The sequence below is a fragment of the Novosphingobium umbonatum genome (assembly GCF_004005905.1).
Classification (GTDB): Bacteria; Pseudomonadota; Alphaproteobacteria; order Sphingomonadales; family Sphingomonadaceae; genus Novosphingobium; species Novosphingobium umbonatum.
The window spans coordinates 57672-114329 of record NZ_SACO01000002.1 but is presented as its reverse complement, the minus strand read 5'-3'; the positions used below and the strand labels follow the sequence as shown (position 1 = coordinate 114329).

Annotated in this window: 52 protein-coding genes and 1 tRNA gene (1 of these 53 cut by a window edge); 27 read left to right on the top strand and 26 right to left on the bottom strand. The window is 62.5% G+C overall.

Features of this window, described 5'->3' with window-relative positions; genetic code table 11:
- The 4 genes in view from EOE18_RS02880 to EOE18_RS02865 are tightly spaced (at most 22 nt apart) and all read left to right on the top strand, a layout consistent with a single transcriptional unit that may run on beyond the window.
- A protein-coding gene (locus EOE18_RS02880) for a VOC family protein (RefSeq protein ID WP_127706052.1) crosses the window boundary here: on the top strand, positions 1-323 show its 3' end. It extends 559 nt beyond the left edge of the window; only the last 323 of its 882 coding nucleotides appear in the window; the start codon falls outside the window, past its left edge; it ends in the stop codon at positions 321-323.
- Entirely contained in the window at positions 320-1165 is an 846-nt protein-coding gene (locus tag EOE18_RS02875) for an alpha/beta fold hydrolase (protein WP_127706050.1), read from the top strand. Before EOE18_RS02880 ends, EOE18_RS02875 begins: the two co-directional genes overlap by 4 nt.
- A gap of 5 nt (positions 1166-1170) precedes the next feature.
- Complete coding sequence (locus EOE18_RS02870) at positions 1171-1833, top strand: hypothetical protein (RefSeq protein ID WP_127706048.1); 663 nt, start codon at positions 1171-1173, stop codon at positions 1831-1833.
- Between the two features lie 22 nt (positions 1834-1855).
- Positions 1856-2581 carry a DUF3108 domain-containing protein gene (locus EOE18_RS02865; RefSeq protein WP_127706046.1) on the top strand — a complete coding sequence of 242 codons (726 nt, stop codon included), beginning with the start codon at positions 1856-1858 and terminating at the stop codon, positions 2579-2581.
- A gap of 31 nt (positions 2582-2612) precedes the next feature.
- Here the strand turns inward: EOE18_RS02865 and EOE18_RS02860 are convergent, their stop codons facing one another.
- Positions 2613-3929 carry an MFS transporter gene (locus EOE18_RS02860; RefSeq protein WP_127706044.1) on the bottom strand — a complete coding sequence of 439 codons (1317 nt, stop codon included), beginning with the start codon at positions 3927-3929 and terminating at the stop codon, positions 2613-2615.
- Positions 3926-5545, bottom strand: coding sequence for an alpha/beta hydrolase (locus EOE18_RS02855; protein WP_127706042.1), 1620 nt, complete (start codon positions 5543-5545; stop codon positions 3926-3928). The genes EOE18_RS02860 and EOE18_RS02855 overlap by 4 nt, the downstream gene beginning before the upstream one ends.
- Positions 5546-5712: 167 nt before the next feature.
- Between EOE18_RS02855 and EOE18_RS02850 the strand changes: the two genes are divergently transcribed.
- Positions 5713-6936 carry an MFS transporter gene (locus EOE18_RS02850; RefSeq protein ID WP_246027231.1) on the top strand — a complete coding sequence of 408 codons (1224 nt, stop codon included), beginning with the start codon at positions 5713-5715 and terminating at the stop codon, positions 6934-6936.
- Here EOE18_RS02850 and EOE18_RS02845 read toward each other — a convergent pair.
- From EOE18_RS02845 to EOE18_RS02795, 11 genes are all read right to left on the bottom strand, one after another.
- Positions 6933-7148 carry a hypothetical protein gene (locus EOE18_RS02845; protein ID WP_127706040.1) on the bottom strand — a complete coding sequence of 72 codons (216 nt, stop codon included), beginning with the start codon at positions 7146-7148 and terminating at the stop codon, positions 6933-6935. The genes EOE18_RS02850 and EOE18_RS02845 overlap by 4 nt on opposite strands.
- An 87-nt stretch (positions 7149-7235) precedes the next feature.
- Positions 7236-8249 carry a zinc-dependent alcohol dehydrogenase family protein gene (locus EOE18_RS02840; protein WP_127706038.1) on the bottom strand — a complete coding sequence of 338 codons (1014 nt, stop codon included), beginning with the start codon at positions 8247-8249 and terminating at the stop codon, positions 7236-7238.
- Entirely contained in the window at positions 8246-9163 is a 918-nt protein-coding gene (locus EOE18_RS02835) for a polysaccharide deacetylase family protein (RefSeq protein WP_127706036.1), read from the bottom strand. Before EOE18_RS02835 ends, EOE18_RS02840 begins: the two co-directional genes overlap by 4 nt.
- A complete protein-coding gene (locus tag EOE18_RS02830; protein WP_127706034.1) occupies positions 9160-10059 on the bottom strand; it encodes a polysaccharide deacetylase family protein in 900 nt (299 codons plus the stop codon). The genes EOE18_RS02835 and EOE18_RS02830 overlap by 4 nt, the downstream gene beginning before the upstream one ends.
- On the bottom strand, positions 10052-10741 hold the full coding sequence (locus EOE18_RS02825; protein ID WP_181952996.1) for an isochorismatase family protein: 690 nt from the start codon (positions 10739-10741) through the stop codon (positions 10052-10054). The genes EOE18_RS02830 and EOE18_RS02825 overlap by 8 nt, the downstream gene beginning before the upstream one ends.
- A 131-nt stretch (positions 10742-10872) precedes the next feature.
- On the bottom strand, positions 10873-13104 hold the full coding sequence (locus EOE18_RS02820; protein WP_246027230.1) for a TonB-dependent receptor: 2232 nt from the start codon (positions 13102-13104) through the stop codon (positions 10873-10875).
- Between the two features lie 246 nt (positions 13105-13350).
- On the bottom strand, positions 13351-16536 hold the full coding sequence (locus tag EOE18_RS02815) for an error-prone DNA polymerase (protein ID WP_127706032.1): 3186 nt from the start codon (positions 16534-16536) through the stop codon (positions 13351-13353).
- The gene (locus tag EOE18_RS02810; protein ID WP_127706030.1) at positions 16509-18029 is read right to left on the bottom strand and encodes a Y-family DNA polymerase; all 1521 of its coding nucleotides are present in this window, start codon (positions 18027-18029) and stop codon (positions 16509-16511) included. The genes EOE18_RS02815 and EOE18_RS02810 overlap by 28 nt, the downstream gene beginning before the upstream one ends.
- Complete coding sequence (locus EOE18_RS02805; protein WP_127706028.1) at positions 17971-18618, bottom strand: ImuA family protein; 648 nt, start codon at positions 18616-18618, stop codon at positions 17971-17973. The genes EOE18_RS02810 and EOE18_RS02805 overlap by 59 nt, the downstream gene beginning before the upstream one ends.
- Positions 18619-18827: 209 nt before the next feature.
- Positions 18828-20366, bottom strand: a complete 1539-nt coding sequence (locus EOE18_RS02800) for an MFS transporter (RefSeq protein WP_246027229.1) — start codon at positions 20364-20366, stop codon at positions 18828-18830.
- A 109-nt stretch (positions 20367-20475) separates the two neighbouring features.
- Positions 20476-21513, bottom strand: a complete 1038-nt coding sequence (locus tag EOE18_RS02795) for a LacI family DNA-binding transcriptional regulator (RefSeq protein WP_127706024.1) — start codon at positions 21511-21513, stop codon at positions 20476-20478.
- Between the two features lie 268 nt (positions 21514-21781).
- Here EOE18_RS02795 and EOE18_RS02790 point away from each other — a divergent pair, with 268 nt between their 5' ends.
- The 5 genes from EOE18_RS02790 (at position 21782) to EOE18_RS02770 (ending at position 31728) form a co-directional block, all read left to right on the top strand.
- Entirely contained in the window at positions 21782-24571 is a 2790-nt protein-coding gene (locus EOE18_RS02790; protein ID WP_127706022.1) for a TonB-dependent receptor, read from the top strand.
- A gap of 122 nt (positions 24572-24693) precedes the next feature.
- Entirely contained in the window at positions 24694-26229 is a 1536-nt protein-coding gene (locus EOE18_RS02785) for a tryptophan halogenase family protein (RefSeq protein WP_127706020.1), read from the top strand.
- Complete coding sequence (locus tag EOE18_RS02780) at positions 26226-28061, top strand: alpha-amylase family glycosyl hydrolase (RefSeq protein WP_127706018.1); 1836 nt, start codon at positions 26226-26228, stop codon at positions 28059-28061. Before EOE18_RS02785 ends, EOE18_RS02780 begins: the two co-directional genes overlap by 4 nt.
- Positions 28058-29659 carry an alpha-amylase family glycosyl hydrolase gene (locus tag EOE18_RS02775; RefSeq protein WP_127706016.1) on the top strand — a complete coding sequence of 534 codons (1602 nt, stop codon included), beginning with the start codon at positions 28058-28060 and terminating at the stop codon, positions 29657-29659. Before EOE18_RS02780 ends, EOE18_RS02775 begins: the two co-directional genes overlap by 4 nt.
- 23 nt (positions 29660-29682) lie before the next feature.
- Positions 29683-31728 (top strand): glycoside hydrolase family 97 protein, encoded by a 2046-nt coding sequence (locus EOE18_RS02770; protein WP_127706014.1) that lies wholly within the window; start codon positions 29683-29685, stop codon positions 31726-31728.
- Between the two features lie 137 nt (positions 31729-31865).
- On the opposite strand, the gene EOE18_RS02765 is transcribed toward EOE18_RS02770, so the two are convergent.
- A tRNA-Leu gene (locus tag EOE18_RS02765) sits at positions 31866-31952 on the bottom strand.
- Between the two features lie 147 nt (positions 31953-32099).
- Positions 32100-32930 (bottom strand): zinc-ribbon domain-containing protein, encoded by an 831-nt coding sequence (locus EOE18_RS02760; protein WP_127706012.1) that lies wholly within the window; start codon positions 32928-32930, stop codon positions 32100-32102.
- Between the two features lie 202 nt (positions 32931-33132).
- Here EOE18_RS02760 and ftsE point away from each other — a divergent pair, with 202 nt between their 5' ends.
- From ftsE to EOE18_RS02740, 4 genes are read left to right on the top strand one after another with little or no spacing between them, the layout of a single operon-like run.
- Positions 33133-33858 carry a cell division ATP-binding protein FtsE gene (gene ftsE, locus EOE18_RS02755; RefSeq protein WP_127706010.1) on the top strand — a complete coding sequence of 242 codons (726 nt, stop codon included), beginning with the start codon at positions 33133-33135 and terminating at the stop codon, positions 33856-33858.
- Complete coding sequence (locus EOE18_RS02750) at positions 33855-34841, top strand: cell division protein FtsX (RefSeq protein ID WP_127706008.1); 987 nt, start codon at positions 33855-33857, stop codon at positions 34839-34841. The genes ftsE and EOE18_RS02750 overlap by 4 nt, the downstream gene beginning before the upstream one ends.
- Positions 34842-35402 (top strand): YdcF family protein, encoded by a 561-nt coding sequence (locus EOE18_RS02745; RefSeq protein WP_127706006.1) that lies wholly within the window; start codon positions 34842-34844, stop codon positions 35400-35402.
- A complete protein-coding gene (locus EOE18_RS02740; RefSeq protein ID WP_246027228.1) occupies positions 35399-36106 on the top strand; it encodes a lysophospholipid acyltransferase family protein in 708 nt (235 codons plus the stop codon). Before EOE18_RS02745 ends, EOE18_RS02740 begins: the two co-directional genes overlap by 4 nt.
- A gap of 39 nt (positions 36107-36145) precedes the next feature.
- Here EOE18_RS02740 and EOE18_RS02735 read toward each other — a convergent pair whose 3' ends face one another.
- Positions 36146-37057, bottom strand: a complete 912-nt coding sequence (locus EOE18_RS02735; protein ID WP_127706004.1) for a prephenate/arogenate dehydrogenase family protein — start codon at positions 37055-37057, stop codon at positions 36146-36148.
- Positions 37054-38178: a pyridoxal phosphate-dependent aminotransferase gene (locus EOE18_RS02730; RefSeq protein WP_127706605.1), complete on the bottom strand. Its 1125-nt coding sequence runs from the start codon at positions 38176-38178 to the stop codon at positions 37054-37056. Before EOE18_RS02730 ends, EOE18_RS02735 begins: the two co-directional genes overlap by 4 nt.
- 118 nt (positions 38179-38296) lie before the next feature.
- Here EOE18_RS02730 and metX point away from each other — a divergent pair, with 118 nt between their 5' ends.
- The 3 genes from metX (at position 38297) to ftsH (ending at position 42060) form a co-directional block, all read left to right on the top strand.
- The gene (gene metX / locus EOE18_RS02725; RefSeq protein WP_127706002.1) at positions 38297-39418 is read left to right on the top strand and encodes a homoserine O-acetyltransferase MetX; all 1122 of its coding nucleotides are present in this window, start codon (positions 38297-38299) and stop codon (positions 39416-39418) included.
- Positions 39415-40035: a methionine biosynthesis protein MetW gene (gene metW, locus EOE18_RS02720; protein WP_127706000.1), complete on the top strand. Its 621-nt coding sequence runs from the start codon at positions 39415-39417 to the stop codon at positions 40033-40035. The genes metX and metW overlap by 4 nt, the downstream gene beginning before the upstream one ends.
- Before the next feature lie 90 nt (positions 40036-40125).
- On the top strand, positions 40126-42060 hold the full coding sequence (gene ftsH, locus EOE18_RS02715; protein ID WP_127705998.1) for an ATP-dependent zinc metalloprotease FtsH: 1935 nt from the start codon (positions 40126-40128) through the stop codon (positions 42058-42060).
- A gap of 149 nt (positions 42061-42209) precedes the next feature.
- On the opposite strand, the gene rpoZ is transcribed toward ftsH, so the two are convergent.
- Together rpoZ and EOE18_RS02705 are read right to left on the bottom strand one after the other, a co-directional pair.
- Positions 42210-42554 (bottom strand): DNA-directed RNA polymerase subunit omega, encoded by a 345-nt coding sequence (rpoZ, locus tag EOE18_RS02710; protein WP_127705996.1) that lies wholly within the window; start codon positions 42552-42554, stop codon positions 42210-42212.
- Positions 42555-42648: 94 nt separating this feature from the next.
- Positions 42649-44190: a replicative DNA helicase gene (locus EOE18_RS02705; RefSeq protein ID WP_127705994.1), complete on the bottom strand. Its 1542-nt coding sequence runs from the start codon at positions 44188-44190 to the stop codon at positions 42649-42651.
- A gap of 178 nt (positions 44191-44368) precedes the next feature.
- Between EOE18_RS02705 and EOE18_RS02700 the strand changes: the two genes are divergently transcribed.
- The 4 genes from EOE18_RS02700 (at position 44369) to EOE18_RS02685 (ending at position 46434) form a co-directional block, all read left to right on the top strand.
- Positions 44369-44860, top strand: coding sequence for a UPF0262 family protein (locus tag EOE18_RS02700; RefSeq protein ID WP_127705992.1), 492 nt, complete (start codon positions 44369-44371; stop codon positions 44858-44860).
- Between the two features lie 46 nt (positions 44861-44906).
- On the top strand, positions 44907-45650 hold the full coding sequence (locus EOE18_RS02695; RefSeq protein WP_127705990.1) for a glycoside hydrolase family 25 protein: 744 nt from the start codon (positions 44907-44909) through the stop codon (positions 45648-45650).
- A 24-nt stretch (positions 45651-45674) separates the two neighbouring features.
- The gene (locus EOE18_RS02690; RefSeq protein ID WP_127705988.1) at positions 45675-46121 is read left to right on the top strand and encodes a cytidine deaminase; all 447 of its coding nucleotides are present in this window, start codon (positions 45675-45677) and stop codon (positions 46119-46121) included.
- Between the two features lie 100 nt (positions 46122-46221).
- The gene (locus EOE18_RS02685; RefSeq protein ID WP_127705986.1) at positions 46222-46434 is read left to right on the top strand and encodes a hypothetical protein; all 213 of its coding nucleotides are present in this window, start codon (positions 46222-46224) and stop codon (positions 46432-46434) included.
- A gap of 4 nt (positions 46435-46438) precedes the next feature.
- Here the strand turns inward: EOE18_RS02685 and EOE18_RS02680 are convergent, their stop codons facing one another.
- Both EOE18_RS02680 and EOE18_RS02675 read right to left on the bottom strand, forming a co-directional pair.
- Complete coding sequence (locus EOE18_RS02680) at positions 46439-46882, bottom strand: nuclear transport factor 2 family protein (protein ID WP_127705984.1); 444 nt, start codon at positions 46880-46882, stop codon at positions 46439-46441.
- A gap of 23 nt (positions 46883-46905) precedes the next feature.
- Positions 46906-47622, bottom strand: a complete 717-nt coding sequence (locus EOE18_RS02675) for a nuclear transport factor 2 family protein (RefSeq protein ID WP_127705982.1) — start codon at positions 47620-47622, stop codon at positions 46906-46908.
- A gap of 129 nt (positions 47623-47751) precedes the next feature.
- Here EOE18_RS02675 and EOE18_RS02670 point away from each other — a divergent pair, with 129 nt between their 5' ends.
- From EOE18_RS02670 to EOE18_RS02645, 6 genes are all read left to right on the top strand, one after another.
- Positions 47752-48867 carry an NAD(P)-dependent alcohol dehydrogenase gene (locus EOE18_RS02670; protein WP_127705980.1) on the top strand — a complete coding sequence of 372 codons (1116 nt, stop codon included), beginning with the start codon at positions 47752-47754 and terminating at the stop codon, positions 48865-48867.
- Positions 48868-48944: 77 nt separating this feature from the next.
- A complete protein-coding gene (locus EOE18_RS02665) occupies positions 48945-50078 on the top strand; it encodes a cobalamin-independent methionine synthase II family protein (RefSeq protein WP_127705978.1) in 1134 nt (377 codons plus the stop codon).
- An 11-nt stretch (positions 50079-50089) separates the two neighbouring features.
- On the top strand, positions 50090-50836 hold the full coding sequence (locus EOE18_RS02660) for an IclR family transcriptional regulator (RefSeq protein WP_127705976.1): 747 nt from the start codon (positions 50090-50092) through the stop codon (positions 50834-50836).
- A 190-nt stretch (positions 50837-51026) separates the two neighbouring features.
- Positions 51027-51458, top strand: coding sequence for a 50S ribosomal protein L11 (gene rplK, locus EOE18_RS02655; protein ID WP_127705974.1), 432 nt, complete (start codon positions 51027-51029; stop codon positions 51456-51458).
- Between the two features lie 4 nt (positions 51459-51462).
- Complete coding sequence (gene rplA / locus EOE18_RS02650) at positions 51463-52164, top strand: 50S ribosomal protein L1 (RefSeq protein ID WP_127705972.1); 702 nt, start codon at positions 51463-51465, stop codon at positions 52162-52164.
- A gap of 143 nt (positions 52165-52307) precedes the next feature.
- Positions 52308-52634, top strand: coding sequence for a hypothetical protein (locus tag EOE18_RS02645; RefSeq protein ID WP_127705970.1), 327 nt, complete (start codon positions 52308-52310; stop codon positions 52632-52634).
- On the opposite strand, the gene EOE18_RS02640 is transcribed toward EOE18_RS02645, so the two are convergent.
- The 5 genes from EOE18_RS02640 to EOE18_RS02620 all read right to left on the bottom strand — a co-directional run bounded on the left by EOE18_RS02640 (position 52631) and on the right by EOE18_RS02620 (position 56592).
- On the bottom strand, positions 52631-53389 hold the full coding sequence (locus EOE18_RS02640) for a hypothetical protein (protein WP_127705968.1): 759 nt from the start codon (positions 53387-53389) through the stop codon (positions 52631-52633). The two genes, EOE18_RS02645 and EOE18_RS02640, sit on opposite strands and share 4 nt — an antisense overlap.
- Positions 53390-53392: 3 nt before the next feature.
- Positions 53393-54595: a toxic anion resistance protein gene (locus EOE18_RS02635; protein ID WP_127705966.1), complete on the bottom strand. Its 1203-nt coding sequence runs from the start codon at positions 54593-54595 to the stop codon at positions 53393-53395.
- 86 nt (positions 54596-54681) lie between these two features.
- Positions 54682-55242 (bottom strand): YqgE/AlgH family protein, encoded by a 561-nt coding sequence (locus tag EOE18_RS02630; protein ID WP_127705964.1) that lies wholly within the window; start codon positions 55240-55242, stop codon positions 54682-54684.
- A 49-nt stretch (positions 55243-55291) separates the two neighbouring features.
- A complete protein-coding gene (locus EOE18_RS02625) occupies positions 55292-55810 on the bottom strand; it encodes a hypothetical protein (RefSeq protein WP_127705962.1) in 519 nt (172 codons plus the stop codon).
- On the bottom strand, positions 55807-56592 hold the full coding sequence (locus EOE18_RS02620) for a competence/damage-inducible protein A (RefSeq protein ID WP_127705960.1): 786 nt from the start codon (positions 56590-56592) through the stop codon (positions 55807-55809). The genes EOE18_RS02625 and EOE18_RS02620 overlap by 4 nt, the downstream gene beginning before the upstream one ends.
- Positions 56593-56658: the final 66 nt, after the last annotated feature.

Genomic DNA, 56658 nt, shown 5'->3' with positions numbered 1-56658 from the left:
CGGTGGCGATCCATTATTCGATGATCTCCAAAAGCTTCAACCTGCCCAAGGGCGAGAAGGTGGAGCTGGTGACGGTGAAATGGCAGGGCGAGGTGTTTATCGAGCTGGACCAATATCCCGCCGCCGCCACCATCCGCGACAAGGCCGAGGGCGAGTTACCCCCCGGCGTAGCGATCACCAGCATGATCCACCCCGATTTCGCGCGTCTTGATGGCCATTGGGCGGTGGAGCCAGTCGTGATGGACGGCCCGCTCTATGCCGGTCGCCGTGTCGGCATGCTGACCACGCCCGAAGGCGCGCTGCTGGAGGTGATCGAGGCATGAGTATCAAGCGCGGCTTTGTCGACCTGCCCCATGGCCAGATGCATTATCGCTATGCTGGCGAGGGCGGGCAGGGGGCGGAAAACCTGCCTCTGCTGGTCATCCATGCCTCGCCCGGCTCCTCGCGCCAGCAACTGGGGCTGATCGCCGATTTCGCCACCGAGATGCTGGTGCTGGCTCCCGATACGCCGGGCAATGGCGATAGCGAGGCTTTGGGCCCCGAAGAATTGACCGTGCCCGATATGGCGGCGGCCTATCTGGCCTTTATGGATGCCAAGGGGCTGGCCAAGGCGCATGTCTATGGATCGCACACTGGCGCGGCGATTGCGGCGGAGCTGGCGATTTTGGCGCCCGAACGCATCGGCCGCGTGGTGCTGGATGGCATCAGCGTGATGGGCGAGGAGGAATTGGCGGACATTATGGTCCATTACGCCCATCCTTTCACGCCCGATCTGGAAGGCTCCTATCTCCAGCGTATCTTCCAGTTCTGCCGCGACCAATATTTGTTCTTCCCGTGGTACAAGCGCGACAAGGCGCACCAGCGGATCGGCGGCCTGCCCCATCCCAATGACCTTTACGCATGGGTGCTGGAAGTGCTGAAAGGCGCGACTACCTATCATCGCAATTATCGCGCGGCCTTCCAATGGGATGCCTTGGGCCGCTTGCCCTTGGTGCAGCCTGACGCACTGGTGATCGCGGGAGAGAATGATCCCCTGATCGATGGCACGCAACAGGCCGCCAAGGCGCTGCCTCGTCCTGCCTTCATCGGCCTGCCGCGTTTTGATGATCCCGCTTTCCGGCTTGCGCGCAAGGCGGCGATGCTCGCCTTTTATCAGGAAGGGTGAAGGCGATGGATTTGACGCTCACCGCGCTGACTCTGCTGCATATTCTGGTGCCGATCTATTGGCTGGGCGGGGATCTGGGCGCTTTTTACAGCGCGCGCTTCCTGATTAACCCTGCGCGCAGTGTGCCCGAACGGATGCTGGCGCTGACCATTCTCAACAATATCGACATGGCCCCGCGCACGACTTTGATTCTTGCCTTTCCCACCGGTTTTACGCTGGGCGTGGCCAAGGGCTGGCTGGCGGTGCCGCCTGTCTGGCTAGGGCCGGTGTGGCTGGGCTTTCTGACATGGCTGGCGCTGGCATGGGCGGTGCATGTGAAGCATGGTCCGGCGGGTGCGGCCTATAAGCGTATGGATATTGCTGTGCGCTATATCGTGCTGGCGGCTTTGGCGGTTGCGGGGCTGGCGGGCATTGCTGGCGTGGTCGCGATGCCTTTGTTTATCGCGCTCAAATTGCTGGTGTTGGCGGCCTGCATTGTCATCGGCCTTGTTGTTCGGGTCCAACTGGTCCCCTTGTTCCCCGCCATTATCGCCATGAAGTCGACGGGCGCCACGCCCGAAACCGACGCCATCATCGCCCGCGTGCTGGGCCGCACCACGCCCACGGTGCAGGTCATCTGGGTGCTGGTGCTGGTCGCCTGTTTCCTCGGCCTTGGCACGCCGGTCTAACCCCTTTCCAAAGGAGAAAACCTTGCAACAGCATCGCACCATTACGGGCGCCATCCAATATACCTCGCGCAAACCGGGCCGTGAGGGCGAGGAGCGGGGTCGCGAATTTTTCACCTGGACCCATCACAGCGATGGCCGCAAGACGCTGCGCGCCCGCTGCGAGATCGACGAACCCGCGCCCACCGTCCACCGCGACATCACCTATAGCCTTGATGCCCATGACATGCCCACGGACTGCTTCGTTCGCCTGACGGTTGGCGACAAGTTCATGGGCGCGGGCTTGTTCCTGATGGATGCCGACAGAATCGAATGCGAGAGCTATGGCCCCAGCATTGGCCGCGTATCGCAGAAGATGGCCACCAATGGTGCCTATGACGGTTTCGGCACGCATCCCATCGTGGCCGACGCCTATATCACCCGCAAGATTGACCGCTCCACCACCGAGCCGCGCAATTTCCGCTGCTTCCTGCCTTCGCCCGACCATCGCGGGGCCACGCCGCCCTTTATCGCGGAATCGGTGATCAAGCTGGGCTATGTGAAGACCGAGACGGTGAGCGTGAAGGCTGGCATGTTTGAATGCCACCACTATCAGTTTACCGATCCCGATGGTGGCATGGTGGGCGCGGGCGGCCATGCGCATCCGCCCTATGACGTGTGGGTAACGGCCGATGACGACGCCATTTTCGTGCAGGGCGGCGTCGGCGGCTATATGCAGACTTGGTATGAACTGGTTGAGTTGAAGCGTTAATGTTCAAGGGGGGGCGGGTAACGCCGCCCCCTTATTCTTGCGCCGCCACCGCTTCCCGGAAAGCGCCGCGCGCCGCCATCAAAACACCCAGCGACCCCAGACCGCATAGCAGGAACACCGTGCCCAGCGCTGGCCCGATCCCCTTGGGGCCGGTGAACACATGGTCGGACAAAGCGCCCACAATCGCATTGCCCGCCGTCAGCGCCACCAGACCCGACAGGATGGTATGCACCGCCATCACCTGCGCCCGCGCGCCATTGGGGGTGATCTGGGCAAGGCCTGCATAGACAGCCGATGTGTTCCAGTTGACGAAGAATGCATTGAGCAAATAGCCGCCCAGCGCCACCCATGCCGAAGGGGCTAGGCAGGCCGGAACGCCAAACAGCACCATCGAGGCGGCGCAGGCGCCTGCCACCAGCACCGGCGCATCGCGATGCCCGCGCTTGGCCAGCGCCACGATCACCCAGCCACTGTTGGCGGCGGCAAAGATGGAAATGGGCAGGCTGCTAATGCCCAGCAATTTGCCGGTATAGCCCGCGCTCCAGCCATGGACGCGGATGAACAGGGCGGGGAACCAGCCCACAATGGCATAGACGCAGGTGAGATTGAGCACCGATCCCAGCAGGAAGCAGCCATAGGCGCGCGGGCGGGCGGCAAACAGGCGCCAGACCGGCGCAAGGCTGATCGCGCCCTTGGCCACTTCGCCGCGCCTTGGCGGTTCGCGCAGCGTCAGCGCCAGCACCAAACCCAGCACCAGACCGGGCGCACCGCAAAGGATGAACACGATCTGCCACGGTTGCATCGCGCCAAACAGGGCGGGAAGCCCCGCGATCAACCCGTCGGCCCAGCCCAGAAACACGCCCGACAGCGCCATGGCCGCCGCCGTGCCCAGCGTTGATCCGGTAACGAACACGCCATAGGCCTTGGGGCGGCTTTCGGGCGTGAACAGATCGGCGATCAGCGAGGTGGCCACCGGCACCAGACAGGCCTCGCCCACGCCCACCAGCATACGCGCCATGAACAATTGCCAGAAGCTTTGCGCGAGCGAGCAGCCAATCGTGGCCAGACTCCAAAGAACCAGCCCGCCCAGCATGATCGGCACCCGCCGCGCCCTGTCCACCATCAGGCCCAAAGGCAGGCCCAGCAGCGAATAGACGATGGAAAAGGCCATGCCCTGCAACAGGCCGAATTCGGTATCATGGATATGCAGCGCCTTTTGCAAAGGCACGATCAGCAGCGAGATGGAAACACGGTCGAGAATGGCCAGCGCATAAGCAAAGGTCAGTAGCGCGACCGCATACCATGCGTAAGCGGCCGAAGGCGTTCGGGGGGAGGCGGCTTGGTTCATACAGTCTCCAGCAGAGCGGCGGCTTGCGCCAGAGTGTCGGGGCGGGGCGCCAGACGGGCACCGCAGAGCGCCGCCAATTGCGGGGCATCGGCATAGGCAGGGTCGGCATGGGTGAAGGCCTGCACAGGCAGGGTAAGGTCAGCCCAGACCTGCCGCCCCAAGGCCAGCGCGGCATTTGCGGCATCGCCCCAATGCAGCGGTTGTTTCAACACGCCGGTCAGCGCCTGATGCAGCCCATCGGCTTCCAGCATGGGCGGCAATTGGCGGATCGCGGCGGGGGAGGCGGCATGCCACGGCCATTGCGCCTCGCCATCGCGCAAGATGTGCCAGATCTGGTGGTTATGGCTGCCCGCCAGCGGGTCAAAGGGGATGGGCGGGCACAGGCCTTCGCCAAAGCGCGCCGCGGCTTCGGGATCGAGCGGAGGCAGGCCATCGACCACCAAACGCTTTGCCCCGATGTTTTTCCCCAGCGCGGCGGCCAAAGGCGAGGCCACGCCTAGGCCCAGCACTTGCACCTCGTTTATGCCCATCTCGCGCAGGCCAGCCTCCAACGCTTCGAGAATATCCGTGGCCGGATCGCTTTCCCCGAAACCGGGCAGATCGGGCACAAGGCAGGGACCGTTTAGCGCCGTAGCCCAGCGATGGGCGTGCAAAGTGGTGGGGGCGGACAGGATCACCCATGGCGTGCCTTCTCCTGTACCTGATACCGTCCAATGTATTGGCCCTTGCGCATGGCTGGTATAGCGCCGCGCGCCGCTCTGGGCTGGCGGGGCGGGGGCGGCTTGGCCTTCCACCGCAAAGGCCTGCGCCAGCCAGTCCAGCCAAGCCCTCCGATCCGCAGGCAGGCTTTGGGTGGTGACTTGTGGGTTACCGCTTTCCGCCGCGCGGGGCAGATAGCCATGCAGCACATCATCCTGCCGCGCCGCCACGATGGTAGGGACGGCCACCCGCGCCAGATCGGGCGCGGGATCGTAACGCATGGCGGCGGCATAGGCGTCGGAATAATGCTCGCCCGCGCTGAACAGGTCGATGGCATAGTCGGCCATCCAATCCGCATCGGGCGCGGGGATGGTCATGCGCTGTGCTGGATTGGTGGCAAACCACGGGAACCAGCGCAGCATATCGCGCAACCGCCCCCATTCGCTGGCCAGATAGCCCCCGCTGGCTTCGGGGCGGAAGGGGCGCATATAGGCGGCGATGAAACCTTCCTCGGCCAAAACCTCCGGCATCGACAGGCCATCAAGGATCAGGCGCGGCATCGCAGGGCAGCGCGCGGCATAGGCCAGCGCGATCTTGGCGCTGGTATGGGTGGCATAGAGCGGCGCCTTCTCCAGCCCCAGCGCCGCCAGCGCCTCGCCCAAGGCTGTGGCGAAATCCTCGATACGCGGCGCAGGCAGGTCGATAGGGTCCGACAGGCCATAGCCCGCCGTATCCAGCGCAAACACCGTATAGCGATCCGCCAGCGCCGCCATCGTGGGCAGATGCAGGCGCGAGGAACGCGGCGAATCATGGAGCATGACCACCGCAGGGCCTCTGCCCGCCTGTCGGACATGCACCAGCCTGTCGCCCGCCTGCACATAGAAGCGGGAGGCAGCAAAAGGGGCATTTTCGGGCATGGCGGACCTCGTGATTTGTCGGCTCTGTCCGCCCTGCGATAGATTACGCAGCGACCGGAGCGGCGGGCCGGACTAGTGTTCTACGCAAACCTCCCATAGCTGCCCCCGCCCGACATGGTGGCGCCGCACTTCATCCGCTGGTCGGGCAAATTCGAAAGGACCTTTCCTTGGCCTACTCTCCCGATATGCGCGATTCAGGCCGAGGTTGGGGCGTGGTGGTGGCCGGTATGATCGGGCTGGCGTTGGGGCTCAGCCCGCTGCCCTTTTACACGATCGGGATGTTTGCGCCGGAATTGGCCAAGGAATTCGGCTGGACCTTTACCCAGATGATGACCAGCGTGACCGTGCAATCGCTGGTGGTGGTGGCGTCCGGCCCTGCCGCCGGTTTTGCGCTGGACCGTTTTGGCGCGCGAAAGGTTGCGCTTTGGTCGGTGCCTTTGTTCGGCCTTGCCTTCATGAGTCTGGCGCTGGCGCAGGGCTCGCTCTGGATGTTTTATGCGCAATGGGTGGTGATGAGCATTGTGGGCGCGGGCACGCTAACCGCGACATGGACCCGCGTGATCAACAGTTGGTTTGCCCGTCAACGCGGTCTGGCGCTGGGCGTGGTAAGCGCGGGCACGGGGCTGACCGCCTTTATGGTCAAGCCGCTGACGGCATGGCTGATCGGCGCCTATGGCTGGCGTGTGGCGGTGGGTGTGGTGGGGGCTTTGCCGGTGCTGGTGGCGCTGCCCTTGATCTATTGGCTGTTCCGCGAACCGGCGCGCCCTGCCTTGGCCGCGATGGGCGAGGAGGGTGTGGAACCGGGTGTCACTTTGCGCGAGGCTCTGCGCGAAAGGCAGTTCTGGGTGATGGCGGGGGCTTTCCTGCTGCTGGCCTTTGCCTTGACCGCCACCACGCCGAACATGGAAAATATCCTCAAAACCCATCATTTCACCCTGCCGCAGATTGGCGGGATCACGGCCAGTTTCGGCCTTGCCGTGATTGCGGGGCGCGTGGGCGGGGGCTGGCTGCTTGATCGCCTTTGGGCGCCGGGCAGCGCCTTGGTGGTTTTTTCGCTGCCCATGCTGGGTAACGCGCTATTGGCGGGAAGCAGCATTTCCCCCACTTGGGCCGTGGTGTCGATCATCGGCATGGGGCTGGGCACAGGGTTTGAATTCGACCTGCTGGCCTATCTTATCGCGCGTTATTTCGGGCGGCGGCAATATGGATCGATCTATGGTGTGTTCTATATCGTGATCGCCATTGGCGGCGGGGTAGGCCCTGCGGTCTATGGCCATGTGTTTGACAGTCTGGGCAGCTATGCCCCTGCGCTGTGGAGCGGGGTGGGCTGCATTCTGGCGGGGTCCCTGCTGCTCTTGACCATGGGGCCATACCCCAAGGGGCGCGATTAATCGTTGCGGTTGCGGCGCGCTTCCTTTTCCTCGCGCTCTTGCTGTTTGCGCGCCTTGCGCCCTGCGTTGCGGTCGGCCTCGTCCTGACTGGTGGTGGTCCAGTCCACCGCCTTGCCCGCCACCTGAAACGGGGCTTTGACCACGCTGGTCACGGTCGAAACGCAGCCGGTGGTGGACAGTAACAGGGCCGCAAGCGTCAGGCGAGGGATCATCAGGCAAGGCTCCCAAAGGAAAAGGGCGGCTCCGTCAAGAACCGCCCTTTGGCCTATAGCATGGCAGGATAAGAAAATCCTGACAGATTAATCCGCAACGCGGATCAGAACCTTGCCCACATGGCTGCCTGATTTGAGATAGGCATAGGCGGCGGGCACATCGTCAAAGGTAAAGGTGCTGTCGATCACCGGCTGGATCTGGTGGAGTTCAATCGCGCGCAGCAGGCGGGCCAGCATGGCGCGGCTGCCCTCGGCAATGCCTTTCAGCACCAGATTCTTGTAGATGATCAGGCCCACATTGGGGGCAGGGGCGCCCTCGGCAGGGGCGACGCTGATAAACACAATCCGCCCATTGGCAGCCGCCGCCAGCACGCTTTGCGCCTGCGTTCCGGTGCCGCCGGTTTCGACGATTATATCCGCCCCGCCGGTGGCCTTTTGCACTTCGCTGGCCCAATCGGGGGTCTTGCGATAATTGATGGTTACATCCGCGCCCAGCTTGCGCGCCAGTTCCAGCTTTTCGTCGCTGGAAGAGGTGATCACCACTTTTGCGCCTGCCGCCTTGGCAATTTGCAGCGCCCAGATCGCCACGCCGCCCGTGCCCAAAGCCAGCACCGTATCGCCAGCCTTGACCTTGCCCACTTCCACCACGGCATGCCACGCGGTCAGCGCCGAGGAGGCCAGCGGGGCGACCTGTTCATCGGAAAGGCTGTCGGGCACTTTGACCAGAGCCGCGCCGGGCACTTTGATATATTCGGCCAGCCAGCCATCATGGGTGATACCATAATCGGTGCCGAAATTGTTGAGCGCGAAATCGCCGTCGATCCAATTGGCGAAATGGGCAAACACCGCACGGTCCCCCAGAGCGACCGAGGTGACGCCTTCGCCCACCTGCACCACTTCGCCCACGCCTTCGGACACGGGGATGCGGTTTTCGGCCTTCTTGGCTCCATAGCGGCCTTCCAGCACCTGAATGTCGCGGTTGTTGAGCGCGACAAGGCGGACCTTCAAGACCACCTCGCCATAGCCGGCCACCGGATCGGGGCGGGTGGTGGGGGTCAGCGATTCAAGGCCGGTCTGGGGCCCAAGTTCATAGGCTTTCATGGTTTTGTCCTGTATGCGTCAAGGATGTCCGCGCCGCGCGCGAACCAGGTGTCGGGGCGGGCGGCCAGCTCTGCCAGCAGGGCTTCGAAAGCGTCCATGCGATAGGGCAGGCCGATAATATAGGGCGTGAGATGCAAGGGCAGCATCCGCCCGCTGTGCGCGGCTTCGCCCTCGGCCTTCAGCCAGTCATAGGCGTCCAGCACCTGGGTGGCATAGGAATCCACCGACTGCTGCTGCACATTGATGATTTGCCGGTCGGACAATTCATGGTTGAGCGGGATGCTGACCAGCCCATTGCCAAAAGCATAGGGCATTTCGTCATTCACCCAGTCCACGCAATAGTCCAGACCTGCCTCTTTGAGCAGATCCAGCGTGGCAAAGGATTGTGAACGGGCGATCGAGTGCCAGCCACGCGGACGGGTGCCGCTGACCTTTTCCAGCGTGGCAAGGCTTTCCGCGATCAGAGCGCGCTCCTGCTCCACCGGCAGGGTGGAGGCGATGGTGCCGTTCATATCGGTGCTATGGGCGATGATCTCGTGCCCCGCGCAGATGATATCCGCGATGATCTGCGGATAACGCTGGGCAATGGCGGCATTGGTGGCCACCGAGACCTTGGCTCCCACTTTGGCGAACGCATCGAGCAGGCGATAGAAGCCTACCCGTGTGCCATAATCCCGCGCCGTATAGTGGCGGTAATCGGGATAGGCGGTTTGCATATGGCCCGGCGCGCGGAAGGGCGTGTCCGATGGGGTAATCGGGAACCATTCAAGGCTGACCGTGAACCACACGGCCACGCGCTTGCCCTCTGGCCATTGCACCGGAGCACGTTGGGCGAGGGGGGCGTAGTCATACAGGCCATGGTCATAGCCCACGGCGCGCTTGGGATAGGTCAGATAGAAGGGGTCAAGGCTCATTGGCCGTCCTCCTGTTGGGACGCATACCAGGCATCGGCAATATCGCCTGCGCGTGTGATCCATGCCCGTCCACCTTCGCCAGCATCGGCGGCAATATGGCGCAGCACTTCTTCAAACGCGCCGATGCGATGGGGTTGACCGATCAGATAGGAATGGAGCGGAATGCACATCACCGTGCCGCTTTCCTCCGCCGCGAGCCGCTCATACTGCCGGATCAGCGTCTGGGCATAGTCGCGCGGGCTCATGTTATAGATGAAGAAGCCATAGTGGTCGTTGACCTCAAGGCTATAGGGTATGGAGAGCAGGCGGCGCTTGGCGACCTTGACCGGAAAGGGCTGGTCGTCGTGATACAGGTCGCAAGTGTAATCCATGCCATATTCGGCGATCAGATCCAGCGTGCGCGGCGTATGCGTCAGCGCGGGCGCCAGCCAGCCACGGATGGTCTGGCCGGTGGCCTCGCGCACGGTGCGGATGGAATCCTCGATGATGGCGCGCTCTTGCGCCTCGTCCATGCCATAGGAATAGCGGGTGTTGTAAATGCCGTGGCTGAAAAACTCCCAGTCGCGCGCATTGGCGTCCTGCACCACATCGGGGTGATGCTGGCACAGGGCGACCGATAGGCTGACCGAGCCTTTGAACCCATGCTTGCTCATCACATCGGCCATGCGCCAGTGGCCCACGCGATTGGCATGGTCGCGATGCGCATAGCCCACTACATCGGGATGGGGCTTGGCCCAGCTTTTGCGGTGGGGATTGGCGGGCGGGTCTATCTCGTAATATTCCAGATTGGGCGAAACCCAGACCGCCACCTTCTTGCCCCCCGGCCACACGATAGGCTTGCGGGCGCGATAGGGGGTGAAGTCATAGAGTTCGGGATCGGGGGCACCCTCACGCATCGGCGCGACCCTCCAGCCAGTCGATCACACTCTGTACCGGTTCCACATCGGCATATTTGAGTTGCAGGTCGGTGAGATTGGCGAAGTGATAGGACTCATGCTTGTCGGCCACGCATTCGATGGGGACGATGGTGCGATAGCCACGGCTGAGCGAATCCACCGCCGCCGCGCGTACACAGCCCGAGGTGGAGCCGCCGGTGATCACCACCGTGTCCACCTTGTGCCACACCAGCAGGCTTTGCAGCGGCGTTTCAAAGAAGGGCGAGGGCATGCGCTTGGTATAAACCGTGTCGGAAGGCGCAATGTCGCAGCGCTCGTCAAAGGCGTGGCGGTCGCTGTCATATTTGATGTTTTGCAGGGAATCGGGCGTGTTGGTGCGCGTGCCCCATACGCCTGCGTCTGATGCGTCCTGCGCATAGGCCACATGGGTCCAGACCACCGGCATACCCTTTTTGCGGGCCAGCGCGCTGATCGTGTTCACATATTCGATCTGGCGCGGGTCGGTTTCATAGGCGGTCTTGTAACGGTCGATCCGCGTATAGGCGTTCTGAAAGTCGATGTTCACGATCGCCACTTTCTCGCCAAAGCCGAATTTGCTGCGGGCGGGATTGGCCATCACCTCTTCAAAGATCTGGCGGGCGGTTTTGTCTTCACGGATCATTCTGGTGCCGATGATGGTCATCTCAAATGCACTTCCTGCGCTGGCCAAGGAGGGTTTGTTCCAAGCTGACGGGCAGGGCGGGGCATGACCACTTTGGCGGCGCAATTATCCGGCAGGCGGAGGAGGTGGCCCCCGCCTGCCGGAAAGGCTTGTTACATCTTGAACTTCACCCGCACGGTGTAGCGACGCGGATCGCCGGGGAAGAGCGAGAGGAAGTTGGCGGTGACCGTCTTCTGGTCGGTCACATTGGCCACATCGAAGCCCACGGTGATCTTGTCATTCGCCGTGCGATAGGTGACCCCCAGATCAAGGAAGTCCTCGGTCTGCGTATGGGTGGTGTTGAGCACTGCCACCCAATAGGGCGAGTTGTGACGCCATGCTGCCGAAAGGCCAATCGTGCCCTTGATCGCATCCACCGACTTTTCATACAGCACGCCGCTGCTGATCTGGAAGGTGGGCGCACGCACGGGGCTGAGCGCGGTGGTCAGCGCGGTGGTGGCGGGGCTGATATAGGTGTATTTGGCCTTCATGAACGAGGGATTGGCAAACAGGGTGAAATCACCCAGCTTGGCCGAGGTCTCGATTTCCACCCCTTGCACCTTTTGCGTGCCCGCGTTGAAGGGCAATTGGGCAATCGTGCCGGTTACCGGGCTGAGCACGGCGGCGGTGGCCTGCAGGTCGCTGGTGCGGGCGATATAGCCGGTGATGTTGACGCGCAACTTGTGGTCGAGGAATTCGGACTTCATGCCCGCTTCATAGGACCAGGTCTTTTCGGGGCGGAAAGTGACCGCGCTGCTGGGGATGGCGGCGGTGCCGTTCCACCCGCCCGACTTGAAACCATTGGTGGCCGAGGCAAACAGCATCACATCGGGCGCGACCTTGTAGTTCAGGGCAAAACGCGGGGTGAACTTGTTCACGCTCTGCGCCAAGGGGATGCCATAGGCCTGCACAGCGGCATCGCCATAGCCAAGGCCGGTGAAGCTGGGCGAGGGGGTGAAGTGCAGCGTCTTCTTTTCCCACGTATAGCGCCCGCCCACAGTCAGCGTCAGCGGATCGGCCAGCTTGATATCACCCTGCGCATAGAAAGCGGCGGTTTCGGCCTTGAAGCGATAGATCGAATCCTGAATGGGGCGGAAAGCGGTGGTGCCGCCGGTGAAAGTGGTCTGCCGGTCATTGCTGATTTCCTGCAGATAGAACACGCCGGTGGTCAGCTTCAGCTTGTTGTCAAACAGGCCGGTGTTGTATTTCAGCTCCTGCGACCATTGGTCATTGGTGCCATTGTCCACCAGAATATAGGCGGCATAGGGGTTCACCGTGTTGGCATCATACTGGTTGATGTAGCCCTGGTTCATCCGGCGCCAACCGGCGATATAGGTCAACATGCCAGAGCCGGTGTCATAGGCGACATTGGCGCTGACCGAGGTGACCGTAGTCAGGTTGCAGGCGCCCTTGCCGGTGGTCAGCAAGGTGTTGATGTTGTTCTGGGTGCAGTCGGTCTTGCGCAGGCCTGCGGCGGTTTCATAGAAGACCGGAACGCTGGTGCCATTGACCACATAGGGGCTGGTGCCCGCCACGCTGCGCAGGCCGGCATAGGTGCCCGCATTGCTGCTATGTTCGGCGGCAAGGTCGATGGTCAGCGCGGCGCTGGGCTTGAAACGGATATCGCCGCGCAGGCCCCAGTTCTTCTCGCCATTCATTTTTTCGCCGGTGGTGATGTTATGCAGGTAACCACCATCCTTGATGTAGAAACCCGATAGCTTGGTCAGCACCTTTTCCGACACCGGCAGGTCCACGGTGGCCTTGGCGGTATAGCGGTCATAGGAGCCGCCGGTCACTTCGCCGCTGGCGGCAAAATGGTCGGCAGGCTTGCGCAGGATGACATTGACCGCGCCGCCGGTGGTGTTGCGGCCAAACAAAGTGCCTTGCGGGCCGCGCAGGATTTCCACGCGTTCGGTGTCAAAAAAGGCATAATTGTTGGCGTTCTGGCGCGCGATATACATGTCGTTGACATAGGTGGTGACCGGCGCGTCAAAGGTCGCGGTCGACTGGCTGTTGCCCAGCGCGCGCAGATAATAGGCATTGGCCGCGCCCAGACCCGCATTATGGCCCGAGATCATGCCGGGCACGAATTTGGACGTCTGGATCGCGTCATTGATGTTGAGCTGGCGGATCATGGCGGGGCTGAAAGCGGTAACCGCTACCGGCACATCCTGCAGCTTTTCCTCGCGGCGCTGTGCGGTCACGACAATCGCGTCCAGCCCGCCGGAGGAGGCCGCTTGTTCTGCGGGGGCGTCAGCCGCATAGGCAGGCGCGCTGGCAATGGCGATGGCGGCGATACATGTGGATGGGAGCAGTTGCAGCAGCTTCATAGGTTTGGTCCTCATGATGGAATGCGCCTGATCTGGCCGGATTTTTGTTTTTGGCCCGATGCTTGGCGCAAGCCGGGTGGGCAGGGGGAGGCTACGCTGGCACAGGCGCCGCCTTGGCGCGGCTTGTCGCGCCTGTTCGCCTGCCGGAAGTTGCGCCAAGGAATGGCGGATTTCTGCGGGTGGGGGCGGCGGGAAAGCGCCGTTTTTCCGGCTGGCGGACAGAAGGAGGCCCTTGGCCCGCCTACGTCATTTAACCCAGTTTCAATGGAAATCGCGCGATGGCGGCAGCAGGCGCACCTGCCTTGGATGGCGCGCACGCACCGGAGGCGCCTTGGCCGAAGATCCGGTGAGCATGGAAGTGCGGTTGGCCACCTTTTTGGCCATCAGATGCACCACGCCTTCCTTGCTATGCTGCACCTCGCCATCAATCCGCATCAGCCGCGCGCCCATCACGGCGGCGCGCTGCTCTTCAAAATCGCGCGCCCACATCAGCGCGTTGACGATGCCGGTCTCGTCCTCGATGGTAATGAACACCGCATTGCCCTTGCCCGGCCTTTGCCGCACCAGCACCGCGCCCACACAGGCCACGCGCGCGCCATCCTTGGCGGCATTGACCTGCGCGCAGCTCAGCACGCCTTCCTGCGTCAAAGCCTCGCGCAGGAATTGCACCGGATGGCCTTGCAGTGAGAGGCGGGTGGTCTGGTAATCGCCGGTGACCTGTTCGGCGGGGGTAACCGGCGGCAGGGCAGGGTCGGCCTCGGCCCCCAATTCGGGCGCCTGCATCGCGGCAAACAGGTCCAGCTGGCGCGCGGGCAGGCGGCGCACGTCCCAGCCTGCCTTGCGGCGGCTTTGTTCCAGCGATCCCAGCGCATCGGCATCGGCCAATAGCGCCATGGCGCGCGAGGGCAGCCCCGCGCGGCGGGCCAGATCCTCAAGGCTGATAAAGGGGCTTGTCTCACGCGCCGCCACGATCGCACCCGCCCATTCGGCGCGAAAGCCGATGATCTGGCGCAGGCCCAGCCGCAGGATACGCTCGCCCTCCAGCGTGCTATCCCAATCCGACGCGCCCACATCGATCGGGCGGACCTTGACCCCATGCGCCCTTGCATCACCCACCAGCTGCGCAGGCGCATAAAAACCCATCGGCTGCGAATTGAGCAAGGCGGCGGTGAAAGCGGCGGGGACATGGCATTTGAGCCAGCTCGACACATAGGCCAGCCATGCAAAGGCCTGTGCATGGCTTTCGGGAAAGCCATATTCGCCAAAGCCCTCGATCTGTTTGAAGCATCTTTCGGCAAATTCGCGCTCATAGCCGCGTTTGACCATGCCTTCGATCATCGGCTGCTGATGGATGCTCACCACGCCCTTCTTGCGAAAGGCGGCCATGGATCGGCGCAATTTATCGGCCTCGACCGGCGAGAAACCGGCGGCGACCATCGCCAGCTTCATCGCTTGTTCCTGAAACAAAGGCACGCCCAAAGTCTTGCCCAGAACCTCGCGCAATTCATGGGGATCATGCGGCGGGGCGGGGCTGGGGAACACCACCTTTTCCTCGCCATTGCGGCGGCGCAGATAGGGGTGGACCATTCCGCCCTGAATGGGGCCGGGGCGCACAATCGCCACCTGGATCACCAGATCATACAGGCATTTCGGCTTCATGCGAGGCAACATGGCGATCTGGGCGCGGCTTTCCACCTGAAACGTGCCGATGGAATCGGCGCGGCTCAGCATGTTGTAAGTCGCCTCGTCCTCGCGCGGCACCGTGGCCAGCGTGTAATCGCCCAGCCCGTGGCGGCGCATCAGATCAAAACTCTTGCGGATGCAGGTCAGCATGCCCAGCGCCAGCACATCGACCTTCATCAGCCCCAGCGCGTCAATGTCATCCTTGTCCCATTCGATGAAAGTGCGCTCCTCCATCGCGGCATTATGGATCGGCACCATTTCATCGAGCCGCCCCTGTGTCAGCACAAAGCCGCCGACATGTTGCGAAAGGTGGCGCGGCATATTCAGCATTTGCGCAACCAGATCGCGCAGGCGGGCGATTTCGGGATTGTCGGGGTCAAACCCCGCCTCGGTGATCCGGCTTTCGGGCAGATCGCGGCCATGGCTGCCCCAGATCGTGCCCGACAGGTGCTGCGTCACATCCTCGCTTAATCCCAAGGCTTTGCCCACCTCGCGCAGGGTGCTGCGCGGGCGGTAATGGATGACGGTGGCGGCAATGCCGGCGCGGTCACGGCCATAGCGGGCATAGATATATTGGATCACCTCCTCGCGCCGCTCATGTTCGAAATCGACATCGATATCGGGCGGTTCATCGCGGGCTTCGGACAGGAAGCGGCTGAACAACAGCTTCTGCTCCACCGGATCGACCGGCGTGATGCCAAGGAAATAGCATACCAACGAATTGGCTGCGCTGCCCCGCCCCTGACACAGGATGGGCGGATCAAGGCTGCGGGCATGGGCGACAATATCATGCACGGTCAGGAAATAGGGCGCGTAATTCTGCGCGGCGATCAGCTTGAATTCCTCGGCCAGCGTGGTGCGATAGCGGGGGGGCAGGCCATCGGGGAAGCGTTGCCGCCCGCCGCGCTCGACCAGTTCCTCCAGCCAGCTTTGCGGCGTATGGCCCGGCGCCACCGGCTCATGGGGATATTCATATTTCAAGGCATCCAGCGTGAAGCTGATGGCGGAAAACAGATCCTGCGTTGCCTCGATCGCCTGAGGGCAGGGGGCAAACAGGCGGGCCATTTCGGCGGGGGATTTCAAATAACGCTCGGCATGGGCGGAGAGCAGGCGGCCTGCGGTCTGCACCGCAATGCCTTCGCGGATACAGGTCATGATGTCCTGCAAGGGGCGGCAATCAGGGCCAGCATAAAGCGCGTCATTGCTGGCGATAATTGACACACCCGCCGCCTCGCCCAGCGCCATGCGCCGCGCCAGTTCGCGCCCGTCGCGCCCGCTGCGTGGCATGGTGGCGGCCAGCCAGCAATGGGGCGTGGCCTCGCGTAGGCGGGCGAGCAGGGCAGCATCGCCATCGCAGGCGATCAAGGCCTGCCCCTGCGCATGGTCGAGCAGATCTCCCAGATGCAGGATGCAATCGCCCTTTTCCGCGCGGCGGTTGCCCAAGGTCAGCAGGCGGGTCAGCCGCCCCCATGCGGCGCGGTCGGTGGGATAGGCGATGATATCGGGCGTGCCATCGGCAAAGACCAGCCTTGCCCCCACGATCAGGCGGAAGTCAGGCTGGCTGGCCAGTATCTCCTTCCATGCCACATGGGCGCGCACCACGCCCGCCACGCTGTTGCGATCGGCAATGCCGATCCCGCCCATGCCCAAGGCGGCGGCACGGCCCACCATTTCGGAAGGATGCGATGCCCCGCGCAAGAAACTATAGGCCGTGGCGGCGATGGTCTCGCAATACATCACGCGAAAATGCCGTGCAGATACCATGCGGGATTGTGCCGCTCTTGATAAAGCCCGTGGCGGAACAGCCAGAAGCGGTTACCTTCCGCATTTTCCACGCGGTAATAATCGCGGGTCAGCCCGCCATGGTCGGTCAAATGGCCTTGAGGCAGGCGCCACCATTCGGGGGCGATGCGTTCGGGCCCTTCGGCCAGCACCACTTCATGCAATTGCCCCTGCCAGCGGAAACGCAGGGGCGGGCCATCGGGCACGCTGGCCATGGCGGTGACGGGCTGAGGCGGATCGAACAGCAGCAGCGGGCGCAAGGGCACTTCCTCCCTGTCGGGCGCGGGCCATGGCTTGGGCGTGCTGTGGTGCAGGGCGGGCAGGCGCCGCTGCGATCTTTCGGGAATATGGCTGTCACGCGGGGCAAGGCGATAGATGCGTTCGGCCCCCAGTCTGGTGCTGAGGCGGTCCACCAGATCGGCCAGCGCATGATCCTCCTCGCCCTCTCCTGTCAGATCCGACTGGCGCGCGGATAAGGGCTGGGTGGCGGGCACCAGCAACGTGATGCGGTCATAGCCAAAGCCGGGGTCCAGCGGATCGGCCAGCGCGGCAATGCGTTCGTCAAACAGGCGCAGCACGGGGGCGGGGTCGCGGGTGGGCTGGCTGGTGGTGATGTCCAGATGCTGGCGCAGGCCATCGCTGCGATGCAGGATCAGGCGAAAGGCGCGCCCGCCCAGCGCGCGCTGTTCCAGCACTTGGGCGGCCTGTAGCAACAGATCGCGGAAACAGGCGGCAATCGTGGCTTGCAGCGCCACCGGCTCGGCAAAGCTGCGTTCAAAGCGTAAAGGTGCCATGTTGCGCAAGGGTGCAGTGGGGGCGGCTTCCTCGCCCAGCAGGCGGCGCAGGGCCACCACGGCGCCTTGCCCGAAGCGCGCGGCGATAGCGGCCATCGGGCGTGTGGCCAGATCGCCAATGTTTTTCAGCCCCGCCCGCTCCAGCCCGCGTGTGGCATCGCTGTCCAGTTCAAGCGCGGCCAGAGGCAGGGCGCGCACATCCCTTTGCCCCCGTCCGTATCGCACCAAGGCCCGCGCCGCGGCGGCATGATCGGCCAGCGCGCCGCGCAAACTATAGCCTGCATCCAGCACGGCGGCATCGCTGGCTACGGCATCGACCATGGCTTCCTCTCCGCCCCATAGATGCGCGCAGCCGGTGATATCCAGCAGCAGTCCGTCGGGCGGATCAAGGGTGACCAGCGGCGTGAAGCGCATCATGCGCGTGGCAAGGCGGGCCAGTTCCTGATGGTCAGCCTGCCGGTCATGGGGGGCGGTGATCAATTGGGGAAAACGCGCGCGGGCATTGGCCAGAGGCATGCCCACCGCCAGACCATTGCGCGCCGCCAGCGGGCAAAGCGCGGAGAGGCGCAAGGCATTGGCCTGCCGTTCCACCAGTGCAAAGGGGTTGGTCTCGCCAAGCGGCTTAACCCGCTCGGAAGGCAGGAAAGGGAACCACAGCGCCAGATGGCGGCGCGCTGTCATATTCGGCGCTATCGGTGGTGGGGCGGAAAATGCCATGCTCTTTATCCCATTCCATTCTCCAAGACATTCCCGCCGCGCCGCCGCGCTGGCGTTGTAATTCCACCTCTATGGCCGGCATGCCCAGCGATTTGGCAGGTTGCGGGGACGATGGCAGGGCACGTAGCCCCCAGCGGCAGCGTGCCGCGCTGGGGCGGGGCGGGGCATCGCCGCGCAGCACGGCCACCCCCACGCCCGAACGCTCACCCGCCAGCACCAGACGGCGGCTGGCGGTCAGATCATAGGCCGATAGCTTGCCCCAGCTTTCCAGCACCACGCCCGCCAGTTTCGACGAACGCGCCGCATCCAGCCCCGCGCGCAACATGTCCTGTTCGTCGCCCGCCTCCACAATCAACAGCCGCGCCGGATCGATCCCCAGCGCCAGCAGCCCTTCGCCATGCAGGCGCAGATGTTTGGCGATGCCGCGCGGGCTGCGCACCAGCACCAGCGGCAGGCCCGCCTTGGCGCCAAAGCCGCCCAGCACAAAGCCCAGCGCCGCCGCCCAATCCTGAAGACCGGCGTGGATCTCGTGCAAATGGCCCTGCGACAGCATGGGTGCGGGTTTTGCGGGCGGTGGCGCAAGGGGCGGGCTGGGGAGAGACGGGGTGGGGAAGGGATGGATGGGCATAGGAACCAGACAAGAGAATCAGGGAGCGTGTTCACATTATGTTCCATTTCTGGTGCCAATGTCCATCCCTTCCGAAAGCCCGAAGGGGCGGTCAGCCCACGCTGCCGCCCCCCTCGATCACCGCTCTGGCGGCTTCAGCCCTGCCCTTCCTCCAACCGCAGCGTCAGCATGGTGATCGCCGCCAGCGCCAGTGTGGCGGCGGCAAAAGCCATGGTCCACACCGGCTCTGAGGGAAAGAATGCGTCCATGATCGTATGCATCACCGTAGCCACCAGCAATTGCGGCAAGACGACAAATACATTGAACAGGCCCATCGACACGCCCAGCTTGGACTGCGGCAGGCTGGAGGCCAGAATGGCATAGGGCATGGCCAGAATGGAGGCCCAGCACAGGCCGATCGCCACTTCGCTTACCTGCAACCATGCGGGGGTCTGGATGAAAAGATAGGAGCCAAAGCCCGCCGCCCCCGCCAACAGGCCAATGGCATGGGTGCGCACCTTGCCAAAGCGGCGGGAGAGGGCAGGCAGCACCAGCATCGCCGCCACGGCCGCCACGCCATTATAGATCGAGAACAGCCGCCCGACATAATTGCCCGCTTCCTGATAGGCAGGGCTGGCCGGATCGCTGGTGCCAAAACCGATTTGGGCGACGATGGGCGTGGTATAGATCCACATGATAAACAAGGCCGACCAGCTGAAAAACTGCACCAGTGCCAGACGTTTCATAATTGGCGGCATGCCGGAAAAATCGCCCACAATGCTGGAAAGCAGCGAGCTTTTCCCCCTCCGCGCCAGCAGGATGGCCCAGCCATAGGCCATGCCATAGGCGGCCAGCAGGCCCGCCAGCAGATAGAGTTCCTTGGCCAGCGCTTCATGCCGGACCACGCCCGCCAAGAGGGCGCCTGCCATGATCCAGCCCAGCGCCAGTTTCGGATCGCGCGCGGCAAGGGCGGTATCTATGCCCGCTTCCGGCGCTTGCCTCTCGCCAAAAGCGGCCATTTCGGCAGGGCTATATTCGCGGGTGTTGAGCACGGTCCACAAGACCGCCGCCACCAAGGCCGCGCCGCCTGCCCAGAAACTATAGCGCACCGTGTCGGGGATCTGGCCCGCAGGCGCCACATTGGCAATGCCCGCCGCATCCAGCAAGGTGGGGAACAGCGACCCCACCACCGCGCCCGCGCCGATAAAGGCGGTTTGCACCGCATAGCCCGCCGTATGCTGGTCCTTATGCAGCATATCGCCCACAAAGGCGCGGAAAGGCTCCATCGCCACATTCAGGCTGGCATCGAGCACCCAAAGCAGCAGCGCCGCGCCGATCAGCGCCCCTTGCAGCGGCATAGCCACCAGCGATAAAGCCGCCAGCACCGCGCCTGCCAGAAAATAGGGCCGCCGCCGCCCCAGCCTGCCCAGCCATGTGCGGTCGGAAAAATGGCCGATCAAAGGCTGCACCAACAGGCCGGTCAAAGGTGCCGCGATCCACAGCGCGGGCAGATCATCGATGCTGGAGCCCAGCGACTGGAACACGCGGCTCATATTGGCATTTTGCAGGGCAAAGCCGATCTGGATGCCAAAGAAGCCGAAGCTGATGTTCCATAGGCCCGCCCAATCGAGTTTGGGTTTGCCGGTTCGGGCCTGACCCGAATCCTCCGCGCCGCATTCCGGCTTGCCTGACACTTGCGATCCCTCCCTGTGGTGGCTTTTTGCCTGCCCTCCCGTTTGCATGGGGCGTTGCTTGCATCAATTAGGTATACGAATAACCAAGGGACGAAAAACCAACCGGCCTTTATCCGCCCCCGCAGCTCCTGCGCCGTATCAGTCGGGTGGGCAGGACGGGCGATGGCGGTTCCTTGCCCTCGATCTGGGCCAGCAAAGTTTCGATCAGCAGCACCCCCGCCGCTTTCAAATCCTGCGCCAGCGTGGTCAATGGAGGGCTGGTCATGCTGGCGGCGGGCAGATCGTCAAAGCCTACAATCGCCACATCGCGCGGCATGACCAGCCCCGCCTCGGCCAAGGCGCGCATGGCGCCAATGGCGATCAGATCCGATCCGGCAAAAATCGCGTCAAACGAGACGCCGCTGGCCAACAGCTTTTGCGCGGCGGCATAGCCGGATTCCTCGGGCGTGATGGCGTCGATTTGCAAGGCGGGGTCGGGGGCGATGCCCGCTTCTTTCAGCGCGGCCAAAAGCCCGTGGTAACGGTCTGCAAATTCGGGATAATGTTCATCGGCCTGCCCCAGAAAGGCAATGCGGCGGCGGCCCTGTTGCAGCAGATGCTGCCCCGCCTGACGCCCCGCGCCGAAATTGTCGCTGCCCACGGTGGCGCCGATATTATCCGCCCGCACGCTGCCCCAGCGGACAAAGCGCGTGCCATGCGCCACAAGGTCGGTCAGGCGCTGTTCGTACAGCGTGTAATCACCATAACCCAGCAGGATCAGCCCGTCCGCGCGGTGGCTGTCCTGATAGGATGTGTGCCAGTCATCCTCCATTTTCTGAAAGGAAATCAGCAGGTCAAACCCGTGATTGGCGCATTGGCGGGTGATCGATCCCAGCATAGCCAGAAAGAAGGGATTGATCCGGGAATCATCCTCGGTCGGTTCTTCGAAAAACAACAGGGCGATGGTGTTGGCGCGTTGGGAGCGCAGCGAGGAAGCGTTCTTGTCCACCTTGTAATTCAGCTCGCGCGCAATGGCCTCGATCCGCTCGCGGGTGGCCTTGCTCACCGATTTGCCGCCGCGCAGGGCACGGCTGACCGTGGGCTGGGATACGCCCGCCCGATAGGCAATATCGAAGCTGGTTGGACGCCCGCTCGGCTTTTGTCCCATATGCTGTCCTCTGCCCCCTTGCGCCAGTCTATGCGCCCATGCCCGCCGCTGCTCTTATGGCAGAACCCCTGTAGCATGGCAGCCACAATGCCCGATTACGCATAAAATGGGTATACGTATGCCCTCTAGGCATGGGCCAGACCTCGCCTCTACATCGCCCTCACGTTAACCGGCAAGAGGCGGCAGGGGATGTTGGCAAGCCGGTGCGAAGCCTGTGGGAGGGCCGGTAGGGGCCTGCCCATGTGACTGGATCAGGAGAGGATTTTTCATGAGCAACCGCAATTTGCGGGTGGAGCGCCTGTGCGCGTCTGCCACCGCCATCGCGCTTACCGCTTTCGTGTTGCCCGCTGTGGCCATGGCCCAGCAGGCCGCGCCCGCCGCTGCTGCCGATCAGGCCATTGTGGTCACCGGTATCCGCGCCTCGCTGGATGCTTCGGCGGCGATCAAGCGCCGTAATCCGGTGATCGTGGAATCGATCTCGGCCGAAGACATTGGCAAGCTGCCCGACGTCTCGATCGCGGACTCGCTGGCCCGTCTGCCCGGCGTCACCGCCCAGCGCCTTGAAGGGCGCGATCAGCGCCTGTCGATCCGTGGCCTTGGCCCCGATTTCGGCACCACTTTGCTCAATGGTCGCGAACAGGTGACCGTGGGCGACAATCGCGGGGTGGAATACGACCAGTACCCGTCCGAATTCTTCAAGAATGTGGTGGTTTACAAGGCCGCCAACCCCTCGCTGGTGGCTGCGGGCATTTCGGGCACGGTGGACCTGCGCATGCTGCGCCCGCTGGCCCAGAACAAGCGCGTGATGGCGGTGCAATTGCGCGGCCAGATGAATGGCATCAGCGCGCTGAACCCCGATTCCACCAACAAGGGCTTCCGCGCCTCGGCTGCCTATGTCGATAAATTCGACAATGACACTTGGGGCATCGCCATTGGCATTTCGGCCGCCCATGCCCCTTCGCAGAACGAGCGCTACAACGCATGGGGCTTCCCCAATGACAGCGCGGCAGGCGGCGCTATGCTGCTGGGCGGGGCCAAGCCCTATGTGCAGTCGAACATGCTCAAGCGCTATGGCGGCGTGGTGACGGTGGAATGGCAGCCGAGCGACAAGTTCCACTCGACCTTCGATCTGCTCTATTCCAAGTTCAAGGAAACCCAGCATCTGCGCGGTATCGAATTCCCGCTGGCGGCGGCATGGGGTTCGGGCGCGACCTTGCAACCGGGCTACACCACCTCGAACGGCATGGTCACCAGCGGCACCTTCACCGGCGTGCATGCGGTGCAGCGCAACGATCTGAACGAGCGCGATGCCAACAATCTGTCGCTGGGCTGGAACGGCGTGTTGACGCTGGACCATGACATGCATCTGACGCTGGATGCCAGCTATAGCCATGCCAAGCGCACCGACTTCCTGCTCGAAACCTATACTGGCACCGGCTATAATAGCGCGGGCGCATCGGACACGGTGAAGATCTCGGCCAATCCCAATGGCACCTATTCCATCGTGCCGACGCTGGATTATGCCTCCACCACTCAGTTCGGCATCACCGACCCGCGCGGTTGGGGCTATAATGGTACCTCTGCCGTGGTGCAGGCCGGCTTCCTCAACCGCCCCAGCTTCAAGGATGATCTGGCCTCCTTGCGCGCCAGCCTTGATGGCAAATTTGCCGGCAACAATGTGGTGTCCGGTTGGGAAGTGGGGGCCAATTTCAGCCGCCGCAAAAAGACCTCGGCCTTCAAGTCCTATTTCCTGTGCCCCAAGGGCGGCACGGGCAGCAATTGCACCGTGGCCAGCGGCAGCACCACTTTCACCTCGATCCCCAGCGCGGCGGTGATCGGCAGCGTGCCTCTGGCCTATCTGGGCGTGCCTAAGATGCTCGCGCTCGACCCGATGTATCTTTACAACAACGCGCTGACATCCAGCTATGACAACCGCCCCGTCAGTCTGGTGCGCGACAATTCGGTCACCGAAAATGTGCTGACCGGCTATGCCATGCTCAAGCTGGATGGCGAAGTGTCGGGCAAGAAGGTGACCGGCGCGCTGGGCGTGCAGGTGGTGCATACCGACCAAAGCTCGGATGGTTCGATCTCGAACTTCTCCAATGGCGTGGTGTCGATCGTTCCGGCCACGGGCGGCGCGAAATTCACCAATGTCCTGCCCAGCTTCAACCTGTCGGTCGAAGTGGCGCGCAACAGCTTCATCAAGCTGGCCGCATCGCAGACCATGGTGCGCCCGCGCATGGATCAGGAACGCGTCAATCAGGAATATAGCACTAACCCGACCTATCTGTCGGCCTCGGCTGCCGATGTGGCCGCAGGCAAGACCTATTTCAGCGGCACGGGCGGCAATCCCCGTCTGCGCCCCTATCAGTCGACCAATTTCGACATTTCGGGCGAGCATTATTTCCGCAAGGGCGGCTATGTCTCGGTGGCGGCCTATTACAAGAAGCTGACTGACTATATCGATCCCAGCCAGAGCTTCGTCTATGACTTTGCCTCGGCGGCCAAGGGCGTAACGGGTATTGGCACCACGCTGGGTCTGGTGTCGGCCCCCGCCAATGCGGGCAGCGGCAATTTGAAGGGTGCGGAAGGCACGGTGCAATTGCCCTTTGGCCTGTTCGCCCCCGCGCTGGATGGTTTTGGCGTCTATGGCAGCCTGTCCTACACCGACAGCACCATCCGTCTGGCCAGCAATCCGGGCAAGGCGATCACGCTGCCGGGCCTGTCGGACTGGGTGCAGAATGCGGCGGTCTATTATGAAAAGTCGGGCTTCCAGGCGCGCCTGTCCTATCGCTTCCGCTCCACCTTCCTTGCCGAAGTGTCGGGCCTTTCGGCCAACCCCACCTATCGTCAGGCCAAGAGCGAAGGCATTGTTGACGCGCAGATCGGCTATGAATTCCAGCCGGGATCAAAGCTGGCGGGGCTTGCGGTGATGTTCCAGGCCAAGAACCTGACCGACCGCCCCTTCATCACCTATCAGAACTATGATCCGCGTCAGGTGATCGACTATCAGCGCTATGGCCGCGATTATTACTTGAGCCTGAGCTACAAGTTCTGACCGGTTGAACACAGGCAATGGCGGGGCGGCAGGCAGGACTTGCCGCCCCGTCTCTTCCCGCGCACAATCGTTGAAAATCCGCGCCCCCGATCAGGGGAGAACCGGCGGCAAGGGGATAGAGGATGGGCGAGCAGGCACCCCAAGGTGAGGCCAGAACCCGCATCATTATCGTCGGTGGCGGCACCGCTGGCTGGATGACGGCGGCCGCTTTCGGCCATTTTCTGGAAGCGGGCTATGAAGTCGCTCTGGTGGAAAGCGATGCCATCGGCACGATTGGCGTGGGCGAGGCCACCATCCCGCATATCCGCCTGTTTAATCAGGCTTTGGGTATAGACGAGGATGCCTTCCTGCGCGCCACGCAGGGCACGTTCAAACTGGGCATCGCCTTTGATGGCTGGTTGAGGGAAGGCCATTCCTATATCCATGCCTTTGGCGATGTGGGGCGCGATGTGGGCCTATGCGCTTTCCAGCATTATTGGTCGCGCGCCGCCCGCCTTGGCTGGGCCGAGGGCACGGGGGCCTATACGCTCAACACGCAGGCCGCGCTGGCGGGCAAGATGCATCGCGGCGCGCCTTATACGCCGCAGAATGTGCCGGTGATGCCCTATGCCTATCATTTTGACGCCGGACTCTATGCCGCTTTCCTGCGCAAATTTGCTCAGGCGCGCGGGGTGGTGCGGCATGAAGGGATGATCCAGCGGGTCGAGCGCGACGGGCAGAGCGGTGACATTACCGCGCTGCATCTGGCCGATGGGCGTCAGATTGCGGGCGATCTGTTTGTGGATTGCTCGGGCATGCGGGCGCTGCTGATTGGCGAGGCTTTGGGCGCGGAATATCAGGATTGGCGCCACTGGCTGCCCTGCGACAGCGCCATGGCGGTGCAAAGCCCGCGTGTGGCGGATCTGGTGCCCTATACGCGCTCCATCGCGCAGGATGTGGGCTGGCAATGGCGCATCCCCTTGCAGCACCGCACCGGCAATGGCCGCGTCTATGCCAGCGACTATATCGCGGACGAAAGGGTGCGCGAGCAATTGCTCGGTGGTATCGAGGGCAAGGCCTTGCATGATCCGCGCGTGATCCGTTTCGTCACCGGCCGTCGGCGCGAGGCGTGGAAGCATAATGTGATCGCGGTGGGCCTGTCCTCGGGTTTTCTGGAGCCACTGGAATCCACCTCGATCCACCTGATCCAGACCGCCATTGCCCGCATCCTGAAATTCCTGCCGGGCAAGCAGCAGCACCAGGCCGACCGCGACGCCTATAATCGCCAATTCGCTTTCGAAATGGAGCGGATCCGCGATTTTATCATCCTGCATTACTGGGCCAACCAGCGGGACGAGCCTTTCTGGCAGGCCTGCCGTGCGATGACCTTGCCCGACAGCCTGTGCCAGAAAATCGACCTGTTTACCGCCAGCGGGCAGATTCACCGCGAGGGCGAGGAATTGTTCAGCGAGGTAGGCTGGTTTCAGGTGATGGCCAACCAAGGCCTGCTTCCCCGCGCCAGCCACGGCATGGCGCAAACCATCAGCGAGGGCGACTTGCGCGACTATCTGGACCTTTTAAAAGCGCTTTATGCCCGCGAAGTGGCGCAATATGCCACGCATGAGGCATTCATCGCCCGCCATTGCGCGGCCCAGATGCCGATGATGGTGCAGGCATGAAGGGGGCGCTGATCCTTGCCTTGGCGGCCATGGCGCTGGGCGCGCAGGCGGAGGCAAAACAGGCCAGCGCCCTGTCGCAGATGCGTGCCAGAAAGCCCGAGCAGGAGGTGATCTATTTCGTCCTGCCCGATCGCTTTGCCAATGGCGATCCTTCCAATGATCGCGGCGGATTAAGCGGCGACCGGCTGTCAACCGGCTTTGACCCCGCGCATAAGGGCTTCTATCATGGCGGTGATCTCAAAGGTCTGACCGACAGGCTGGACTATATCCAGGGGCTGGGCGCCAGCGCGATCTGGCTGGGGCCGATTTTCAAGAACAAGCCGGTGCAGGGGCCCAAGGGCGATGAATCGGCAGGCTATCATGGCTATTGGATCACCGATTTCCTGCATGTCGACCCGCATTTCGGCACGGATGAGGATTTCCGCCAGTTGGTCAACGCCGCCCATGCGCGCGGGATCAAGGTCTATATGGACATTATCGTCAACCACACGGCCGACGTGATCCAGTATCGCGAAGGGGCGGCGCAAGCCTATCCCTATCGCAGCCTTGCCGATTATCCCTTTTCGCGGCGGGGCGGGGTGGCGGGCGCGCCGATCAACGCCGGTTTTGCCGGCGACCACAACCCCGGCCCCGCCAATTGGGCGCGGCTGACCGATCCTTCCTTTGCCTATACGCCCTATGTGCCCGCGGGCGAGGAGCATGTGAAAAATCCGGCATGGCTCAATGATCCGCGCTGGTATCACAATCGCGGCAACACCGACTGGAAGGGCGAGAGCGCCCGCTATGGCGATTTTGTCGGGCTGGATGATCTGGCCACCGAAAACCCGCGCGTGGTACAGGGCTTCATCGATATTTACGCCAGCTGGATTGAGCGTTTTGGCATTGACGGTTTCCGCATCGACACCGCCAAACATGTGAACCCCGAGTTTTGGCAGAGCTTTGTGCCCGCCATCAAGGCCAAGGCGCGGGCCAAGGGCATCCCCAATTTCCATATCTTTGGCGAAGTGGCGACAGGGGAGATGGACCCCGCGCTGCTGGCAGGCTGGACGCGCAAGGCGGGCCTGCCTGCGGTGCTGGATTTTGCCTTCATGCGCGCGGCGGTGGATGCGGCGGGGGGCAAGCCTTTGGGCGTTGGCGTGGCCGAACTGGCGCAATGGGCCGATGGCGATGTGTTGTATCAGGGCGGGGAGAAAGCCGCGCTGCAATTGCCCACTTTCCTTGGCAACCATGATGCGGGCCGCTTTGCCTATTCCCTGCGCAAAGCGCGGCCCGATATGGACGGCAAGGAATGGCTGGCGCGCGATCTGCTGGGCCATGCCATGCTGCTGACCCTGCGCGGTGTGCCCACCATCTATTCCGGCGATGAACAAGGCTTTGCGGGCAAGGGCGATGATCAGGCCGCAAGGCAGGATATGTTCGCCAGTCAGGTCGCCTCCTATAATGAGGACGCGCTGGTCGGCACCGCCGCCACCACCGCGCAGGACAATTATCGCCCCGACCACCCGCTCTATCGTGAAATTGCCCGTTTGGCGCAGATCCGCCGCGCAACCCCCGCCTTGACCTCTGGCCGCAGCCTGTTGCGCGCGGCGACGGAAACAGGATTGCTGGCCGTTTCGCGCTTTGACCCCGCCACGGGCCGCGAAGTGGTGCTGGCCTTCAACACCGGCGATCAGCCTGTCACCTTGCAGATCGCCACCGATCCATCCTCGCTGCATTTCAAGGCCTTGGCAGGCACTTGCCCCGCCATGGCCAGCGCGCCCGGCAGCCTTGGCATCACCTTGCCTGCCTTGGGCTATGCGGTCTGTGCCGCTATCAAGGAGTCCCCCCGATGACCCTCTCTCAAGACTGGTGGCGCGGCGCCACCATTTATCAAATCTATCCCCGCAGCTTTGCCGACAGCAATGGCGATGGCATTGGCGATCTGCCCGGCATCACCGCCCGTCTCGACCATGTGGCCAGCCTTGGCGTGGACGCCATCTGGATCAGCCCTTTCTACACCAGCCCGATGGCCGATTTCGGCTATGATGTGGCCGATTATTGCGATGTCGATCCGATCTTTGGCACTCTGGCCGATTTCGACGCGCTGGTGGCCCGCGCCCATGCGCTGGGGTTGAAAGTGATGATCGACATGGTCTTTGCCCATACCAGCGACGCCCATGCATGGTTTTCGCAAAGCCGCGCCGACAGGGATAATGACAAGGCCGACTGGTATGTCTGGCGCGATGCCAATGCCGATGGCACGCCGCCCAACAATTGGCAGTCGGTGTTTGGCGGTCCGGCATGGACATGGGACGCGCGCCGCCAGCAATATTACATGCACCAGTTCCTGAGCAGCCAGCCCCAGCTCAATGGCCATAATCCCGCCGTGCGCGAGGCCTGTCTGGATGTGCTGCGCTTCTGGCTGGCTCGCGGGGTGGACGGGTTTCGCATCGACGCGCTCAACCATGCGATGTTCGATCCCGATTTTGCCGATAATCCACCCGCGCCCGATACGGGAAAGCCGCGCACGCGCCCCTATGATTTCCAGCTGAAAACCAACAGCATGAACCATCCCGATGTGGTGGGCTTTATCGAGGAGATCGCGGCGGTCTGTCGGCAGGCAGGCGCCACTTTCACCGTGGCCGAGATTGGCGGGGATGATGCCGATCCGCTGATGAAGGCCTATACCGCTGGCGAGACGCGGCTCAACAGCGCCTATAGTTTCGACTTCCTCTATGCCGAGGCTTTAACCCCCGCATTGGTGGCCAAGACGCAAGGCGCATGGACCGGCGAGCCGGACAGTAACGGCCGCAGCGAAGGCTGGCCAAGCTGGGCTTTTGAAAACCACGATGCCCCGCGCCATGTCTCGCGCTGGGTGGAGGAGGGGCATCGTCCGGCCTTTGCGCGTATGACTATGGCGCTGCTGCTGGCTTTGCGCGGCAATGCATTCCTGTTTCAGGGGCAGGAATTGGGGCTGACGCAGGATGACATCCCGTTCCATCTGCTCAAAGACCCCGAAGCGATTGCCAATTGGCCCCTGACTCTCAGCCGCGATGGCGTGCGCACGCCTATGCCCTGGGTGGCAGGGGCGGACCACGGCGGCTTCACCACCGGCGAGCCATGGCTGCCGCTATCCCCCGCCAATATGGCCCGCGCAGCCGATGTGCAGGGGGAGGACACAGATAGCCAACTGAACTGGACCCGCTGCCTGATCGCCCTGCGCCGCGCCCATCCCGCCCTGTTGACCGGCACGATGGAGGATCTGCGCGCCGAGGGTAACCTCTTGAGCTTTACCCGCCGCGATGGGGGCGAGGCGTTGCATTGTGCCTTCAATCTGGGCGCGCAGCCTTTGGCCTATGACGCGCCCGAGGGGGACGTGCTGCTGGCGCTAAATGGCGCGGATATGCGCGGCCTGCCTGCCTATGGCGCCATCTTTGTGCGGATGGCGTGAACCGATTTCTGGAGAATAGTAAAATGCGCCTTCTTGCTCCGCTCTCTTTCGTATTGGCACTTGCGCCTGTGGTCGCCCATGCGCAGGCGCCTGCCTCCTATGGTGCCACTTCGCCCGATGGATCGATCGCTATCGGCTTTACCACCGACAATGATGGCCATGCCCAATATAGCATCACCCGCAAGGGCAAGCTGCTGATCGCGCCATCTTCCCTTGGATTTATCCTGAGCGATGGTCTGCCGATGCTGCGTGGATGGACCATCACCGGCGCGGACACGGGCAAGGGCGACAGCACTTGGGAGCAGCCTTGGGGCGAGCGCCGCTATGTGCGCGACCATTATAACGAGATCACCGTCCATTTCCGCCAGTCCAAGGATTGGGGCGAGCGGTTGATGGATGTGCATGTCCGCCTGTTCGATAAGGGCGTGGGTTTCCGTTACGAGTTGCCCAAACAGGCCGCGCTATCCACCATGAAAATTGCCGATGAACTGACCGAGTTCAACATCGCGGGCAAGGGTACGGCCTGGTGGATCGCTGGCGGGGAATGGAACCGCTATGAACAGGTCTATCAAAAGACCCCGATTGACGCGGTGGCCACTGCCCATACGCCGATCACCATGCGGTTGGAGGATGGCACGCATCTCTCCTTCCACGAGGCGGCGCTGGTGGATTATTCCGCCATGTGGTTCAAACGCGCCGAGGGGCAGAAATTCCGCTCCACCCTCTCGCCCTCCAGCCAAGGGCCGCGCGTGTTGCGCAGCCTGCCTTTCAACACGCCATGGCGCACGATCCGCATTGGCGACAAAGCGGCGGATCTGGTCGAGAATGATCTGGAGCTTAATCTGAACGAGCCTAACAAGATTGGCGATGTCAGCTATTTCAAGCCGCAGAAATATATCGGCATCTGGTGGGGCATGATCCGTGGCGACTGGACATGGGCCGAAGGGCCGCGCCATGGGGCCACCACGGAACGCGCCAAGCAATATATCGACTTTGCCGCCAAACATGGTTTTGGCAGCGTGCTGGTCGAAGGCTGGGACAAGGGCTGGAACGGCAATTGGTTCGGCACGGGGCAGGATTTCAGCTTTACCCAGGCCACGCCCGATTTCGACCTGAAAGCGGTAACCGCCTATGCCGCCAAAAAGGGCGTGGGGCTGATCGGCCATCATGAGACGGGCGGCAATATTGCCAATTACGAAGCCCAGTTGGACGATGCGATGAAGCTGTATGACAGTCTGGGGGTAAGGGCGGTCAAGACCGGCTATGTGGCCGATATGGGCGGGGTGCAGGCGCCCTGTGCCGCAGAACCGGCCAAGATCTGCATGGAATGGCACGATGGCCAACGGCAGGTGCAGCACCATTTGCGCGTGGTGCAGACGGCCGCGAAATATCACATCGCCGTCAACGCGCATGAGCCGGTGAAGGACACTGGCCTACGCCGCACCTATCCCAACTGGATCGACCGCGAAGGCGCACGCGGCATGGAATATAACGCTTGGGGCCAATTCGCCAACGGCCCCTCGCATGAGCCGACGCTGGTCTATACCCGCCTCTTGTCCGGCCCGATGGATTTTACGCCCGGTGTGCTCAGTCTGGAAGGAGCCAACCATGTGCCCTTGGCCTCGACCTTGGCCAAGCAATTGGGGCTTTATCTGGCCATCTATTCCCCGATCCAGATGGCGGCCGATTTTATCGAAAATCTGGCTGCCCATCCCAAAGAGCTGGAATTCATCCGTCAGGTGCCCGCCGATTGGTCGGAAAGCCACCTGATCGCGGGCGAGGTGGGCGAATATGCCCTATTCGCCCGCAAGGACCGCGCGGGGGAGGATTGGTATGTGGGCGGGGTCAATGATGCCACAGCGCGCGATGTGACGCTGGACATGGACTTCCTGACGGCGGGCAAGAGCTACAAGGCCACGATCTACAAGGATGGCGAGGGCGCGACTTACCTGACCGATGCGCGCCACAGGATCGCCTATGAAACCCGCGTGGTGAAAAAGGGCGACAAGCTCTCGCTCTGGCTGGCGCCCGGTGGCGGGGCGGCGATACAGTTGAAACTGTTGAAATAGGCATCATGATGCCGTGACACGAAACAGCCGGATTCTTCACCAGCGAAGGGTCCGGTTTTTTCTTGGGCACAGTGGGAAGGGAGCCGCAGACCGATAGGAGCTGCCCGAAGGCTGTGATCTGTCTGTGTCGGAATGCCTGGTGCGGTCAAGAAGACTCGAACTTCCACGGGCTTTCGCCCACAACGACCTCAACGTTGCGCGTCTACCAATTCCGCCATGACCGCACGTCAGAAGGACCATGCTACGAAACCATGTTCGAGCCGCCCTTGGGGGGTAGGAGGGCGCCCCTAACAGAAGCTTTGGGGGGTGGCAAGCGGAGAATTGAAACTTTTGTCAAATCGCCAAGGTGCTGGCAACGATAGCGGTCAGGCTCAGGACTGCTTCCACTGCACTTCGGCGGCCACGGCGGATTTGGGTGCGTCGACAATGGCGGTGTTGATTGCCTGACTCTCGCCCGGGGCCAGCACCGCCTTGGGCGGGGCGACTTCGACCGAATAGACCGCGCGGTTGCGCGCATCCCGCATGACGATCACCAGGCCGGGTACATTGCGGCGCTGTTGTCCGGTGTTGGTCACTGTGCCGGAAATGTTGAAATAATCATTGCCATTGGCCAGCGGACGGCGCTCCTGCTTGCCAGCGGGAAAGCTCAGCTTCAGATCAGGCGCAACTTGCGGGGCATGGGCGATGGGCAGCCATTCCGGCACGCCGAATTTGGCCACCGCCGCCATGGCTCCGGTTGTCACCAATGCAAAGCCAACCGCCAATGCCGTCCACAGCCGCGCCGGATTGCGGCGGGGGCGGAAGGGTGGCTCATGGGCAAAGCTGGAGGCGTAATCTTCGTCCGGCCCCTCCGCCGGTTCATGCAGGGCTGCATTGGCCGCCTGCACCGTGGAGGCAGTAGCAGTGGCGTTGACCGGAGCGATCGGAGGAGGCGGGGGCAGGTCATCCGCATCGTGAAAGGCGGGTGCGGGTCGCGGCGCCGCCTGCGGTGCCGGTTCCGGCGTCGCAACAGGCGCGGCGGCCACAGGTTCGGCCACAGGATCAGCCACGCGAAAGGCTTGCGCCATGGCTTCGACCAAGGCTGGGCCTTCCTGAAACCAGCTATGGCGGCATTTGGCGCAACGCACGGTGCGCCCGTCCACGCCGATGGCACCGTCGGGAACGGCGTAGCGTGTCGCACAGGCGGGGCATGCGATAATCATAAATCCATTCTAAAGCATGATACGCCATCCGCATACAAGATGAATGCAACATTCAGCCGCGGTTTATGCCCATTTTTCCACCGCCCTTTTTTCCTGCGCTCAGGCATACTATAGGCTGGAGAGTGATGATGAACCGCGCCCCTGCTGTTGCCCTGCCATGTGGACCGGGGGCCTGTCCCTGTTTGGCCATGGGGAGAGGGCAATGACCGGCGCTATCGCCCGTTTCGACAATGTGGGCCTGCGCTATGGCACGGATAGGGAAGTGCTGTGCGATGTGTCCTTCTCGCTGTTTGCGGGCCAGTTTTATTTCCTGACCGGCGCCAGTGGGGCGGGCAAGTCCTCGCTGCTGCGTATGCTCTATCTGGCGCAGCGCCCCTCGCGCGGGGTGATCAGCCTGTTTGGCACCGATGCGGTCAGCCTGCCGCGTGATCGCCTGCCCGGTTTTCGTCGCAGGATCGGGGTGGTTTATCAGGATTATCGTCTTGTTCCCCATCTATCGGCCTTTGACAATGTAGCGCTGCCCCTGCGGATGGCGGGTATGGATGAACGCGATGTGGCGCGCCCTGTGGCCGATATGCTGGCATGGGTGGGGCTGGCCGACCGGATGGCGGCGCGGCCTGCATCCTTGTCGGGCGGAGAGCAGCAGCGCGTGGCGATCGCCCGTGCGGTGATCGGTCGCCCCGAATTGCTGGTAGCGGACGAACCGACCGGCAATGTGGATTCCGACATGGCGGTCAAATTGCTCCGTCTGTTTGAAGCGCTCAATCGTTTGGGGACGACCGTGGTGGTGGCCACCCACGATATGAACCTGTTGCAACGGCTGCCCGACAGTTTGATCATGCGTCTGGACAAGGGCAGGATGAGCGATCCGACCGGTGCCTTGCGCTATCCGCCCAAGCGGCAGACTCCCTTGGGGGCGGGCCTGTGATCGATATTGCCGCTTCGGAAGCTGCCTCGACTCCCCCGCCACCGCCCGATGACACGCCTCTGGTGGCGCAGCAGGGACCATTGCGGGGCTGGCGTCCCTTTGGCGGTGTGGGCGGGGGCGTGCTGTTCCCGCAGGCGCGCCTGTCTGGCCCTACGCCTTGGGTGATCGCCATTATGGTGGCCCTGACCGTGGTGGCGGCAGCCACCGGCCTTGCCCTGCGCCATATTGCCAATGCGGCGGCGGTGGATGTGGCGGGCGGGGTCACGGTGCAAATCGTGGAGGCCTTGCCCGCGCAGAGGCAGGCGCAGGCGCAGGCTGCTTTGGGGGCCTTGCAGCCCTTGGCGGGCGTGGACAGCGTGCGTCTGGTGCCGCAGGCCGAGGTGGATCAATTGCTCAACCCATGGCTGGGCATGGCATCGGGCGATGGGGACATGTTGCCCGTGCCCGCCTTGATCGATGTCCGGCTGAAATCTGCGGCCAATTCCCGCAATCTGGCCGACCTGCGCGAGGTGCTGGCCAGTGTGGCCCCTGCCGCGCGGGTGGATGCGCAATCGAACTGGTTGGCGCCGGTGTTTGATGCGATTGATTCGCTGCGCTGGCTGGCGCTGGCGATGGTGGGGTTGCTGGCGGTGGCGCTGTCGGCGGCGGTGGTGCTGGCGGCGCGTTCGGCGCTGGGCGCGCATCATGAAACGATCGAGATCGTGCATAATCTGGGTGGCACCGATGCGCAGATCGCCCGCATTTTTCAGCGCGCCATCGGGCTGGACGCGATGTTGGGCGGCGCGGTGGGGCTGGCGGTGGGCGGCATGGCGGTGATGCTGCTGGGCCAGCGCTTTGGCGCTTTGGGCGCGGGGCTGGTGGCCGGTGGCGCGCTGGAGGCGGGCGATTGGCTGGTGATTGCACTGGTGCCCTTGGCTGCCATTGCTTTGGCGATGTTCACCGCGCGGCAAACCGTGCTGATGAACCTGCGGAAGATGCTGTAGATGCTGCGCCGTCTGGCCTCCTTGCTACTGGTGGCATGGGCCTTGGGCTTTGTCGGCTTTGCGGTGTTTCTGCCGCAACCGGCCGAGGTGGGGCGCAGTGATGGCATTATCGTGCTAACCGGCGGCGAGGGGCGGATTGCGCGCGGGCTGGACCTGTTGCGCGCCCATCAGGCGCCGATCATGCTGGTTTCCGGTGTGGACCCCGATGTGAAGCCCAAAGAACTGGCAGCGCAATATGGCATAGAGCCGGTCTGGATGCGCTGCTGCATCACTTTGGGCTATGAATCGGTGGATACGCGCAGCAATGCCAAGGAAGCCGCCGATTGGGTGGCCAAGCATCATCTGGCCAAGGTGCGCCTGGTCACATCGGACTGGCATATGCGCCGTGCCGCATGGGAATTGCACCGCACCATGCCCGATGTGGAGATGGTGGAGGATGCGGTGGCCACGCGGCCCTCTTTGGGCGTGTTGCTGAGCGAATATAGCAAGTTTTTGGCCCGCCGCCTGTGGCAGATTGGCGCGGATGGCGCGGGCGTAGCTGATCGAAAGCGTAATTCATGAAGCGGACTTCTTTGAGCATGGGCGAGATTTTGCGCTCGATCCTGTTCAACCTGTTTTTCTATTTGGTCACTTTCATTCTGGGCCTGATCCTGCCCTTTGCGATGATCGGGCCAAGCCGCAAGGGTGCGGTGGTCATCTGCGACCTGTGGTCCAATTTGCAGCGCTGGGGCGTGGTGCATATTTGCGGCGTCAAAGTGGTGGTCGAAGGCCAGATCCCCAGCGGCAGCGTGTTCGTCGCGGTGAAGCATGAGGCGATGTTCGAGGCGGTGGATATGCCCACTTTCCTCGATTTCCCTGCCGTATTTGCCAAGGTGGAATTGCTGAAACTGCCCAGTTGGGGGCCGGCGGCGGCGCGTTATGGGCTGGTGCCGGTGGAGCGTGACCAAGGGGCCAAGGCTTTGCGCGCCATGCTGGCCGCCGCCCGCAAATTGTCGCAGGAGAACCGGCCCTTGGTGATCTTCCCCGAAGGTACGCGTATGCCGCATGGGGAGAAGCCTGCGCTACAGGCAGGCTTTGCGGGGCTTTACAAGATGATCGGCCTGCCGGTGGTGCCGGTGGCGGTGAACAGCGGGCCTTTGCTGCGCGGTTTCTGGAAAAGGCGCGGCACGGTAACCTATCGCATCGGCGAGACCATTCCCCCCGGCCTGCCGCGCGAGGAAGTGGAAGCGAGGGTCCACGCCGCGATCAACGCGCTTAATGATTGAGGGTTGCGGGCCGGAGGTGAGAACTTCCGGCCCTGACTATTACGAAGCGTCGCGCCCGAAATTGGCTTGCGCCACGTCCTGACCCTGCTCGATAATCGAGCGGCGGATGGCGCGGGTGCGGGTGAAATGGTCGAACAATTGCTCGCCATCGCCCACGCGGATCGCGCGTTGCAGCGCGGTCAGATCCTCGGTGAAGCGCTGGAGCATTTCCAGCACCGCGCCCTTGTTCGACAGGAACACATCGCGCCACATGGTGGGGTCGCTGGCCGCGATGCGGGTGAAATCGCGGAAACCACCGGCGGAATATTTGATGACCTCGCTCTGGGTCACTTCTTCCAGATCGCTGGCTGTGCCTACAATCGTATAGGCGATCAAATGCGGCAAATGGCTGGTGACGGCCAGCACGCGGTCATGATGGGCCGCATCCATCAATTCCACCTTGGCGCCCATCGCTTCCCACAGGGCGGATAGGCGGGCTACAAGGGCCTCATCCGCGCCTTCGGGCGGGGTGATGATGCACCAGCGGCCACGGAACAGGCTGGCAAAGCCGGCGTCCGGGCCGGAATTTTCGGTGCCCGCCACGGGATGGGCAGGGATGATGGCATGGTTGGGCAACACGCTGCCCAGCGCTTCGGCCACCGAGACTTTGCTGGAGCCAACGTCGGAGATCAGCGCGTCTGGCGAGAGCGAAGCGGCGCATTCCTCCGCCGCCGCCGCCATCGCGCCCAAAGGCACGCAAAAGATCACCAGATCGGCGCCCGCCACCGCTTCGCCCGCGCTATCGGCGACATGGCCGACAAGGCCGCGTTCCGCCGCGCGGGCGCGGGTGGCGGCGTCGCGGTCATAGCCGGTGGTGGCCAGATCGGGCAGCGCCTCGCGCAGGGCAAGGCCGATCGAACCGCCCTGGAGCCCAAGGCCGATGATGGCGACTTTGGAAAAACCCGCGCTCATCCTGCGGCCTGCGCCAGTCGGCGGATTTCCGCAGCGATTTCGTCCATCTGCGCCTTGCTGCCGATGGTGATGCGCAACCCATGCGGCAGGCCCTGATTGGGGAGCCAGCGGGTGATATAACCGATCTCCATCAGGCCATTATAGACCGTTTCGGCGGTGAGATTGCCTTCAAACAGGATCAGCACAAAATTGGCCTCGCTGGGCAGCGGGCGGATGCCGTGGTTGGACAGCTGTTCCAGCTCGGCCACAAAGGCTTGGCGCGTGGCCAGATTATGCAGGCGCGAGGCTTCCACAAAGCTCTGATCGGCGACAGCGGCCAGCCCCATGGCTTGCGCGCTGTTCGACAGGTTGAACGGGCCGCGAATGCGGTTGAGCGCGTCGATAATATGCGGCGCGCCCGTGCCCCAGCCCAGACGTTCGCCCGCCAGCCCGTAAATCTTGGAGAAGGTGCGCGTTACCAGCACATTGCCCGCGCTTTGCGCCAGCGCCATCGCGCCATCCTCATCCTCTGGCGAGACATATTCGCCATAGGCCTGATCGAGCACCAGCAGCACGTCAGAAGGGAGCGCCGCATGCAGGCGGGCAATCTCGCCACGCGGCAGGAAAGAGCCGGTGGGATTGTTGGGATTGGCCACGAAAACCACGCGGGTTTTCTCATTCACCAGCGCCAGCAGCGCATCCACATCCGTGCCATAATCGGCATCGGGCGCTACCACGGGCGTGGCCCCGCAACGGCGCGCGGCTATGTCATAGACCGAGAAGCCATAGCGGACATAGATGATCTCGTCCCCCGGCCCGGCATAGGCTTGGGCGGCAATATGCAGGATTTCATCGCTGCCCGTGCCCATCACGATGCGGGCGGCGGGGATGCCGTGCAACTGGCCCAAGGCTGCGCGTAGGGCGTTGCTGTCCGGATCGGGGTAAAGCGCGGGGGCAGCGGCTTCTGCACGGGCGGCCAGCGCGGCGGGGCTGGTGCCCAAGGGGTTTTCATTGGCGGACAGCTTGGTGAGCGGGCGACCGTCATGCCCCTTGCTCTTGCCGGGCACATAGGCATGGATTTGGCTGATCCATGGCTTGGGTGTGGGCAGGGCGGGGCGGATCTGGTCGGTTTGCTCTGTCATAATGGCGCGCCCTTTAACCCAACGCGCCACGAAATGCCAGTAAAGCAGCACTTGCCACTGACCAAGGCATTGGCCCGCATTGACAGAGCGCCCGCCAAGGCCCAATTCAGCGCGCAAGATGGCCAGCCTGTTCACGCCCTGCTCGGAAACCTATGACCTGCCCGATCCGCTGCCGCTGGATGGCGGGCAAAGTCTGGACAATGTCCGCATTGCCTATGAAACCTATGGCAAGTTGAATGCGGATGCTTCCAATGCGATCCTGATCTGTCACGCCACCACCGGCGATCAACATGTCGCCAGCCCGCATCCCATCACCGGCAAGCCGGGCTGGTGGGACAAGATGGTGGGTGCGGGCAAGCAGATCGATACCGACCGCTTCTATGTCATCTGCCCCAATGTGCTGGGTTCCTGCATGGGGACGACAGGGCCGGGCAGTCTGGCCGCCGATGGTAAGCCCTATGGGTTGCGCTTTCCGGTTATTACCATCCGCGATATGGTACGGGCGCATATGGCGCTGCTCGACCATCTGGGGGTGGAGCGGCTTTATGCGGTGATCGGCGGCAGCATGGGGGGGATGCAGGCGCTCTCGCTAAGCGTCAATTGGCCCGATCGGGTGGAGCGCGTTTTGGCGCTGGCGACGACGGCGGCCATGCCGGTGCAGAATATCGCCTTTCAGGAAGTGGGGCGTCAGGCGATCATGGCCGACCCCGACTGGCAGCAGGGCGCCTATTACGAAACAGGCCGCGCGCCCGATGCGGGGCTGGCGGTGGCGCGCATGGCCGCGCATATCACCTATCTGTCCGAGGCGACCTTGTCGGAGAAATTCGGCCGCCGTCTGCAGGATCGGGATGCGAAAAGCTTTGGCTTTGGCGCGGATTTTCAGGTGGAAAGCTATCTGCGCTATCAGGGCAGCAGCTTTACCGGCCGGTTTGATGCCAATTCCTATCTCTATATCACCCGCGCCATGAGCTATTTCGACCTTGGCGAGGAGCGTTTTGGCGCGGGCCATAATCTCCGCCTGTCCGAAGCCTTTGCCGGCGTGAAGGCGCGTTTCTGTGTGGTCAGTTTTGATACCGACTGGCTCTATCCCACCAGCGAATCGCGCAAGATTGCCCATGCGGTCAATGCGGCGGGGGCGCCGGTGTCTTTCATGGAACTGGCCGCGCCCTATGGGCATGACAGCTTCCTTTTGGATGTGCCCGCGCTGGATCGGGTTATTGGCGGGTTCCTGAGCCGATGAAGCAGATTTCGGTCAAATTGCGCCCCGATTTGGCGGTGATTGCCTCTCACGTGGCCGCTGGCGCCAAGGTGCTGGACGTCGGCTGCGGTGATGGCACGTTGATGGCGGCCCTGCGTGACGAGCGTGGCTGCGATGTGCGCGGGCTGGAAATCGCGCCCGATAATGTGGCGGCCTGTGTGGGGCAGGGTTTGTCTGCCATTCAGGGCGATGCCGACACCGATCTGGGCCTCTACCCCGATGCTGGTTTCGATTATGCGATCCTGAGCCAGACTTTGCAGACCACCAAAAGGCCCGATATCGTGCTGGAGGAATTGCTGCGGATCGGGCGGCGGGCCTTTGTGTCCTTCCCCAATTTTGCGCATTGGCGGGTGCGGAGTGACCTGCTCTGGCGCGGGCGGATGCCGGTGACGCGTCTGTTGCCGGTGGCTTGGTATGCAACGCCCAACATCCACCATCTGACCATCACCGATTTCCGCGAGCTTGTACGCGAACGCGGCATTCGTGTGGAAGGCGCATGGTTTTTGGCCGGAGACGGGCTGATCCAGCCAGCCTTGGCCAATTGGCGGGCGGAACATGCGGTGTTTTTGCTGGCCCGTGATGGGGTTAATCCGGCCTAATGACTTTTGCCTATGGCAAAAAGCACCAGAAGCTAACTTGCGATTTAGACCCGCGCGCCTACATTGAGCGTTGCGAAAGGATGCACCGCGATGAATGAAGACCAGCCCAATGGTAATCCCTGGATGAAGAGCCTGTTGATCTGGGGCGGGATCTTTCTGGCCCTGTTCGTGGCGGTGTCCCTGTTTGGCGCCCGTGGCGATGTGGGTGCCCAGTCGATTGCCTATTCCGACTTCCGCGCCAAGGTTGCCGAGGGCAGCGTGGGCGATGTGGCGGTGGGTGAGCAAAAGATCACCGGCCATTTCAAGAATGGCGAGGCTTTCTCGACCGTTCCCATCCCCAATGATGTGACGCTGGCGCCTTTGTTGGCGCAAAATGGCGTGAAATATCAGGGCAAGTCGCCTGAAGAGCCGAATCTGCTGCTCTATATCCTGCTGCAGGCCCTGCCTTTCCTGCTGATCGTGGCGGTGGGCTTTTTCGCCATGCGCCAGATGCAGAAGGGCGGCGGCGGCGGCGCCATGGGCTTTGGCAAGAGCAAGGCCAAGATGCTGACCGAAAAGCAGGGCCGCGTGACCTTTGCCGATGTGGCCGGTATTGATGAAGCGCGCGAGGAGCTGGAGGAAATCGTCGAATTCCTGCGCGATCCGCAGCGTTTCTCCAAGCTGGGCGGCCAGATCCCCAAGGGCGCGCTGCTGGTCGGTTCGCCGGGGACCGGTAAGACTTTGCTGGCCCGCGCCATTGCCGGAGAGGCTGGCGTGCCCTTCTTCACCATTTCGGGTTCGGACTTTGTGGAAATGTTCGTCGGCGTGGGCGCAAGCCGCGTGCGCGACATGTTCGAACAGGCCAAGAAGAACGCGCCCTGCATCCTGTTCATCGACGAAATCGACGCCGTGGGCCGTAGCCGTGGCCATGGTCTGGGCAACAGCAATGACGAGCGCGAGCAGACGCTGAACCAGTTGCTGGTGGAAATGGATGGTTTTGAAGCCAATGAAGGCATCATCATCATCGCCGCCACCAACCGCCCCGATGTGCTGGACCCTGCTCTGCTGCGTCCGGGTCGTTTCGATCGTCAGGTGGTGGTGCCCGTGCCCGATATCGAAGGGCGCGAGAAGATCCTGAGCGTGCATATGAAGAAGGTGCCTTTGGCCCCTGACGTAGATGCCCGCACAATTGCCCGTGGCACGCCCGGTTTTGCCGGTGCCGATCTGGCCAATCTGGTCAATGAGGCTGCGCTGCTGGCTGCCCGCCGCAACAAGCGCATGGTGGCGATGCAGGAATTTGAAGACGCCAAGGACAAGGTTATGATGGGGGCGGAGCGCCGCTCCATGGTCATGACCGAGGAAGAAAAGCGTATGACCGCCTATCACGAGGCGGGCCATGCTCTGGTGTCGATCAACGAACCGGCCAGTGATCCTATCCACAAGGCCACCATCATCCCGCGCGGTCGCGCTTTGGGCATGGTGATGCGCTTGCCGGAACGTGACAGCTATTCCTATCACCGCGACAAGATGCATGCGAACCTGTCGGTCAGCATGGGCGGCCGCGTGGCCGAAGAACTGATCTTCGGCTATGACAAGGTGTCGAGCGGCGCCAGCGGCGACATCCAATATGCCACCAGCCTTGCCCGCAACATGGTCACCAAATGGGGCATGAGCGACAAGCTGGGCCCGCTGCAATATGAAGAGCAGTCCGAGGGCTATCTGGGCATGGGCGCCAACCAGCGCCTGATGAGTTCGGAAGCGACCAACACGCTGATCGATAATGAAATCCGCAGTCTGGTCGATACGGCCCATACGCGGGCTACGGAAATTCTGAAGGCTCAGGAAGAGCAGCTCCACACTTTGGCCAAGGCGCTGCTGGAATATGAAACGCTGACCGGTGACGAGATCAAGCAGGTGGTGGAAACCGGCGTGATCACCCGCGCGGGCAGCAATGTCGGCACGCCTTTGCCCGCCGCGATCATCGGCGGCAGCGTGCCCCGCGCAGGCAAGAGCTCGCCTGCTGGTTCCGCGCCGCAGGGGATCTGATCTCCTTACCGGTAACAAACTTACCGGCAACAAAAAGGCCTCGAAGGGTGAAACCTTCGGGGCCTTTTTTATGTGCGTTAGGCCCAAGAAAAACCCCCGCCAGTTACACTGGGCGGGGGTCTTTATTCCGGCTTGGGCGGGAGAGTTAATTAACCCTCGTAATCGCCACCCAGCGAGGTGTTGCGCACCGGCGCGGCGGCCGTGATGCGCAGGGCCTCGGCCGACTGCGACAGCGAGCCGATATCATCGACTTCATCATCATCGTCGGGCAGAACGCGCTGCATCGAGGTGATCAGCGATTCCTTCAGGATCTTGGGGCGAACGGTTTCCTCTGCGATTTCGCGCAGGGCCACCACCGGATTTTTATCACGGTCGCGTTCGAGGGTCAGTTCCGCACCGCCCGAGATTTCACGCGCACGCTGGGCAGCCAGCAGCACGAGGTCAAAACGGTTGGGGATCTTGTCGACGCAATCTTCGACAGTAACGCGCGCCATAGGGGCACTCCGTTTGCAAATAGGGAAACTCTGACGAACCATGCCGCCTAGGCGGGTGGCGCGTCAGAGTCAAGGATTCGCCGCAGGCTCGCGCTTACTCGTCCAGTTCGTAGGCGTAATTGGCCAGTTCTTCAGGCGCCAGATCGCTGAATTTGGTGATCTTGGCTTCAAAGCGCATCCGTACCTTGCCGGTGGAGCCATGGCGTTGCTTGGCAATAATCAGTTCGGCCAGACCGAACACGCGCTCCATTTCCTCCTGCCAGCGGGCATGGGCCTCGACCACGGCGGGCGGATCGGTGGGGGTGGGTTCCTTGGGTTCGCGCGATTTGACGTAATAATCCTCGCGAAATACGAACCACACCATATCGGCGTCCTGTTCGATTGAGCCGGATTCGCGAAGGTCGGACAGCTGGGGGCGCTTGTCCTCGCGCTGTTCCACCGCACGCGACAGCTGCGACAGGGCGATCACCGGAACATGCAGTTCCTTGGCCAAAGTTTTCAACCCGCGCGAGATTTCCGAAATTTCGTTCACGCGATTGTCTGTGGCGCGGCCGCTGCCCTGCAAGAGCTGGAGGTAGTCGACAATGACCATGCCAAGGCCGTGGCGGCGCTTCAACCGGCGGGCGCGGGTGCGCAGGCCCGAAATGGTCAGGCCCGGCGTATCGTCAATATACAGCGGCAATTGCGCCAGACGCTGCGAGGCAAAGGACAGGGCTTGAAAATCCTCGCGGCTGATTTTGCCCATACGCAGCGCGCTGGAGGAAATGCCCGATTGCTCGGCCAGAATACGGGTGGCCAGCTGGTCGGCGCTCATTTCAAGGCTGAAAAAGGCCACCGCCGCGCCGATCGACTTTTCCGCCGGAATGCCCATCGACAGGTCGGTCAGCAGCCGGTCCGCCGCGTTAAAGGCGATATTGGTGGCCAGCGAGGTTTTGCCCATGCCCGGGCGTCCGGCCAGAATGATAAGGTCGGAATCATGCAGGCCGCCGATGCGCTGGTTCACGCTGTCGAGGCCGGTGGTCTTGCCCGCGACATGGCCGCCCGAATTGAAGGCCTTTTCAATATTGGCAATCGCCACGCGGGTGGCCTCGCCAAAGCTTTTGGCTTCATTGGCGCCGCCCGCGCCATCGGCCACCTTATATAGTGCGGCTTCGGCGGATTCGATCTGCTCCAGCGGCTCAACCGTCTCGCTGGTGTCCATCGCGCCCTGCACCAGATCGCGTCCCACGCGCACCAATTCGCGCAGCAGCGCCAGATCGTAAATCTGTTCGGCCAGCACGCGCGGCGCAATCAGCCCTTGGCCATCGGCGGTCAGGCGCGCCAGATAGGCAGGGCCGCCCAGCGCGCGCATTGCCTCGTCCTGCTCGAAATAGGGCTTGAGCGTGACCGGCGTGACCACCGCCTTGCGCTCCAGCAATTGCATGATCCGCTCGTAAATGCGGCCATGCACCGGTTCAAAGAAGTGGTGCGGGGAAAGCGGCTTGGCCAGTTCCTCGATCACGCGATTGTCGATCAATACCGCGCCCAGAAAGGCAGCTTCGGCCTCGATATTGGCGGGCAGGGTCTGGCCTGCGGCACCTGCGTCATTGGCAGGGGCAAGCGGAAGGGCGGGGGAGTGAAAGGGTTCTGTGGCCATGGAAAGACCCTCATGCGCTGCGGCGTGGCGGGGCGCAATGGGGTTGGCGCGGGCTTGACCTGTGGATAACGGGGATCACTTGCGTGTTGGGTGATTCTGGACCCTTAAAGTGATTCCACTGGGCCTTTGGGTCAATCCCCTTGCCCTTGGCGCTCGCATTTGCGAAATGGGGCAAGGTATGGACCAGCCACGCATCTCTCATATCGAACTGGATGAAGCGACCATCCTCTCGCGCAATGCCGATATCGAGCAGGAGCGCCGCGTGGCCATGTTCGATTTGATCGAGGATAACACGTTCAAACCCCTGCGCATTTGGGAGGCGGGCTTTCATGGCCCCTATCGCCTGCGCCTGAGCGTGTCCGATGGCCGGTTAATCATGGATATTTCCAATGGCGCGGACGGGCAGGGTGAATTGCTCGAATCGCTGGTGCTGGGCCTTGGCCTGTTCCGCCGCCCGATCCGCGAATATTTCGCCATTTGCGAAAGCTATTATCAGGCGATCCGCAAAGCCACCGCGCAGGAGATTGAAACCATCGACATGGCGCGGCGCGGTATCCATAACCGTGCTTCCGAACTGTTGCTGGAACGATTGGAGGGCAAGGTGGAAACCGATTTTGCTACCGCGCGCCGCCTGTTCACGCTGATTTGTGTGCTGCATATTCGGGCCTGAGGCCGCGATAGTGCTGATCCTGAAGTTTCCAAAGGCAGATTGACCCATGTCCCGACGCAAGACCCGCAGCCGTAAGGCGCCGCGCCAACAGGCGCGCGGCCAAGGCGGCATTCCGGCGCGTTGGCGTTGGACCGCTGTTCTGGCTCTCGTGCTGGTGCTGGGCGGGGCCTATGCCTGGTGGAGCGTGCGCCATTGGCAGCCTTCGCGCGCCACCTATCCGGTGCAGGGCGCGCTGGTGGGGCAGGTGGATGGCGATCTGGATTTTACCGCGTTGAAAGCGGTGGGCGCCGATTTCGTCTATGTCGAAGCCTCGGCCAGCGCCTTTGCCCGCGATCCGGCGGTGGTGAAAAATCTGGACGCGGCCAAGGCGGCGGGGCTGCAAGTGGGCGCCTTGCACAAATATGACCCGTGCCAACCGGCGGACAAGCAGGCGGCCAATTTCGTGACCGTGGTTCCGCGTGACCGCAAGCTGTTGCCGCCGGTGGTGGAACTGGAACAACTGGCCGACCATTGTCCGGTCAAAGTGTCGGATGCCGCGGTGGTCAGCGAATTGATGACCTTCCTCAACCAGATCGAAGCGCATAGTGGCAAGTCGGCTATTTTGAAGCTGGGGCCGGATTTTGAAACCACCTATCACATCTCCGGCGCGCTGGACCGTGCGCTCTGGCTGACGCAGGATCGGGTGTCGCCCGATTATGGCGGGCGGCCATGGGCCTTGTGGACCGCCAATAGCGCGTTGATGACCAATGCCAGCGACCAGCCTTTGCGCTGGGTCGTGGTGCATCAATAAAGTGCCGCACCAATAAGGATGCCTATGGACCGCCAGAATTTGCTCGACGCCGCAACGGCCGCCTCTGCCAAGGCCTATGCGCCCTATTCGCGCTTTCATGTGGGCGCCGCGCTCGCTTTTGCCGATGGCAGTGTGGTGACCGGCGCCAATGTGGAAAATGCCTCCTATGGCTTGGCGCTCTGTGCCGAAACGGTGGCGGTGGCCAAGGCGATGGCCGATGGCACGCGCGGCGGTCTGGTCGCGGTGGCCGTGCTGGGCGGTGCGGCAGGCGAGGGCGGGGTGGCGGTGCCGGGCCCCGGCGCGGTGACGCCTTGCGGGCGCTGCCGTCAGGTGCTCAATGAATTGGCGCAATTGGGCGGCACCGATCCGGTGGTCTGGAGTCTGTCGGCCGATGGCGTGCTGGAAATGAAGCTGTCCGAACTGCTGCCCATGGCATTCGGTCCGGCCAATCTGGGTGTTACCGGCGGTTGAACCGTCCCATCGCATTATCGGCTAAGTCCATATTAACCACTTAAATCTCCTGAACCTCGCCCGTTCTTGGTCGCGGTGCGATAGATTAGGAGGTGCTCTCATGAGCTATGCCGTATCAGCCACGACGCCGACAGGCTCGGTCAACGTCCATTCATCCTCTGCCGCGACGATCCGGCAGGCTTTGACCGACGCACGTTCGCAAGGCGCGCAATCGGTCAGCCTGACTCAGGACGGCAAGGTGATTGACGAGAGCCAGATCGGCAAATTGACGCAGACCTTGCTGACCGGTGTCAGCACGTTGAAAACCGCCTGAAAGTTCAGCCAGCAGGCTGGAAATCCAGACTGCCGCGCCTTTCGGCAAATAACCAGACGCCATCGGCCCGCACCAATTGGTCGGCATAGGAACCGACCAGCGGCGGGCTGGCTGAGGCGATGGGCAGATTGTTTCCAGCAGGATCAGCGCTGCCGGTGAACAGCATGATCTGGCTGGAGGCCTTGGCGGTTAAACCGTCATCGGCCACATCGACCAGAATATTGGCCACCACATGGCGGGTCGCCCGTGGTGGTCGCGCCTGAAAAGCAGCCAGAATGGCCTCCCGCCCCGCGATGAAAGCATCGGGGGCGGTGGGGCGGCTCATCCGTCCATTGGCGGTGTACATGGCCGCCACATCATCCCAACGCCCCGCGTCATTATGCGCGGCATAGAGCGTGATGCGGCGGGCGATGGCCTGTTCGGCCAGCATGCGTTCCAGATCGGTCATGTTGGGGTTCTAGCGCGGGTTACTCAATCCTTGAAGCCTTCACGCGCGCGGCTGTTGTCGGCAATGATCGGCGCGCCGGTGACGGGGTGCGGATAGTGGAAGGGCACCACATCGGTGGCCGGCCACAGGCGCGGCGCGGGTTCGACCGGCGCATCGGGGCCCAGCGGATCTTCGGGGAAGAAGGTCTTGGGGTTGGGCAGGAAATCGATCGGCGTCTTGGCCCAGCCATCGGCGAAAGTGCCGTGCCAGAAGGGGTAATAGCGCAGGGCCTTGATCTTCCACACGCCATCCTCACGCACATATTCGTTTTCGTAGAGCCCACCTTCCCACCATGCGCGCTGGTTACCCTCGGCGGTTTCATGCAGACCGGCCTGCATCATCGAACGGCCGCGCACCTGCGCCGTCTTGCGGTCGGGCGCTACGTCGATCACCATTTGCAACTGGGGATGATCCAGCAGCCAGCCATAGCGCGGGCCATTGTGGCCTTGGGTGAACTGGGTCTGGAAACGTTCGATATAGAGGCGGCGCACGCCCTTCTTGCCCTTGTAAATGCCGCCGAGGAACCAGACCTCGCTATCCTCGGCGAACAGGTCCACCACCTCGTTATATTGCGATTTATCGATGAAATAGCCGTAGGTATATTGGATGCGGCGGATCTGGTGAATGTCCTGCTGGATGGCCAGTTCGTGTTCCACCTTTTCCAGACGGGTTGCCAGTTCGGCAATCGTGGGCTCGCTCATATCTCTCTCCCAAATGGGCGCTTGCTGCGCCGCGAATCTTTTGTCATCCATGTGATAACTTCATAGATATGAAGCGCAAAGCAAGAAATCAGGATTCCTGACAAATTCTTGCGCAGGAGAGGATGACCTATGCCGACCGCCATCACCGCCGCCGTTTGCCGCCAAGCCCATGGCGCCCTTTCGCTGGAAAATCTGACGCTGGATGATCCACGCGCGGATGAGGTGCTGGTGAAGATCCATGGCTCGGGCATTTGCCACACCGATCTGGCGGTGCGGGACCAGCAATTGCCGACGCCGCTGCCGGTGGTGCTGGGGCATGAGGGCGCGGGCGAAGTGGTGGCGGTGGGGGCGGATGTCACCCATCTGGCCGTAGGCGACAGGGTGTTGATGAGCTTTAACTCCTGCGGCACCTGCCCATGCTGTCAGACCCATGCGCCCACCTATTGCTACAATTTCTTTCCGCATAATTTTGCCGGTGCGCGGGCCGATGGCAGCTTTACCCTGCATGCTGGGGAGGAGGCGGTGCATGGCAATTTCTTTGGCCAGAGCAGCTTTGCCACCTATGCGCTGGCCACGGCGCGCAATGTGGTGAAAGTGCCCGATAGCGCCGCCCATGTGCCGCTGGAGCAGCTGGCGCCTTTGGGCTGCGGCATGATGACGGGGGCAGGGGCGATCCTGCGCAGCATGAAAGTGCAGGCGGGGCTGCCGGTGGCCATTTTCGGGGCTGGTGCGGTGGGGCTGGCGGCGGTGATGGCGGCCAGGATTGCCGGGGCCGATCCGATTATCGCGGTGGACCTGCACGAGAACCGCCGCGCTCTGGCGCTGGAACTGGGCGCGACCCATGCTCTGGACGGGCGGGACGATCCCTTTGGCAAGATTGCCGCGCTATGCCCGCAGGGTCTGGCCTATGCCTTTGATAACACCGGCCTTGCCAGCATCATTGAGAGCGCCTTTGCCTTGCTGGCCCCGCGCGGGGTGCTGGGCATTGTGGGGGCCAGCGATCCGGAGGCTATGCTCAGCTTTAACGAAACCGCCTTTATGGGCGGCGGACGCACGGTGAAGGGCATTCTGGGCGGGGATAGCGATTTGTTCGGCTTCCTGCCCGAATTGATCGAGCATCATCTGGCGGGCCGCTTTCCCTATGACCGGTTGATCCAGACCTTTCCTTTTGAACAGATCAACGATGCCATCGAGGCGGGCGAGAGCGGGGCGGTGGTCAAGCCGGTGGTGGTGATGGCGGGGTGACTGTCGAGCCTTCACCTATCCGATAATTTCAGATAGAAGAAATTGAGAGCGCTATAGCCGCGTCACAGGAGAGATCGATGCCCAAGATTGCCACCACCCATGTAGGCTCCATGCCGCGCGGGGAAGAACTGACGCCTTTGCTGATCGCGCGCGACCATGGCGATCCGTTTGATGCGGGCGAGTTTGACGCCAAGGTGGCGGTGGCTGTCGATGAGGCGGTGCGCCATCAGGTTGAAAACGGGGTGGATATCGTCTCGGATGGCGAGATGGGCAAGATCGGCTATTCGACCTATATGATCGAGCGCCTGTCCGGCTTTGGCGGCCATGTGGACCGCAAATCGGCGTTGGATCTGGCCGAGCACCCCGCGCTGGTGAAGAAATTGTCGGCGATGATGGGCAGTCAGGATTTTGTCCGCGCCAGCTGCGTGGGGCCGATCAAGCTGGTCAATCTGGACCCGCTGCATGACGACATCCGCCGTTTCAAGGCGGCACTGGCCAAGCATGCCAAGCCCGATACGCAGGGGTTTATGAATGCGGCCTCGCCGGGCCTGATCACTGCTTTTCAGGTGAACCAATATTACCCCAGCCACGAAGCCTATCTGGCCGATCTGGCCGAGGCGATGCGGACGGAATATGAAGCCATTGTTGATGCAGGCTTCTATCTGCAACTCGATTGCCCCGATCTGGCGATGAGCCGCCACACCGGCTATCAGGATTTGACCGAAGCGGAATTCCTGAAAGTGGCCGAAGAGAATGTGGCGGCCTTGAACGCGGCCACCGCCAATATTCCGCCCGAACGGATGCGGATGCATATTTGCTGGGGCAATTATGAAGGCCCGCATGACCACGACATCCCGCTGGAGCGCGTGGTGGACATCATCCTGAAGGCTCGCCCTGCCACCATCCTTTTCGAGGCGGCCAATCCGCGCCACGAGCATGAATGGAAGGTCTGGGCCGACGCAAAGATCCCCGATCACAAGGTGCTTGCCCCCGGCCTGATCGACACTTGCTCCAACTATGTCGAGCATCCCGAATTGATCGCGCAAAGGATCGAGCGTTTTGCAGGGATTGTGGGCGCCGATCGCGTGGTGGCCAGCACCGATTGCGGTTTTGGCACTTTTGCAGGTTATGGCAAGATCGACCCCGATGTGACCTGGAAGAAGCTGCGCAGCCTGCGGCAGGGGGCAGACATCGCCGCCGCTCGGTTGTAAGGCCACAGGATATGGCAGAGAGCAACACATCCTCCCACGTTAAATCGGCGATGCGCACGCTGGACATTATCGAATATGTCGTGGCGCGCGGTGGGCCTTGCGTGGCGCAGGAGATTGCCTCTGCCCTGTCCATTCCGGTGTCCAGCCTGTCCTATCTGCTGGCGACCTTGGTGGAGCGATCCTATCTGGTGCGCGAGGGGCGGTTCTATCTGCCCGGCGCGGGCCTGCACCGCCTGCAGGCCCGCAGCGAGCCCAGCCTTGAGGAACGGGTGGCGCCTTTGGTGAAGGCCTTGCGGGTGCAGGCGAATGAGACGGCCTCTTTCTTCGTGCGCGAAGGTTGGCAAGTGCTTACGTTGGTGACCGAGAGCAGTGACCACGCCCTGCGCTATGCTCTGGCGGTGGGCACGCGCATGCCGCTGCATGGGCTGGCGGCGGGCAAGGCTATTCTGGCCGCCCTACCTGTCGAGGAATTTGAACGCTATCTGGCCGAAACGCGCCGAGAGCGCTTTACCGAGGCCACTTTGGTCGAACCGGCGGCCTTGCGGGTGGAAATCGCCCGCATTCGCCAATCGGGTCTGGCGCGCACCCACAGCGAATATTCGGTGGGGATCGAAGGCATGGCCCGCGCCGTGGTTGTGGCGGGCGAAGTGGTGGGGGCTTTGGCTGTGGCCATTCCATCGGTGCGTTACGATGAAGCGGTGGAGCGGCGCTGCGCCACTTTGCTGGAACGCACCGGCCAATTGCTGGAAATGGCCTGAGCCTTTCTGCGACAAGGCTTGCATTCTGGCGATAATCGACTAGGAGCCGCCACTTCCGGCGGACGGGCTTCTCGCCTGATTCGCTGGATTTCCGTGCGGAAGACGGGGGGATGGCAACAAACGCCCGTCGTTATACCGCTTGATCTGAAGGGCCGGTCTGCCGGCTCCCACAGGATGAAAGGAGGCCATCGTGGCCAAGAAAATTGACGGTTACATCAAGCTGCAGATCGCAGCTGGCCAAGCCAAGCCCAGCCCGCCAATCGGTCCGGCTCTGGGTCAGCGCGGCGTTAACATCATGGGTTTCTGTAAGGAATTCAACGCCGCTACGCAGGGCGTTGAACCCGGCACCCCGCTGCCGACCGTGATCACGGTTTATTCGGACAAGTCTTTCTCGTTCGTCACCAAGACCCCCCCTGCAACCTTCTTCATCAAGAAGGCGCTGGGCCTGAAGTCGGGCTCGAAGGCTCCTGGCAAGGATTCGGCTGGCAAGATCACCACCGCTCAGCTGGCCGAAATCGCCCAGTTGAAGATGAAGGATCTGAACGCCAACGATCTGGACGCTGCCGTCAAGATCATCGCAGGTTCGGCCCGCTCGATGGGCATTCAGGTTGTGGAGGGCTAATCCGATGACCAAGCTGACCAAGAAGCAGAAGTCGCTGGCCGAAAAGCTGGGCGACAACCAGAAGCTTTACGGCGTGGATGAAGCCATCCAGCTGCTCAAGGACCTCAAGAGCGCCAAGTTCGACGAGAGCCTCGAAGTCTCGCTGAACCTGGGCGTTGACCCCCGTCACGCTGACCAGATGGTCCGTGGCATGGTCACCCTGCCCGCTGGTACCGGCAAGGACGTGAAGGTCGCTGTGTTTGCCCGTGGCGACAAGGCCGAAGCCGCTCTGGCCGCTGGCGCTGACCGCGTGGGCGCGGAAGACCTGCTGGAAGACATGCAGGCTGGCAACCTCGACTACGGTCGCGTGATCGCCACCCCCGACATGATGGGCATCGTTGGCCGTCTGGGTAAGCTGCTGGGCCCCAAGGGTCTGATGCCGAACCCCAAGCTGGGCACCGTGACCCCCAACGTTGCTGACGCTGTGAAGGCTGCCAAGGCTGGCCAGATCGAGTTCCGCGTTGAAAAGGCTGGCATCATCCATGGCGGCATCGGCAAGCTGTCGTTCTCGAACGAACAGCTGCGCGCCAACTTTGACGCTTTCGTTGACGCCATTGTGAAGGCAAAGCCTGCTGGCGCCAAGGGCAAGTATGTCCGCAAGGTTGGTCTGTCGAGCTCGATGGGCCCCGGCCTGAAGGTCGACTCCGCTCAGGTTTACGGCAGCTAATCTGCCCCAGCCTAGGCTGAGCCCAACAAAAAGGCCGGAGAGGGAAACCTCTTCGGCTTTTTTGTTGGGCGGGTGATTTTGGGTTTGCCCCATGCTCTCGTGTCATGCATGGTTTTGCGGGCCATTTATCGGGATGCCGTGCTATGCAATTCGTTGCTTTTTATGAGAAAAATGTCCGATGGTTGATGGCCCATGCGCCCCAGCATCCCGATAAATTCCTGCACACCTATTTCGGATTGGCGATCTGGCTGGGCGCAGCACTGATCTTGCGGCGGCCGCTATCGTCCTGGTTACCGCTGTTGGTGTTGCTGGCCTTTGAAGGCGCGAATGAACTGGTGGATTTCCTGCATGCGGTGGGCTGGACCTTGCGCAGCACTTGCTGGGATCTGGTCGCCACTTTCCTGTGGCCGGTGGTTATCTTTACCGCCTTACGCCTGTTTCCGTGGCTGGAAGAGCGCCGCGAGGCTTAGGCCTCGCCGGTCTCACCACCATATTTATAGCCCAGAAAGCGGTTCTGAACTGCCAGTGCGTCCAGTTTGCCCTCGGCCAATTGGCGGGTGACGCTGTTGATCTCGCCGCTGATCATGCCAAGGCTCTCGGCCAATTGCTGGTCGGGGCTTTGGCCAGCATGAGCTTCGCCGCGCAGGGCGGGGGGGATGGCCGTATAGGCATTGACCAGATTGGGCAGATGTTCGCCCACCAATTGCCGCACTTGTCCCAAGGCAGGCGCATCGCCATCCACACGATCCAGTTGGGTGGCCAGTGCATCAAGTTGGTTGCCGATCTGGCCCACCAGATCCAGCGCAGGCGCGGGCAGGGCGGGGCGCTGGGCCTCCAGCCATAATTGCGTTTGGCCCACGAGTTCGCGCGGAGGGCTGGCGCGCAAACTGTCCAGCGTGGGGATGGTCAGCGCGTCCTTACCGCGCAGGCCGATCATCACCACGCCTGCCACCAAGGCCACCACCAGCGCCACACCGCCGCCCATCATACCCAGCAGGGACAGCGCGCCCTTCACCAGCGTCATCACCAGGATCAGCGCCAAAGCGCTTGCCGCCAGCGTCAAGAACAGCTTGGCCGCCTTGCGCTTCTGCCCCGCACGGTGCAGCGCGGCGGAGCGCTGGCCAATCGGCCCGCTGCTACGCCGCCCACCGGCGCGCTGGTGTTGCAGCGAGGCCTTGGCAGCGGCCAGAATGGCATCGCTGTTTTGCGCGGGCGACTGGCTCATGGCTTAGCCTTCAAGGCTGAGCAGGCTGGGCGCGTTGGAGGCGACCTGCGCCTCGCTCTGCCCCTGTGCCCGCGCGATATAGCCCTTGGACTTTTCCACCTCGGCCGACAGGGTGGTGACGGTCTGCTTCATCGAATCCAGCGCTTTAAGCTTGAACGTGTCAATGCTGTCCATCGTGTCGTAAATATTCTGGAAGGCGCGCTGTAAAGTCTCCACCGGAATGGTGCTGGCGGCGGCCTGTTCATGGATGCGGCTCGATTGTTCTTTCAACAGGCTGCTGGTCGAATCGATAATGTTCGCCGTGGTGGTGTTCAGAGCCGTGATCTGCTCCAGCACCAGCCTTTGGTTGGTCAGCGCCTGCGCCACGGTTACAGCGGTGCGCAGGGCGGCAATGGTGGTGGTGCTGGCGCGTTCGACGCCTTTGACCAGTTCCACATTGTTCTTCTTCACCAGATCTAGCGCTAGATAGCCCTGCACCGTCACCGCCATTTGCGTCAGCAGATCCTGCGAACGCTGGCGGGTGTAGAACAAGGCGCTTTCACGGATGGCCTTGGCCTTGGCCGGATCGGAAATGTCCAGATCGGCGGCCACTTCCTCCAGACGCTCGTCCAGCGTCTTGGAGATATGGATCATCTGCTCCAGCTTGCCCATCGCCTCCCACAGCTTGGTGCGTTCGACATCGATGGCGGCATTGTCCATCAACAATTCGTCCTTGCCGCGCGCCAGCGTGTCCAGAATGCCTTTGATATGGCCCTGCGCCGAGGTGTAGCCGTCGAAATATTTCTGCATCGGATTGCCGAAAGGGATGAGGCCGAACAGCTTGCGCGGCTTCATCGCGCCCGATGCGGAAGGGTCAAGGCTTTCCACCGTGCGGCGCAATTCCGTCAGGCTGGCGCCTACGCCGCTATCTTTGTCCATCGCGCGTACGGGACGATCGAGGAAGCGGTTGGACATCCCCGCCGCCGCCGCGATTTCCTTGCGGCCCATATTGGTCAATTGGTCCACGCGCTTGCCAAATTCGGGCGAATTGGTGTCTTGCGCGATCAGGTCGGACACAAAGCTGTCCACCTTCTGGTCCAGTTCCCCGCGCTGTTCCGGCGCCAGAGGCACCAGTCCTGCGGCCTGCGCGGGTGCGACCACCGGCACCGGCTCGGGCGGGGTCAGCGTCAGGGTGGGGGCGTTGAGCTGGGTGGGCGTGCTGGCCATGCTACATCAGGTTCCGCATTCGGGCCGCAGACAAGCGGCGGTGGATATCTGTATTATAGAGATAAGACAGTGCGCCGCAAGGGGGGCTAGGCGCGGCCTGTCACATTCGTCAAATGACTGGGGTCAATGCCTTCCGCCCGCCATGCTGCCTGCCATCGTTTGGTATAGGGCGTGTTGAACAGGATCTGTGCGCGGCCATCGGCGGCGTACCAGCCATGGCTGCGCATTTCACCATCCAGTTGCGCCGGACCCCATCCGGCATAGCCCAATGCCACCAGCCAGTGCCGTGGTCCTGTTCCTTCGGCAATGGCGACCAGAATGTCGCGGCTGCCGGTCAAGGACCATTGCGGGCTGACTTCCAGCGTGCCTTCGCTGGTCCAGTCGGGGCTGTGCAGCACAAAGCCGCGCTGGGTTTCCACAGGCCCGCCGTAATGGACATCGCAATCGGGGGCCACGCCGCGCGGAATGTCCAGATCGTCCAGCAGGTCATAGAGGGTGACGCGATCGAGCACATCGGTGATGCCCACGCCCAGCGCGCCTTGATCATCATGGATGCATAGGGCGATCGCCGCGCCATCAAAGCGGGCATCGGGCATGCCCGGCATGGCCAGCAACAGCCGACCGGCAAGGGATTGGGCCTCTGTCATGCTTTATGGCTAAGCCTCAAGCCTTTGCCACGCAAGGGGGGATTTGGCACTAATGCGCCAAATTGGCGGCAGTATAGCATTCCAGCACCAGAGCCAGCGGCGCGCCCGATGGCAGGCGCAGCAGGGCGCGATGCGACAGGATGGTGCCCGCCGGACAAGATGGTGCCGCGCCGCGCAGGGCCGCCATACGCTCGCGGGTGAAGCGCAAAGGCGCAGCCACTTTGCCAAAGGGCGTGTCGGTGCTGTCCAGCACGCGCACCATTTCTGGCGTCATCCTTTTCGGCAGATACCAGTTATGCGCCTCGGACAGAACCTTGTCGCCGCAGGACAGGCGGACATGGCGATAGGCCGGTTCATCCTCGCTTTGTAACGTGCTGTCCAGATCAGGCGGGGGCAGGGCATCCTGACCCCGCACCGGCGTCGCGGTAATGGTGGGATCCGCTGCCAGTTTCTGCGCCGCGCACCATTGGCCCAAAGCGGCGGTTGCGCTGTCCTGCGCGGCCAGAGTTTGTTCAAAACCGCTCAGGCTTGCCCCCTGCGCCGCCAGCAGCAGCAAACCCGCGATCATATGCCGCCCAGCACCGGTTCCCGCCCCAAAGCCTCCAGCGCGCTGGATAGCACCGTGACGCAAGTTGCCAATTGTTCGGCATCGGTGGAGCGGATCACGAAATTGGCGCCGGTCTGCCCGTCGCGGAAAAAGGGATAGGAGCCGATCGATACCCCTTCATGCGCCTTTTCCGTATCGGCCAGCAATTGCGCCACCTCGCTTTCGCCCACCCAGCAGCCCACCGTTTCCGATAGCACGGGTAGCCCGCCCTCCAGCGTGCCGGTCAGCGCGTCGAGCATGCCCGCCGTAATCATCGGCACACCGGCCATGATGAAAATATTGCCCCAGCAAATCCCCGGCGCGCCCGAATAGCGGTTGGGGATCAGGTCTGCACCTTCGGGCACGCGGGCCATGCGCAGGCGCATTTCAGTCAATTCACTGCCGCGTGAGGCGTAGTAATCGGCCAGAATCTGTCGGGCTTCGGGATGGACCACCACAGGCACGCCCAAGGCTTGCGCAATGGCGTCCACGGTGATGTCATCATGGGTGGGGCCAATACCGCCGGTGGTGAACAGATAATCATGCTTCACCCGCAGCGCGTTGACCGCTTCGATAATGGCGGGAAACTCATCCGCCACCACGCGCACTTCCTTCAGGCGGATGCCCTGCACCCCCAGCCAGCTGGAAATCTGCGCGATATTCTTGTCCTGCGTGCGGCCGGACAGGATTTCGTCCCCGATGACCACCAAAGCGGCGGTGAAGATGCGGGGTTCGGGCGAAGCGGAGGGGGCGATTTCGACCATGGCCCAAGCCTAGCCGCCAAGCAGGCCGCGCGACAAGGCGGCATGGGGGGCAAAGCTGTGGGTAGT

Bases quoted from the DNA above. Each gene is read 5' to 3' on its own strand.
- EOE18_RS02875 (WP_127706050.1), top strand. From the start codon at position 320: ATGAGTATCAAGCGCGGCTTTGTCGACCTGCCCCATGGCCAGATGCAT.
- EOE18_RS02870 (WP_127706048.1), top strand. From the start codon at position 1,171: ATGGATTTGACGCTCACCGCGCTGACTCTGCTGCATATTCTGGTGCCG.
- EOE18_RS02860 (WP_127706044.1), bottom strand. From the start codon at position 3,929: ATGAACCAAGCCGCCTCCCCCCGAACGCCTTCGGCCGCTTACGCATGG.
- EOE18_RS02855 (WP_127706042.1), bottom strand. From the start codon at position 5,545: ATGCCCGAAAATGCCCCTTTTGCTGCCTCCCGCTTCTATGTGCAGGCG.
- EOE18_RS02845 (WP_127706040.1), bottom strand. From the start codon at position 7,148: ATGATCCCTCGCCTGACGCTTGCGGCCCTGTTACTGTCCACCACCGGC.
- EOE18_RS02840 (WP_127706038.1), bottom strand. From the start codon at position 8,249: ATGAAAGCCTATGAACTTGGGCCCCAGACCGGCCTTGAATCGCTGACC.
- EOE18_RS02835 (WP_127706036.1), bottom strand. From the start codon at position 9,163: ATGAGCCTTGACCCCTTCTATCTGACCTATCCCAAGCGCGCCGTGGGC.
- EOE18_RS02830 (WP_127706034.1), bottom strand. From the start codon at position 10,059: ATGCGTGAGGGTGCCCCCGATCCCGAACTCTATGACTTCACCCCCTAT.
- EOE18_RS02825 (WP_181952996.1), bottom strand. From the start codon at position 10,741: ATGACCATCATCGGCACCAGAATGATCCGTGAAGACAAAACCGCCCGC.
- EOE18_RS02820 (WP_246027230.1), bottom strand. From the start codon at position 13,104: ATGAGGACCAAACCTATGAAGCTGCTGCAACTGCTCCCATCCACATGT.
- EOE18_RS02815 (WP_127706032.1), bottom strand. From the start codon at position 16,536: ATGGTATCTGCACGGCATTTTCGCGTGATGTATTGCGAGACCATCGCC.
- EOE18_RS02810 (WP_127706030.1), bottom strand. From the start codon at position 18,029: ATGACAGCGCGCCGCCATCTGGCGCTGTGGTTCCCTTTCCTGCCTTCC.
- EOE18_RS02805 (WP_127706028.1), bottom strand. From the start codon at position 18,618: ATGCTGTCGCAGGGCCATTTGCACGAGATCCACGCCGGTCTTCAGGAT.
- EOE18_RS02795 (WP_127706024.1), bottom strand. From the start codon at position 21,513: ATGGGACAAAAGCCGAGCGGGCGTCCAACCAGCTTCGATATTGCCTAT.
- EOE18_RS02790 (WP_127706022.1), top strand. From the start codon at position 21,782: ATGAGCAACCGCAATTTGCGGGTGGAGCGCCTGTGCGCGTCTGCCACC.
- EOE18_RS02785 (WP_127706020.1), top strand. From the start codon at position 24,694: ATGGGCGAGCAGGCACCCCAAGGTGAGGCCAGAACCCGCATCATTATC.
- EOE18_RS02780 (WP_127706018.1), top strand. From the start codon at position 26,226: ATGAAGGGGGCGCTGATCCTTGCCTTGGCGGCCATGGCGCTGGGCGCG.
- EOE18_RS02775 (WP_127706016.1), top strand. From the start codon at position 28,058: ATGACCCTCTCTCAAGACTGGTGGCGCGGCGCCACCATTTATCAAATC.
- EOE18_RS02770 (WP_127706014.1), top strand. From the start codon at position 29,683: ATGCGCCTTCTTGCTCCGCTCTCTTTCGTATTGGCACTTGCGCCTGTG.
- EOE18_RS02760 (WP_127706012.1), bottom strand. From the start codon at position 32,930: ATGATTATCGCATGCCCCGCCTGTGCGACACGCTACGCCGTTCCCGAC.
- ftsE (WP_127706010.1), top strand. From the start codon at position 33,133: ATGACCGGCGCTATCGCCCGTTTCGACAATGTGGGCCTGCGCTATGGC.
- EOE18_RS02745 (WP_127706006.1), top strand. From the start codon at position 34,842: ATGCTGCGCCGTCTGGCCTCCTTGCTACTGGTGGCATGGGCCTTGGGC.
- EOE18_RS02740 (WP_246027228.1), top strand. From the start codon at position 35,399: ATGAAGCGGACTTCTTTGAGCATGGGCGAGATTTTGCGCTCGATCCTG.
- EOE18_RS02735 (WP_127706004.1), bottom strand. From the start codon at position 37,057: ATGAGCGCGGGTTTTTCCAAAGTCGCCATCATCGGCCTTGGGCTCCAG.
- EOE18_RS02730 (WP_127706605.1), bottom strand. From the start codon at position 38,178: ATGACAGAGCAAACCGACCAGATCCGCCCCGCCCTGCCCACACCCAAG.
- metX (WP_127706002.1), top strand. From the start codon at position 38,297: ATGGCCAGCCTGTTCACGCCCTGCTCGGAAACCTATGACCTGCCCGAT.
- metW (WP_127706000.1), top strand. From the start codon at position 39,415: ATGAAGCAGATTTCGGTCAAATTGCGCCCCGATTTGGCGGTGATTGCC.
- ftsH (WP_127705998.1), top strand. From the start codon at position 40,126: ATGAATGAAGACCAGCCCAATGGTAATCCCTGGATGAAGAGCCTGTTG.
- rpoZ (WP_127705996.1), bottom strand. From the start codon at position 42,554: ATGGCGCGCGTTACTGTCGAAGATTGCGTCGACAAGATCCCCAACCGT.
- EOE18_RS02705 (WP_127705994.1), bottom strand. From the start codon at position 44,190: ATGGCCACAGAACCCTTTCACTCCCCCGCCCTTCCGCTTGCCCCTGCC.
- EOE18_RS02700 (WP_127705992.1), top strand. From the start codon at position 44,369: ATGGACCAGCCACGCATCTCTCATATCGAACTGGATGAAGCGACCATC.
- EOE18_RS02695 (WP_127705990.1), top strand. From the start codon at position 44,907: ATGTCCCGACGCAAGACCCGCAGCCGTAAGGCGCCGCGCCAACAGGCG.
- EOE18_RS02690 (WP_127705988.1), top strand. From the start codon at position 45,675: ATGGACCGCCAGAATTTGCTCGACGCCGCAACGGCCGCCTCTGCCAAG.
- EOE18_RS02685 (WP_127705986.1), top strand. From the start codon at position 46,222: ATGAGCTATGCCGTATCAGCCACGACGCCGACAGGCTCGGTCAACGTC.
- EOE18_RS02680 (WP_127705984.1), bottom strand. From the start codon at position 46,882: ATGACCGATCTGGAACGCATGCTGGCCGAACAGGCCATCGCCCGCCGC.
- EOE18_RS02675 (WP_127705982.1), bottom strand. From the start codon at position 47,622: ATGAGCGAGCCCACGATTGCCGAACTGGCAACCCGTCTGGAAAAGGTG.
- EOE18_RS02670 (WP_127705980.1), top strand. From the start codon at position 47,752: ATGCCGACCGCCATCACCGCCGCCGTTTGCCGCCAAGCCCATGGCGCC.
- EOE18_RS02665 (WP_127705978.1), top strand. From the start codon at position 48,945: ATGCCCAAGATTGCCACCACCCATGTAGGCTCCATGCCGCGCGGGGAA.
- EOE18_RS02660 (WP_127705976.1), top strand. From the start codon at position 50,090: ATGGCAGAGAGCAACACATCCTCCCACGTTAAATCGGCGATGCGCACG.
- rplA (WP_127705972.1), top strand. From the start codon at position 51,463: ATGACCAAGCTGACCAAGAAGCAGAAGTCGCTGGCCGAAAAGCTGGGC.
- EOE18_RS02645 (WP_127705970.1), top strand. From the start codon at position 52,308: ATGCAATTCGTTGCTTTTTATGAGAAAAATGTCCGATGGTTGATGGCC.
- EOE18_RS02640 (WP_127705968.1), bottom strand. From the start codon at position 53,389: ATGAGCCAGTCGCCCGCGCAAAACAGCGATGCCATTCTGGCCGCTGCC.
- EOE18_RS02635 (WP_127705966.1), bottom strand. From the start codon at position 54,595: ATGGCCAGCACGCCCACCCAGCTCAACGCCCCCACCCTGACGCTGACC.
- EOE18_RS02630 (WP_127705964.1), bottom strand. From the start codon at position 55,242: ATGACAGAGGCCCAATCCCTTGCCGGTCGGCTGTTGCTGGCCATGCCG.
- EOE18_RS02625 (WP_127705962.1), bottom strand. From the start codon at position 55,810: ATGATCGCGGGTTTGCTGCTGCTGGCGGCGCAGGGGGCAAGCCTGAGC.
- EOE18_RS02620 (WP_127705960.1), bottom strand. From the start codon at position 56,592: ATGGTCGAAATCGCCCCCTCCGCTTCGCCCGAACCCCGCATCTTCACC.